This is a genomic window from Streptomyces sp. NPDC048338 (genome assembly GCF_043201055.1).
GTDB lineage: Bacteria > Actinomycetota > Actinomycetes > Streptomycetales > Streptomycetaceae > Streptomyces.
Genome location: NZ_JBICYQ010000003.1, coordinates 503,416 through 559,603, shown reverse-complemented (window position 1 = coordinate 559,603; position 56,188 = coordinate 503,416). Strand labels below are relative to the sequence as shown.

The following is a 56,188-nucleotide window of genomic DNA, read 5'->3' as shown; positions in this document are numbered from 1 at the left end:
GGGACGACCGGTGGTGCTGAGTGTGGACGCCGGCGCGATGCACCGGGCCGGCCATGTCTTCCACGTGAGCGCGAACGGGGTCTGGCTCACGGACGCCGTACCGCCGGAGTTCATCCGCTTTCCCTCCTGAGCCCTCCCGACGCGGCCGTGAGGCATGATCGTCGCCATGGACCGTCCTCATCTGCCCACCACCGAATCGGCCGTCGCCGCGATCCGTGAGGTCGCCCGGGAGTTCGCGCTGGAGATGGTCGTCACCGACGACATCGGCGCGGACCAGACCTCCCGCCGCATCTCCTCCGGCGCCTTCGCCGTCCTCGACCCGGACGGCTCGCTCCCGCACGAGGCCTTCGTCGAGCTGGGCGGCACCCCGGCCGTCACCGTCCAGGTCTTTCCCGAGGACGACGCGAAGATCACCGTCGACGGCGTGGACTTCGAGGACGTGCCGCGCGACTCCGTCCCGGCCTTCCTGCGCGCGGTCCACGGCGGACTCGCCTATGTGAAGGGCCGCTTCCTCCCGCCCGGCTGGTGGCTGATCGTGCCGCTGCCCGGCGACGAGACCTACAAGGAACTCGTCCTGCGCGGCACGCTCAGCCGCTGGATGAGCGGGAAGGTGCGCTGACCCGTCCGACCGCTCAGCGCAGCTGGGCGAGGCCTTCCGTGGCGATCTTCTCGAAGACCGCCTCGTCCGCCGCGAACACCGAGTCGGCGATCGGCATGTGGATCACGATCTCGGTGAAACCGAGGCCGAAGTGCGTGCCGGCGAAGTCCACGAACGCGTCGAAGGAATCCAGCGGGCGGTCCGGCGTGAAGCCGGTGAGCAGGATCTTCTCCATCGGCTCGACGTCCCGGCCGATCTCCGCGCACGCGGCGCCGAGCTTCGTGATCTGCCCGCGGATCGCCTCGACCGACTGTGCGGGCGTGCCTTCCTCGAACAGCTTCGGGTCGCCCGTGGTCACCCACGCCTGTCCGTGCTTCGCCGCCAGCCTCAGGCCGCGCGGCCCGGTCGCCGCCACCGCGAACGGCAGCCTCGGGCGCTGCACGCATCCCGGGATGTCGCGCGCCTCGTCCGCCGAGTAGAACGTGCCCCGCGCGGTGACGGTGTCCTCGGTGAGCAGCCGGTCCAGCAGCGGGACGAACTCGGCGAAGCGGTCCGCGCGCTCGCGCGGCGTCCACGGCTCCTGCCCGAGGGCCGTCGCGTCGAAGCCGTTGCCGCCCGCACCGATGCCCAGGGTGACCCGGCCGCCGGAGATGTCGTCGAGCGAGATCAGCTCCTTGGCGAGCGTGACCGGGTGCCGGAAGTTCGGCGAGGTGACGAGCGTGCCGACGCGCAGCCGCTCGGTGGCGGCCGCGGCGGCGGTCAGCGTCGGTATGGCACCGAACCACGGGCCGTCCCGGAAGGTCCGCCAGGACAGGTGGTCGTAGGTGTACGCGGTGTGGAAGCCGAGCTGCTCGGCGCGCAGCCACTGATCGCGGCCGCCCTCGTGCCAGCGACGGGAGGGAAGGATGACGGTGCTCAGACGCATACGCACGACCCTACGCCGCCGTACGGGCACCCGGCATGGCCGGACCGGCCACCCTGACCGGAAATGCCCCTCTCAGATGTGCGCCCCCGCGCACGCCCGTGCACCGGGTGCGGAAGAATGGATCGGTGACCTCACCCCGAACTCAGCGCCCCGCCGCCCGGACCCCCCGGCTGATCGCCACCGACCTCGACGGCACTCTGCTGCGCGACGACAAGTCCGTCTCGGAGCGCACGGTCGCGGCGCTCGCCGCCGCCGAGGAGGCCGGCGTCGAGGTCTTCTTCGTCACCGGACGGCCGGCACGCTGGATGGACGTGGTGGCCGACCACGTGCACGGCCACGGGCTCGCCATCTGCGCCAACGGGGCCGCGGTCGTCGACCTGCACGCGGGCGGAACGTTTCTCGAGGTGCGCCCGCTGGAGCGGGAGGTCGCGCTCGCCGTCGTGCGGACCCTGCGCGCCGCCGCCCCCGGCACCTCCTTCGCGGTCGAGCTCACCACCGGCATCCACTACGAGCCGGACTACCCCCCGTTCTTCCTCGACCCCGGCGCGACGGTCGCCACCGCGGAGAAGCTGCTGTACGAGGAGGCGCCCGGCGCTGCGGCCCCCGTGCTGAAACTGCTCGCCCAGCACCCGGAGCTCGACCCCGACGCCTTCCTGACCGTGGCCCGCACGGCCGCGGGCGAACTGGCCTCCTTCACCCGGTCCAGTCCGACCGCCCTGCTGGAGGTCAGCGGCCTCGGGGTCTCGAAGGCGTCCACGCTGGCCCTCTGCTGCGCCGAGCGCGGCATCTCCGCGGACGAGGTCGTCGCGTTCGGCGACATGCCCAACGACATAGAGATGCTCCGCTGGGCGGGACGCTCGTACGCGATGGGCAACGCGCACCCGGACGTCCTCGCCGCCGCCTCCGGCCGTACGGCAGGCAACAACGAGGACGGCGTGGCCGTCGTCGTCGAGCAGGTCCTCGAAGAGGTCCGGGCGGCGTCGCAGGCCGGGGCGTAGGCCGGTTCGGCGCAACGGGCGCTTCGGCAGGGCGGGCCCCGGCGGCGTCGAGCCGGTGCCCGCCGGCAGGATCGGCCAGACGCCCCCTGAGGGCGCCTTGCCGCAAGTCCGGCAGGACGCCGCCTAGGTCCTGTCCGGGCGATCTCCGAGGACCGGCCCGCGGCGTCGGATGTGGTGTATCGCAAGGCGGAGGATCGCCCTCGTACCGGGCGTACTCGGGCGACTCCGACAACGCCGCGAGACGCCGCAGCCGTCGTCGCGGGCCCGAGAAGATCGCCCGGACAGGACCTAGAGCGGGGCCTGCCAGAACACCGTCGTGCCGCCTCCGTCGTCGCCGATGCCCGGGCCGCACCAGCTCGATCCGCCCAGCGACTCGGCGCGCCGCGTGAGGTTGCGCAGCCCGCTGCGCCGGCCGCCCTGGGGGATGCCCACGCCGTCGTCGGCGACCGAGAGCCGGACCGCGGAGGATCCGTCGGGGAGCTCCGCGCCGGCGTCGACGACGACCTCGATCCGGGTGGCCGCAGCGTGCCGGAAGGCGTTGGAGAGGGCCTCGCGGAGCGCCGCCACCAGGTTCTTCCCCGTGAGCTCGCCGACCGTCGCGTCGACGGGGCCGAGGAAGCGGTGTGCGGGCTTGAAGCCGAGGGGCACTGCCGCCATGTTGATCTCGCGCAGGACCCGGGTCCGCAGTCCGGAGGGGGCCTCGGCCGGTCCCTGCTGGAGGGCGAAGATCGCGGTACGGATCTCCTGGATGGTCACGTCCAGTTCGTCCACGGCCTTGCCGACGCCGTCCCGCACGGCGGGCACGATCGACTTGCGCTGGGCGCTCTCCAGCATCATCCCGGTGGCGAACAGCCGCTGGATGACCAGGTCGTGCAGGTCGCGGGCGATCCGGTCGCGGTCCTCGTAGACGGCGAGCCGCTCCCGGTCGCGCTGGGCGTCGGCCATCATCAGGGCGAGAGCCGCCTGGGAGGCGAACTGCGTGGCGAGGGTGCGCTCGGCCTCGGTGAACGGACGGGCGCCCCGCGCACGGGGGGTCGCGAGCGCGCCGAGGACCTTGCCGCCGCTGTGCAGGGGGAGCAGCATGCTGGGCCCGTACTGGTCCGCCAGCCGGCTGAGCATGCGGGGGTCGGTGGAGGCGTCGTCCACGAACACCGCCTCGCCCGCGAGCAGCCGCTCCACCACCGGGCTCTCCGGCGGGATCACGACGCCGAGCGACCTGGCGGGCCTGTCGGAGGAGACGGCGACGATCTCCAGGCCGCCTTCCTCACCGGCGGGCAGGAGCACGATCCCGGCGGCGGAGTCGGCGAGCCGGCGGGCCTGTTCGGCGACCACCGCCAGGGCGTCGTCCGCGTCGCCGCCGGAGAGCAGGGCGGTGGTGACGGCGACCGAGCCGTCGATCCACCGCTCGCGCTGGCGCGCGGCCTCGTAGAGGCGGGCGTTGCCGATGGCGATTCCCGCCTCGGTGGCGAGGACCCGGACCATGTGGAGGTCGTAGTCGTTGAACTCCCCGCCGTCGTGCTTCTCGGAGAGGTAGAGATTGCCGAAGATCTCGCCCTGCACCCGGATCGGCACCCCGAGGAAGGTCCGCATCGGGGGGTGCCCGGGCGGGAATCCGGCAGCCCGCGGATCGCTCGACAGATCGGCCAGCCTGATGGTCTGCGGTTCGCGGATGAGTGCGCCGAGGAGCCCCGCACGGCCGTCGGGGCGCCGCCCGATCCGGCGGGCGACGTCCTCGTCCACGCCGTGGGTGACGAAGTCGGAGAGGCCGTCGCCCTCCTCGTCGACGACGCCGATGGCGGCGTAGCGGGCGTCGGCGAGTTCGGCCGCGGTCTCGCAGATCCGGTCGAGGGTGGAGTGGAGTTCGAGCCCGGTGCCCACCGAGCGCATGGCCTCCAGGAGCTGCGGCACCCGTGCGGTGAGCTCCGTGGACAGACCCTGCAGGCTGCGGGTGGCCTGGGTCGCGGCTTCGAGGGGGTCCGGAAGATCGGGCACGGCGGCGGTCATGGCCTTGAGCCTAGTAAGTCCGATTTGGCGAGAAAAGTCAGCCGCTCGATCTCGTCACCCGAGGACCGTCCGCCGACGCGTCCCCGACTCGGACCGCCCGGGCGCCGCCGGGTCCTGTCCGGGCGATCTTCTCGGGCCCGCGACGACCGCCCGGACAGGAGCTAGCGCGGCGCGGTGAGCAGCCGGTCGCTCTCCCTCTCCCGTTCCAGCATCCGGCGCAGCGGCCCCTCGGTCCCGGCCAGCTCCGCGTACGTCCCGCGCTGCACGGTGCGCCCCTCGTCGAGGACGACCACCTCGTCGACGGCGTCGAGTCCGCGCAGGCGGTGGGTGATCAGTACGGTGGTGCGTCCCTCGGTGGCCCGCAGCAGGTCGTCGGTGAGCGCGTCGGCGGTGGCCAGGTCGAGGTGCTCGGCCGGCTCGTCGAGCACCAGGACGGGGAAGTCCGCGAGGAGCGCCCGGGCGAGGGCGAGGCGCTGCCGCTGCCCGCCGGACAGCCGCGAGCCGTGCTCTCCGACCAGGGTGTCGAGGCCGTGGGGCAGCCCGTCCACCCAGTCGAGGAGCCGGGCCCGGCGCAGGGCGGTCCGCAGCTCGTCGTCGTGAGCGCCTGGACGCGCGAGGCGCAGGTTCTCCCGGAGCGAGCTGTCGAAGGTGTGCGCGTCCTGCGCGCAGAGTCCGACGAAGCGCCGGACGTCGTCGGAGTCGAGCGCGGAGGTCTCCGTCCCACCGAGGCGGTAGGTGCCCGATCCGGCGTCCAGGAAGCGCAGCAGTACCTGGGCGAGGGTCGTCTTGCCCGATCCGGACGAGCCGACGACGGCGACCCGGCGGCCGGCCTCCAGGGTGAGCGTGAAGTCGCTGAGCGCGTCCCGCTCCTGGCCCGCGTGACGGGCGGAGAGGCCGGTGACCTCCACCGGGAAGGGGCTCTTCGGTGGCGCGGCGGGGTGCTCCGGCTCGTGTACGGGCACGGGCGCGTCGAGCACCTCGTGCACCCGCTCGGCGCTGCGCCGCACGCGCTGGCGGTACTGCACGGCGAGCGGGAGACCGGTGACGGCCTCGAAGGCGGCGAGCGGCGTCAGGACGACGACGGCCAGGGTGACCCCGGCCAGCCGGCCGTCGTGGACGGCCTGGACGCCCACGACCGCCGCGGCGGCCACCGTCAGGCCGCAGGCGAGCGCGGAGAGGCCGGCGCCGAGTGCGGTCGCGGCGGCCTGCCGGGAGGCGATGGCGGTGAGGGTGCGGTCGGCGGCGCGGGCCCGGCCGATCCGGTCGTTCAGTGCGCCGGCGACCGTCAGTTCGGCGCAGCCGCGGAGCAGGTCGACGACCGTGGTGGCCAGCGTTCCGCGGGCCGGCGCGAGCCGGCTCTCGGCCCGGCGGGCCAGCACGCCGCCGGCGGCGGGGACGGCCACGCCCGCGGTCAGCAGGCCCGCGGCGAGCACGGCTCCCGCCTCGGGCAGCAGCCAGGCGGTGAAGCCGACGGAGCCGGCCCCGACGACGAGGGCGGCGCCGGCGGGAAGCAACCAGCGCAGCCAGTAGTCCTGGAGGGCGTCGACGTCCTGGACGAGGCGGGACAGCAGGTCGCCCCGCCGGGTCCGGCGTAGCCCCGCGGGGGCGATGCGCTCCAGACGCCGGTAGACGGCGACGCGCAGCTCCGCGAGCATCCGCAGCACGGCGTCGTGGGACACGAGGCGCTCGGCGTAACGGAACACGGCCCGCCCGATGCCGAAGGCCCGTGTGGCGGTGACGGCCACCATCAGATAGAGGACGGGCGGCTGTTCGGAGGCTCGCGAGATGAGCCAGCCCGACACCGCCATGAGCCCCACGGCGGAGCCGAGCGCCAGACTGCCGAGCAGCAGGGCGAGGGCCATCCGCCCCTTCAGTCCGCCGGCCATGGCTCGGACCCGCGCGAGGGCGCCGCGGCCCGTGTGGCCCGTCGGATCCGTCGCCGCTTCGGGTTCCGCGCCCGGCTCGGCCGAACCGGCCCGTACGGAGGTCTCGACGGCCGGCTCGGAAACCGGCAGCGGCGTCCCGGGGGCGGTCCCCGGCTCGGTCTCCGCCGTCGCGGCCTCGGCGGAGCCGATGGGCACCACGCGGTCCGCGATCGCGAGCAGCGCCGGACGGTGGACGACCAGCAGGACCGTGCGGCCCTGTGCGAGACGGCGGACGGCGTCGACGACGGCCGCTTCCGTCTCCCCGTCCAGCGCGGCCGTGGGCTCGTCCAGCAGCAGCAACGGCCGGTCGGCCAGGAAGGCCCGGGCCAGGGCGAGGCGCTGGCGCTGGCCCGCCGAGAGTCCGGCCCCGTCCTCACCGAGCAGGGTTCCGGCCCCCTCCGGGAGCTCGGCCACGAAGTCGTCCGCGCCGGCGTCCCGCAGCGCCCGCCGCACCGCGTCGTCGGAGGCGTCCGGCCGGGCGAGGCGCAGGTTCTCCTCGATGGTTCCCGCGAAGAGGTACGGCCGCTGAGGCACCCAGGCGATCGTCGAGCGCCATTCCTCCAGGCTCAGCGTGCCGAGGTCCACGCCGCCGACCTTGACCGTGCCGCCCGCTTCCGGGGTGGCGAAGCCCAGTACGACATCGAGCAGGGTGGACTTGCCCGCCCCGCTCGGCCCCACCAGGGCCACCGTCTCCCCCGGGGCCACCGTCAGGGAGGCCGAGTCCAGCGAGGGCTCAGCCCGCCCCGGGTGACGTACGGTCACGTTCTCGAGTTCCAGACCGGCGGAGGCCGGGACGGCGGCCGTGCCGCCCTGCGGCGCGGGACTCTCCAGGACCTCGAAGATCTCCTCCGCCGCGGCCAGTCCTTCCGCCGCCGCGTGGTACTGCGCGCCCACCTGCCGGATCGGCAGGTAGGCCTCGGGCGCCAGGATCAGGATGACCAGGCCGGTGTACAGGTCGAGGTCGCCGTGGACCAGGCGCATGCCGATGCCGACCGCGACCAGCGCCACCGACAGCGTCGAGAGGAGCTCCAGGGCGAACGACGACAGGAACGCGATCCGCAGCGTCCTCATCGTCGCCTGCCGGTACTCGGACGTGATGGCGCGGATCGACTCGGCCTGCGCTTTCGCCCGGCCGAAGACCTTGAGCGTCGGCAGTCCCGCCACCACGTCCAGGAAGTGCCCGGAGAGCCGGGACAGCAACGTCCACTGCCGGTCCATCCGTGCTTGGGTGTACCACCCGATCAGGACCATGAAGAGGGGGATGAGCGGGAGGGTGACGACGATGACCGCGGCCGAGACCCAGTCCTCGGTGACGATCCGCGCCAGCACCGCCACCGGAACCACGACGGCGAGACCCAGCTGCGGCAGATAGCGGGAGAAGTAGTCGTCGAGCGCGTCCACACCCCGGGTCGCGAGCGCGACCAGCGACCCTGCCTTCTGCCCGCTGAGCCACCCCGGTCCCAGGGCGGCCGACCGCGCGAGCAGCCGTCCTCGCAGATCCGACTTGACCGCCGCGCTGGCCCGGTGGGCGGCCAGCTCGGTCAGCCAGGAGACGAGTCCGCGCCCCGCCGCGACTCCCGCCAGGAGCAGGAGCGGCGTGGTCAGACCGGAGGGCGCGAGGTCCTTCTCGAAGGCCCCCACCACCACCTCGGCGATGAGCATCGCCTGGGCGACGACCAGCGCCGCCCCGGCCAGACCGAGGACCACCACGGCCGCCAGGAAGAAGCGGGTGGCCCGGGCGTACCGGAGCAGACGCGGGTCGATCGGTTTCACGTGAAACATCCCTCGGGAGAGGCAGGTGCCGCGGACATCAGTGTGCGGCGTCGGCCAGGTGCTGCGTGCCGATCCGCTTCCGGAAGACCCAGTAGGTCCAGCTCTGGTAGAGCAGCACCAGCGGGGTCGCGATCGCCGCACACCACGTCATGATCTTCAGGGTGTACGGGCTCGACGAGGCGTTGGTGACCGTGAGGCTCCACGCCGGGTCGAGCGAGGACGGCATGACGTTCGGGAAGAGAGTCAGGAAGAGCATCGCCACCGCGGCGGCGATCGTGATGCCCGAGAGGGCGAACGACCAGCCCTCGCGTCCCACCTTGATCGCCCCGATCGCCCCGACGAGTGCGACCACGGCGACCAGCATGGCGACGAGGCTCCAGCCGTCGCCCTTGTCGGCCTGGGTCCAGATCAGGAAGCCGAGGGCGAGCGCGGCCGTGACCAGTCCCAGCCTCAGAGCCAGCGAGCGGGCCCGGACCCGGATGTCCCCCACCGTCTTGAGCGCGGCGAAGACCGCCCCATGGAAGGTGAAGAGGGTGAGCGTGACCAGGCCGCCGAGGATCGCGTACGGGTTGAGCAGGTCCCACAAGGTGCCGACGTACTCCTTCTGGGCGTCGATCTTCACGCCGCGCACGATGTTGCCGAAGGCGACACCCCACAGCAGGGCGGGGATCAGCGAGGTCCAGAAGATGGCCTGCTCCCAGTTCCGCTGCCAGCTCTCCTCGGCGCGCTTCACGCGGTACTCGAAGGCGACACCGCGCACGATCAGGCACACGAGGATGATCAGCAGGGGCAGGTAGAAGCCGGAGAAGAGCGTCGCGTACCACTCGGGGAACGCGGCGAAGGTCGCGCCGCCGGCGGTCAGCAGCCACACCTCGTTGCCGTCCCAGACGGGTCCGATCGTGTTGATCAGAACCCGCTTCTCGGCGCGGTCGCGGGCGAGCAGTTTGGTCAGGACGCCGACCCCGAAGTCGAAGCCCTCGAGGAAGAAGTAGCCGATCCAGAGAACGGCGATCAGTACGAACCAGACGTTGTGGAGTTCCATGCCTCGATCTCCTGAGCCTCAGTACGAGAAGGCCATGGGCCGGTCGGGGTCACGGTCGTCCCCGCCGATCTTGGTGGGCGGGTTGAGGTCGGACTCGGTGAGCTCGGGCGGTCCGGCCTTGACGTACTTCACCAGGAGGCGGACCTCGATCACGGCGAGTACGGCGTAGAGGAGGGTGAAGACGATCATCGAGGTGAGTACCTCGCCCTGGGAGACACCGGGGGAGACGGCGTCCCTGGTGCGCAGCACGCCGTACACGACCCAGGGCTGACGGCCCATCTCGGTGAAGATCCAGCCCCAGGAGTTGGCGATCAGCGGGAAGAGCATGGTCCAGAGCGCGATGATCCAGTACCACCTGGTCAGGCGGGGGCTGAGTGCCTTCCGCTTGAACAGGACCAGGTTCGGCACTTCGTCCTCACCGGTCCGCATCCCCGGCGGCAGCAGGAACTTCTTCCGGGTGAGCCACAGACCGAGCATGCCGATGCCCAGCGAGGCCATGCCGAAGCCGATCATCCAACGGAAGCCCCAGTAGGCGACGGGGATGTTGGGCCGGTAGTCGCCGGGCCCGTACTTCTCCTGCTCGGCCTTGTTGACGTCGTTGATGCCCGGGACGTACGAGCTGAAGTCGTCGTTCGCGAGGAAGGACAGCAGTCCCGGGATCTCTATGGCGACCGTGTTGTGGCCCTTCTCCACGTCTCCGTAGGCGAAGACGGAGAAGGGTGCGGGCGCCTCGCCGTCCCAGAGCGCCTCGGCGGCGGCCATCTTCATCGGCTGCTGCTTGAACATCACCTTGCCGAGCAGGTCGCCGCTGATCGCGGTGCCCAGGCCGGCGATGATCAGGGTGATCAGGCCGAGGCGCAGGGAGGTCCGCATCACCGGGATGTGCCGCTTGCGCGCCAGGTGGAAGGCCGAGATGCCGACCATGAACGCGCCGCCCACCAGGAAGGCGGCCGTCATGGTGTGGAAGAACTGCGTGAGGGCGGTGTTCTGGGTGAGCACCTGCCAGAAGTCGGTGAGCTCGGCTCGGCCCCGCTCCTCGTTGATGCGGTAGCCGACCGGGTGCTGCATCCAGGAGTTGGCCGCCAGGATGAAGTACGCGGAGAGGATCGTGCCGATCGACACCATCCACATGCAGGCGAGGTGGATCCGCTTGGGCAGCTTGTCCCAGCCGAAGATCCACAGACCGATGAACGTGGACTCGAAGAAGAACGCGATCAGCGCCTCGAAGGCGAGCGGCGCCCCGAAGATGTCACCGACGAAGCGGGAGTAGTCCGACCAGTTCATGCCGAACTGGAACTCCTGCACGATGCCGGTGACGACACCCATCGCGATGTTGATCAGGAAGAGCTTGCCCCAGAACTTCGTCGCCTTGAGGTACTTCTCGTTCTCCGTGCGCACCCAGGCGGTCTGCAGTCCGGCGGTGAGCGCGGCGAGCGAGATCGTCAGGGGAACGAAGAGGAAGTGGTAGACGGTGGTGATGCCGAACTGCCAGCGCGCCAAGGTCTCTGGCGCCAGAGCTAGGTCCACGTCAACTTCTCCTTACACGCCGTGGTCATGAGGGGCAGTGTGCCCCTTGAATGCCACCCGTCCCGACACAAACCGGGACACGCTTGTGAACGCGTTCACATTCACAAGCATTATGTCTCATACGAAATCCGTACCGGCAAGGGGGTCCCCCTACCGAAGGTCACCTCTTCCCAAGACCTTCAACATATTGTTGAATCCGGGCCATGAGCCTTCGGATACGCATCTCCTGGCCGGCCGGACAGACCACGGCCACCCTTGAGGAAACCCCCACGAGCCAGGCGCTCGCAGGGGTTCTCCCGATCTCCTCCACCGCCCGGACCTGGGGCGAGGAGGTCTACTTCGACACACCGGTCTCCGCCGTCGTCGACGCGGGCGCCCGGCAGGTGGTGGCGCCGGGCACCGTGGCCTTCTGGACCGAGGGGGACGCGCTCGCCCTCCCCTTCGGACCGACGCCCATCTCCCAGGGCTGGGGATCCCCGCGGGCGGAGTTCGCGGGAGAGTGCCGGCTCGCGAGTCCCTGCAACCTGCTGGGCACGCTGGACGGCGACCCGGGCGTCCTGGCCACCGTCAGGGACGGCGACCCGATCCGCGTCGAGGCCGTCCACGGGTAGCGGCGCCCCGTCCGCCCGGACGGAACCTGGGCGGCGCCCCGTCGCTCAGGACCGGCCAAGGGGCGCCCGACGCCGTTGCGCCGACCCGCCGCGCAGGACGGGACAGCCCTCAGGCGTCCCGGCGGAAGCCCTCCGCCGTCTTCAGGAACAGGTCGTTCGCCTCGCACTCACCGATGGTGACGCGCACGCCCTCCCCCGCGAACGGCCGCACCACCACACCGTGCCGCTCGCACTCCGCGGCGAAGTCCATCGTCCGCTCACCGAGCCGCAGCCAGACGAAGTTCGCCTGGGTGTCCGGCACGGTCCAGCCCTGGGCCACGAGCCCGGCGTGGACCCGCTCGCGCTCGGCCACCAGCGAGCCGACCCGCCCGAGCAGCTCGTCCTCGGCCCGGAGCGACGCCACGGCCGCGTCCTGCGCCAGCTGGCTCACCCCGAACGGCACCGCCGTCTTGCGCAGCGCCGCGGCCACCGGCTCGTGGGCGATCGCGAAGCCGACCCGCAGTCCGGCCAGGCCGTACGCCTTGGAGAAGGTGCGCAGCACGGCGACGTTCGGCCGGTCACGGTAGAGCTCGACCCCGTCGGGGATGTCCGAGTCACGGACGAACTCGCGGTACGCCTCGTCGATGACCACCAGGATGTCGGAGGGCACCCGGTCCAGGAAGCGCTCCAGCTCGGCACGGCGGACCGCCGTGCCCGTGGGGTTGTTCGGGTTGCAGACGAAGATCAGCCGCGTCCGCTCGGTGATCGCCGCGGCCATCGCGTCGAGGTCGTGCACATCGCCGTCGGTCAGCGGCACCGGCACGGAGGTCGCCCCGCTGATCTGCGTGATGATCGGGTACGCCTCGAAGGACCGCCAGGCGTACATGACCTCGTCGCCCGGACCGGCCGTCGCCTGGATCAGCGACTGGGCGACGCCGACCGAGCCGGTACCGGTGGCCAGGTGCGAGACGGGGACGCCGAAGCGCTCGGAGAGCTCCTCCATGAGGCCGGAGCAGGCCATGTCGGGGTACCGGTTGAACTGCGCGGCGGCGGCCAGTGCGCTCTCCATGACACCCGGCAGCGGCGGGTACGGGTTCTCGTTGGAGGACAGCTTGAAGGCGACCGGTCCGCCCGCGGCGGCCGGCTTGCCCGGCTTGTAGGTGGGGATGCCGTCCAGCACGGCGCGCAGCCTCGGGCCGCCCGCGCTCGTCCCGCCGGTCTCGCTCACTGCACTCACTGTGGTCCTCCTCGACCGTCCGTACCACCAATACTCCTCACCTTATGAGGATTCGCCTCCGCTGCGAATGGGCTGTGGACAACGGACGGGACACGCTGTGGAGAACCGAGGGAGCGCGGGCCCGGGTGGCGCGCGCCGGTGGCGGGCGCCGTGGCGCGCATCCCCCGTAGAGGTGAGTTGAGACCTCTTCGAGACCTGCCCCCCTTGGCAGGCTCATCCACGTCGACAAGCACAGGTCTCACGTCGGAACCCCCAACGCCTTTGATTTCCAAGGTGATTGATGGCTAATGATCATGCAGAAACGTGCCTGTCAACGCGTGCATATGCGACCGTCCCAACCACCCGCCCTCGCCCTACTATCGGCTCGCCATGACAGCAGCAGGGAAGCACCAGGTGAGCCGGGCACAGACCCGGGGGAGCCGGCAGGGACGCGCGGGCATCCGGGACGTGGCCGCCGCCGCCGGAGTCTCCATCACGACCGTCTCCGACGCGCTCAACGGCAAGGGCCGGCTCCCGGACGCCACCCGCCGTCACGTCCGCGAGGTCGCAGACCGGCTGGGCTATCGCCCATCCGCGGCGGCCCGCACGCTCCGTACCGGCAAGTCGGGCCTCATCGGCCTGACCGTGACGACCTACGGGGATGAACCTTTCACCTTCACCGAATTCGCGTACTTCGCGGAGATGGCCAGAGCCGCCACCTCAGCCGCGCTCGCGCGCGGCTACGCCCTCGTCATCCTGCCCGCCACCTCCCGCCATGACGTCTGGTCGAACGTCGCCCTCGACGGCACCGTCGTCATCGACCCCTCCGACCACGATCCGGTCGTCACCGAACTGGTCCGCCAGGGCCTCCCGGTCGTCTCCGACGGGCGCCCGGCCGGCACCCTCCCGGTGACCGCCTGGGTCGACAACGACCACGAAGCCGCCGTCCTCGACCTCCTCGACCACCTCGCCGCCGCCGGCGCCCGCCGGATCGGCCTCCTCACCGGCACCACCACCGACACGTACACCCGGCTGTCCACCACCGCGTACCTCGACTGGTGCGAGCGGGTCGGACAGGACCCCGTCTACGAGGCCTATCCGGCGCACGACCCGTGCGCGGGCGCCGTCGCGGCCGACCGGCTGCTCGCCCGCCCGGACCGGCCCGACGCCGTCTACGGGCTCTTCGACCCCAACGGGACGGACCTGCTCGCCGCGGCCCGCCGCTACGGACTGCGGGTACCGGACGATCTGCTGCTGGTCTGCTGCAGCGAGTCGACCGTCTACGCCACCACCGAACCCCCCATCACGACCCTGTCGCTCAAGCCGCGCCGGATCGGAACGGCCGTCGTCCAGCTCCTCATCGACGCCATCGAGGGAATCGACACCGACGGACCGATCGAGCGGGTCATACCGACGGAGCTCATCGTGCGGACGTCCTCGCAGAGGCGTTCGCCGCGCACCACGGTCAGCCCGCCCCGGTCGCCCTCGAAGGACTGATCTCTTCGAGAGCAGGACCCCGGCGGACCCGCCGTCGTCCGGATCCCCCGACGGGATCCGGACGCGCAGCGTCACCGGATCACGCACCACGATCCGGTGACGCTGCTCCGGAAACGGCCGGACGGGCGGGCGCGCGGAGCTCCGGGGCGCGCGGGACCGGCACGTTTCCCACGGCAGGCGCCCTTCCGTGCCGCCACGATCCGACCCGAAACACGGGCCAGGCCAGGAACCTTCCCTGGCCTGGACCTTCCCAATTCGGGCGAAACAACCGGTGAACCCGGAGTGGACCCGGATTCATCACCCCTGGTGCGTCACACAGGAGGAGCCTCATTCCTATGATGGGCGCACGACATCGTGGACCACCCCGACCAGGTCGGTCCGTGATGTGCAGGGCATCGCGACGGTGGTGGAGGGGTCGATGACTCAGGGGGCCGGGCAGGAACCCGTGGTGCGCACGGCGACATTGCGTGACTTCCGCGTACCGCCGTACGCCCGGGTACCCGTGCAGGGCCAGGCGGCCGAGCCGCCCACGGGCGCCTCCGTGGTCTCGCCGGCCGAGGGTGCGGGCGCCGTCGGCGCCGTTCCCGAGGCCGACCGGCCCGTGCACAGCCCTTCCGCGCCGACCCTGCACCTCGGCCATGTCGCCGGGGCCGGTTCGTCCATCGTCGCCGTCGCCACGGGCCACCCCGGCAACGCCTTCCCCGAGAGCGAGATGCCCGAGGGGTACACCCCCACGGAACGCGACCTCCCGGTGATCAACCGCGGGGACACCGTGCAGGTCCAGGTCGAGCCCGAGGCGTCCCCCGCACCGGCCCCGGCGGCCGGTGACGGCCCCGGACCGCTCTACGTGGTCGGCGACGTGCACGGCTATCTCGACGAACTCCTCGCCGCGCTGCGCGAGCAGGGGCTCATCGACGCGGACAGCCGCTGGGCGGCGGGCAACGCCCGCCTCTGGTTCCTCGGCGACTTCACCGACCGCGGCCCCGACGGCATCGGCGTCATCGACCTCGTCATGCGCCTGTCGGCCGAGGCCGCCGCCGCGGGCGGCTACTGCAAGGCCCTGATGGGCAATCACGAGCTCCTGCTGATCGGCGCCAAGCGTTTCGCCGACACTCCCGTCAACTCCGGCGCGGGCACCGCCACCTTCCAGGCCGCCTGGCTGCTCAACGGCGGCCAGAAGTACGACATGGACCGCCTCCAGGACGTCCACCTGCAGTGGATGTCCCGGCTCGACGCCGTGGTCGAGGAGGACGGGCACCTCCTGATGCACTCCGACACCACCGCGTACCTCGACTACGGCGACACCATCGAGGACGTCAACGAGACCGTCCACGAGATCCTGACCCGGAACGACGCGGACGAGGTCTGGGACCTGTTCCGGAAGTTCACCAAGCGCTTCGCCTTCCGTGACGACGCCGGCCCCCAGGCCGTGCAGGAGCTGCTCGGCACCTACGGCGGCCGACGCGTCGTGCATGGTCACAGCCCCATCCCGTACCTGCTCGGACAGGTGGGCACCGAGGACGGCGAGAGCGGTTCGGACCCGGTCGTCGACGGTCCGCACGTCTACGCCGACGGTCTGGCGATCGCCATGGACGGCGGAGTGACCATGGCCGGAAAGCTGCTGGTCGTCCAACTCCCGCTGCGGGACTGAGGCATAACCCTGCGCATCCGGGGAAGGCGATTTCCGGAAACCCCCTGTCACCCTGTGGCGTAACGGCAATACCATCGGATCACCAGTAGCAGGCTCTCCTCCGTTTCCGCCCAACTGCCCGTTCAACGCGGTCGATCCGGCCTTACGGAGCATCGGGGGATGCACATGAACGTGGCTCCGCACCTGCTGACCGAGGACCGCGCCGAGTACGAGCGCCTTCTCGACGACGCACTGCGCAACGCACACGACCGTCCGGATCTGGCCGAGATCGGGAAACGGCTCACGATCGCGCAGCTGCGCGCGATGGCCCTGAGCGCGACAGCGCTGATCACGACCGCCGCGGCGGTCGAGTACGACCACTTCGTGAAGGTCCGCCAGGAGGGCCGCTCCCCGGCCGGCGCGCGGGTCATGGGCGCCGTCCTCGCGGGGGACGGCGACCCGGGGGCCAGTGGCCCGGGCGCGGGCATCGTCGCGATCGTCACGGTCCTCGCCCCCGTGCTCGCGGGCGCGGCGGCGGTGATCTTCCTGCTGGTCGGGGCCGTACTGAAGGTCATCGACCCGGCGCTCGTCTTCGCCGACACCCTCCTGACGGCGAGCTGGTTCTTCGGCGCCGTCGCGGCCGCCGGACTGCTCTGCGCGGCCGTCGGGATCCTCGTCACGGCGCTGCGCAACGGCGCCACGGACACCGCGGCGGACGATCCGGGCGGCGGGGAGGCGGACGACGAGCTGTCCCTGGCCAGGGCGGCGTGGCGCAGAGCGCTGCTCGAACGCGGCATCCTGCCCTTCCTGCGGGACGCGCTGGCCGATCCCGACGCCGCCCCGCCCCCCTTCTCCCCGCCGCAGCAGCGCACCCCGCGCATACCGAAGGTCGGCTACAGCGGGCCGGACTTCTCCAGTCCGAGCGAGGGTTCCTCGGGCACCCGACCGACGTACAGCAGCCCGGACTTCAGCAGCCCCGACTTCGGCCCGCCGGAACACCAGCCGGAGTGAGCGGGGCGGAGGGTCGCGCCCCCGAAACGCCCTGGCCCGGCACGGACGGCCTGCCGAAGCGACCGGCTGCGCACCGCCGGCGCGCCACGACGCACGAGGACCCGCGACTCCCCCGGTGGGTCGCGGGTCCGGTGCGTCTCCGGCCCTGGCGTCAGTCCGCCAGCGGCAGGTAGACCCGGTTGCCCGAGGCCGCGAACTCCGCGGACTTCTCCGCCATCCCGGCCTCGATCTCGTCCGACCGGAGGTCACCGCCGTGCTCGCGCCGGATGTCCTGCGAGATCTTCATGGAGCAGAACTTGGGGCCGCACATGGAGCAGAAGTGCGCGGTCTTCGCGGGCTCCGCCGGCAGCGTCTCGTCGTGGAACTCACGTGCCGTGTCGGGGTCGAGGGCCAGGTTGAACTGGTCCTCCCACCGGAACTCGAAGCGCGCGTCCGACAGCGCGTCGTCCCACTCCTGCGCGCCCGGGTGCCCCTTGGCCAGGTCGGCCGCGTGCGCCGCGATCTTGTACGTGATGACGCCGGTCTTCACGTCGTCGCGGTTGGGCAGGCCGAGGTGCTCCTTGGGCGTGACGTAGCAGAGCATCGCCGTGCCCCACCAGGCGATCATCGCGGCGCCGATGCCCGAGGTGATGTGGTCGTAGGCCGGGGCCACGTCCGTGGTCAGCGGGCCGAGCGTGTAGAACGGCGCCTCCTCGCAGATCTCCTGCTGGAGGTCGATGTTCTCCTTGATCTTGTGCATCGGGACGTGTCCCGGGCCCTCGATCATCGTCTGGACGTCGTGGCGCTTGGCGATCGTGTTCAGCTCGCCGAGGGTGCGCAGCTCCGCGAACTGCGCCTCGTCGTTGGCGTCCGCGATCGAGCCGGGGCGCAGGCCGTCGCCCAGCGAGTAGGTGACGTCGTACGCCGCCAGGATCTCGCAGAGCTCCTCGAAGTTCGTGTAGAGGAAGTTCTCCTTGTGGTGCGCCAGGCACCACGCGGCCATGATCGAGCCGCCGCGGGAGACGATGCCGGTCTTGCGGCGGGCGGTGAGCGGGACGTACGGCAGCAGCACGCCGGCGTGCACCGTCATGTAGTCGACGCCCTGCTCCGCCTGCTCGATGACGGTGTCCTTGTAGATCTCCCAGGTCAGGTCCTCGGCCCGGCCGTCGACCTTCTCCAGCGCCTGGTAGAGCGGCACAGTGCCGATCGGGACGGGGGAGTTGCGCAGCACCCACTCGCGGGTGGTGTGGATGTTGCGGCCGGTGGACAGGTCCATGACCGTGTCCGCGCCCCACTTGGTGGCCCACGTCATCTTCTCCACCTCCTCCTCGATGGAGGAGGTGACGGCGGAGTTGCCGATGTTGGCGTTGACCTTCACCAGGAACCGCTTGCCGATGATCATCGGCTCGATCTCCGGGTGGTTGACGTTGGCCGGGAGCACCGCGCGACCCGCGGCGATCTCCTCCCGGACGACCTCGGGGGAGACGTTCTCGCGGATCGCGACGTACTCCATCTCCGGGGTGATCTCGCCCCGGCGGGCGTACGCGAGCTGCGTCACGGCCTGCCCGTCGCGACCGCGGCGGGGCTGGCGCGGGCGGCCGGGGAAGACGGCGTCGAGGTTCTTCAGCCCGCCGCGCGGCGAGGTGTGCTTGATGCCGTCGTCCTCGGGACGGACGGGACGGCCCGCGTACTCCTCCGTGTCGCCGCGGCCGATGATCCAGTTCTCGCGCAGCGGCGGCAGTCCGCGCCGCACGTCGGTGTCGATGGTGGGGTCGGTGTACGGGCCGGACGTGTCGTAGAGCGTCACGTCCTTGCCGTTGGTGAGGTGCACCTGACGGACCGGCACCCGGAGGTCGGGACGCGAGCCCTCGATGTACCCCTTGTGCCAGCCCGGCGTACGGCCGGCCTGATCCTGGTCGCCCTGATCGACGGCAGGCGTGCGTGCATCCTGAATGGTCATGAGACCTACTCCCTACGCCGGCATTACCCGGTAACAGGTTCGGCGGTCGGCGCAGCCTCCTCCCGTACGTACGTCAGTACGCGCGTACGGTGATCAGCGCCCTCTCAGCCCGGTGCTCCGAGCTCCCGCGTGTGCAAAGGTGCCACCACGCTAGCGTCATCCCTGGCGTGCTGAACAGTGGGCCCCCGCCGTTCTTGCGATGATCTGTCGGTGACTTCCTCCCAGCAGACCCCCGAACCCGAAGGCCACGGCGACGGTCCGGGCGGTGGCCACGGCGGGCACGCGCACGGCCACTCCCACTCCCACGGTCCGGCCGCTCCGGTCTCGCGTCACCTGCGGAAGGTGATCGCCGCGGTGGTGATCCCCTTCGCCACCGCGGTCGTCGTCGGGCTCGTGGTCCTGTGGCCGGGCGGGACGCCCGCGCACGAGCGCACCGGCGTCGGCTTCGACCGGCAGACCGAGCAGGGGCGTGTCGTGTCCGTCGAGAAGGTCGACTGCAAGGACGTGAACGCCGCCCAGGTCCCGCCGACCGGCGACACCTCCACGCCCGAGGGGCGAGAGGCGGTCGAATCCCAGCGGGGTGAGTGCGGCAAGGCGACGATCGAGGTCACCACCGGTGCGAACGCGGGCCGTCGGTTCGTCGAGATCGTGCAGCCGGACGCGCCGCGGCAGTTGGACGAGGGGCAGGGCGTGGTCGTGGCGTACGCGCCCGACGCCCCGCGCGATCTGCAGTACTCGGTGATCGACGTCAACCGCAAGGTGCCGCTGACGGTGCTCGCCGCGATCTTCGCGATCGTGGTCGTACTGGTCGGCAGGATGCGCGGCGTCATGGCGCTGATCGCCCTCGCCGCGAGCTTCGTGGTCCTGACCTTCTTCATCCTGCCGGCGATTCTGGAGGGCTCGAATCCGCTGGTCGTGGCGGTGGTGGGGGCCAGCGCGATCATGCTGATCGCCCTCTATCTCTGCCACGGCCTGTCGGCCCGCACCTCGGTCGCGGTGCTGGGGACTCTGATCTCCCTGTTGCTGATCGGGCTGTTGGGCTCGCTGTTCATCGACTGGGCGTCGCTGTCCGGCAACACCGACGACAACACCGGTCTGATCCATGGCCTGTACCCGGAGATCGACCTGTCGGGTCTGCTGCTGGCCGGCATCATCATCGGTTCGCTGGGCGTGCTCGACGACGTGACCGTGACCCAGACGTCGGCCGTGTGGGAGCTGCATCAGGCCGATCCGCGGATGGGGCCGCGGGCGCTGTACCGGGCGGCGATCCGGATCGGACGGGACCACATCGCGTCGGTGGTGAACACGCTGGTGCTCGCGTACGCCGGTGCGGCCCTGCCGTTGTTGCTGCTCTTCTCCATCGCGCAGAGCAGCGTGGGGACGGTGGCCAACAGCGAGCTGGTCGCCGAGGAGATCGTCCGGACGCTGGTCGGATCGATCGGTCTGGTCGCCTCGGTGCCCGTCACCACGGTCCTCGCGGCGCTGGTCGTCTCCGCCGACCGGGAGGGAACGTCCGAGGCGCGGCCGGCCGGCCGGGGCGGACGCCGCCGGCGGGCGAAGTGAGTCCGGGAGGCTCGGGGAAGCACAGGCCCTGTGGGCCGTCGTTCCCGGTCTCACCCGTCCGTACGCCGCCGACGGGCTTGCGGGAGCGTTCCCGGGACCGCTGTCGGCCCGGGTCTCGCGCGGATCAGCCCGCGTTCTCCTCCGCAAGAATCCGGCCGAGTGCCGCTTCCAGGTTGTCCTCGAAGTCGCCCAGTGTCCTTTCCTGACCGAGCGGGACGAGCTTGTCCGTACGGTCGAGGAAGGCCACCAGCGGCGGAGCGCTGGCGCGGAACAGCGCCCGGTCGCTGCCGACCTGGAGCCGGATGGTGACGTCCGACAGGCCCTCGGGGTCGATCGGGGCGATGTGGACATCCCCGTCACCGCTCGGTCCGTTGATCCCGTCGAGCAGCAGCTCCCGGCCGAACGCCCAGGTCACCGGGGCGTCTCCGGGAAGGTGGAAGGTCATCCGCACCGCGTAGGGATCCCGGGTCTCGTATCGCAGTTCCACCGGGATTCTGAAGGAGAGCTCCTCGGAGACGAGGAAGCTCATCAGGACCTCGGCCTGAACCGACTCTCGCATCATGTACCCCGCAGTAGATGGAGCAGTTGTGTAAACACGGCTGCTGAAAGCTGTGATCAAAACGGCCAGGAATGATCCCTCATGGCCCTCTTGACGCAATCGTGCTGTAAGCGCTAGCAGATCACAAGGAGTGATTTTTCAGATACTGATAGAGAACGCGAAGGAGCTGAAGAGCCTTCCGATCTCGTTGCGTAGTCGATCAACTGCGGGCAGCAACCGTTCTTCCTGGTGGAGGGGCAGGGAAATGGCCATCGCGGCGGCCGTGGACCCCGCGGTGATGGGGATGGCGGCACAGACCGTGCCGAGTACATATTCCTGACGCTCCACCAGGGGCTCCATTCGCCCCATACCGCCCAAACGCTCCAAAAGGGCCGGTCGGTTACGCACCGTAAACGGGGTGATGGCTTCGACCGGGTGGCGATCGAGGTGGTCTTGACGACTTCTCAGATCGAGTTGACTCAGCAGGCACTGGCCGATCGCATGAGCGTGACCGGTCTCGCGGAAATCCGCCCATTCGGCGACCGCGGGGGCGGCGGGAGTGTCGGCGACGGCGACGAGTTCGATCTCGCCCTCGCGGTAGATGGCGAAGTAGACGGGGACTCCGATCTCGTCGCGCCAGTGGGCGAGAGAGTCCTCGATCTTGGTGCGACGATTCTGCGGAACTCCCCCGCCGGCCAGCCGACCGGCCGCGTCGCCGAAGACGAACACACCCTTCTCGCGGCGCAGATAGCCCTCGTGCGTCAGGGTGCGGAGCAGGTGGTACGCGGTGGGAAGCGGGAGACCCGCCTCGCGCGCGAGCTGTTTGGCCGGAGCTCCGTCCTCGTGGGAGCCGACGGCCTCCAGGAGTCTCAGTGCCCGCTGCACCGAGCCGATCAGGGTTGGAACTGCGGAATGCGAAGCCGTGGCCAAAGGTCACCCCCAGGCGAGTCGACGGGTGCCCTGCACCCGCCCGCGGGGGCCGCCCCCGCGCGCCCGCCGCGGCCTGGAAAACCGGTGGGGTCCCGTCAACGGACCTGCCCGGAACGGGTGGAAATCGCTGGTCGGCGTGGAGGTCTACACCTGATTTCCCCGGGGCGGCAGAGGAATTCCACTCTAATGGCAGCCCCGGGACCTCCACCCTGATTCGACCTGCGCGTTCCCTCGGCCGGGCTAACGCCCGACGGCAGGTCCGAACCGGTGGGTCGCGGCCGCTACCAGTCCTCGCGCGACGTCGAGGACGAGGTGAACTTCCGTACGACGTAGATCAGTCCGCCGACCAGGGCGACGAAGACCAGCACCTTGAAGAGCAGGCCGATCACGAACACGGCGATGCTGGTGATCAGTCCGCCGAAGACGAGCAGGGCGATCAGGGGTATGGCGACCCACTTCACCCACCAGGGCATTCCCGCGAGCAGCTCTTTGACGGCCATTGTCCCTACCTCATCTCCGAAGAGTCCGTCCCGCGCGCTCTGCACCGAACACCTCCGATGCTAGGGGCGGCACCACGGTGCGCGGGGGCCTCGCAGCCCTTGAACTCCCCTGATCCGCCCCCTAGGGGGTCCGGGAACGGAACGCTGGGGAACGTGAGGGCCACCGCGCTCGTCCGGCGGGAGCGGGCGGCGCTCCGCCGCCGGTCCGCCGGTCCGCCGGTCAGCCCTCCGGCGGCGAGAACACCACCATGACCCGGAGGTCCTCCGTGATGTGGTGGAACTTGTGGGCCACCCCAGCCGGTACGTAGACCACACTGCCCCGCGCCACCTGCGTGGTCTCGGTCCCGACCGTGATCGCGGCCCGGCCGCTGACCACGAAGTACACCTCGTCCTGAGCGTGCGGCTGCTGCGGGTCGAGCGAGCCGGCGTCCAGCGCGTACAGACCGACCGACATGTTCCGCTCGCGCAGGAACTGGAGGTAGGCGCCGTCGTTGGCGGCGCGCTCCGCCTCCAGTTCGTCCAGCCGGAATGCCTTCATGTCCGTTCGCCCCTGCCTTGGCTCGATCATGTCTGCCACGATCAGACACATGATGAATTTCGTAGTCAAGACGCTCGCCAACGCGGGCGCCCTGGGCGTGGCCATCTGGCTCCTCCAGGACATCACCCTGACCGGTGACAGCACCGCCAAGAAGGCGTGGACGCTGATCCTCGTCGCCCTGGTCTTCGGCCTCGTCAACATCGTGGTCAAGCCGGTCGTGAAGCTGCTGACGCTCCCCGTGTTCATAATCACGCTCGGCCTGATCACCCTGGTGGTCAACGCCCTGATGCTGCTGCTCACATCCTGGCTGGCCGAGCAGTTCGACCTCAGCTTCCACGTCGAGGGCTTCTGGACCGCCGTCCTCGGCGGCCTGATCATCTCCGTCGTGTCCTGGGCCCTCAACGTCGTTCTGCCCGACGGGGACTGAGCGGCGATGACCTACCGCGTCTGTTTCGTCTGCACCGGCAACATCTGCCGCTCGCCCATGGCCGAGTCCGTCTTCCGCACCCGCGTGGAGGAGGCCGGCCTGGCCGACGCGGTGGAGATCGACAGTGCGGGCACCGGCGGCTGGCACGAGGGGAGCGGGGCCGATCCGCGCACCGTCGCCGTCCTCGAGGAGCACGGCTATCCCACCGCGCACACCGCCCGCAGGTTCCGCTCCAGCTGGTTCCCGGCACTCGATCTCGTCATCGCCCTCGACGAGGAACACCTACGGGACCTGCGACGGCTCGCCCCGACACCGCAGGACGCGGCGAAGGTGAGGCTGCTGCGCTCCTACGACCCGGTGGCCGACGGCCTCGACGTCCCCGACCCCTACTACGGCGGCACGGCAGACTTCGAGGAATGCCTGGAGATGGTGGAGGCGGCGAGCGAGGGACTCCTCGCCGCCGTACGCGAGAGCATGGAGGAACGCGCGGTATGAACACGGACGCGACGGACGGCGGGCGCACGCTCGGCGACGGGACCCGGGCCGTACGGGCGGGGCTGCCCGAGCCGGTGAAGTACGAGCCGACGCTCCCGGGGCCGGTCTTCGCCGCCCACTTCCATCTGCCGGGCGACCCCACCGGCCCCTACACGTACGGGCGGGACGAGAACCCGACCTGGACCCACCTGGAACGCGCCATCGGCGAACTGGAGGCGCCGGGGGAGCCGGAGGTCGAGACGCTCGTCTTCGCCTCGGGGATGGCCGCGATCTCCGCCGTCCTCTTCTCCCAGCTCAAGGCCGGCGACACCGTCGTCGTGCCCTCCGACGGCTACCAGGCACTGCCGCTGGTCCACGAACAGCTGCGGGCGTACGGGATCGAGGTCCGCACCGCGCCGACCGCGGGCGACGCGCAGCTGTCCGAGCTTCAGGGGGCGCGGCTGCTGTGGATCGAGACACCCTCGAACCCCGGCCTGGACGTCTGTGACATCCGCCGCCTCGTCGACGCGGCGCACGAGGCGGGAGCCCTCGTCGCGGTCGACAACACCCTGGCCACGCCGCTCGGCCAGCGACCCCTCCTGCTGGGCGCGGACTTCTCCGTCGCCAGCGACACCAAGGGGATGACCGGCCACGGGGACATCCTCCTCGGGCACGTCAGCTGCCGCGACCCGCGGCTCGCGGCGGAGGTGCGGCGCTGGCGCAAGATCGTCGGCGCCATCCCCGGCCCGATGGAGGCCTGGCTCGCCCACCGTTCCCTGGCCACGCTCCAGCTCCGCATCGACCGGCAGTGCACCACCGCCCTGGCGCTCGCGGAGGCCCTCTCCAAGCGCGAGGACGTGACCGGACTGCGCTACCCCGGACTTCCCGGCGACCCCTCGCACACGGTCGCGGCGTCCCAGATGCGGCGCTTCGGGCCCGTGGTGTCGTTCGTGCTGCCGGACAAGGCCGTGGCGGAGCGCTTCCTGGACGGACTGCGTCTCGTGGACGACGCCACCAGCTTCGGCGGCGTGCGGTCCACGGCCGAGCGACGCGGGCGCTGGGGCGGCGACTCCGTCCCGGAGGGCTTCGTCCGCTTCTCGGTCGGCGCGGAGGACCCGGAGGACCTGATCGCGGACGTGATGCGGGCTCTGGACGGGGCCGCCGGCTGATCCGGGGCTGCGCGGACCGAGTCCGCGCAGGACGGAACGGGACGCTCCGAGCCTCCCCCCTCATGGCTCGGAACGCCCCGGTTCCACGCGCGGAGAACCGCCTGCACAAGGCTAGTTGACTGTGCGTCAGTGTCCAATCACGGTAGCGACAGAGGCCTATCGACTTATTTATAGTTGGACGGTCCTGAGGCGTCGCCAGTCGACCGCCTGAGTCGAACGGCCGCACGGCCGGGAGGGGGCGGACATGGATCTCGCCCTGCTGCGCACGTTCGTCGCGGTGCACCGGGCCGGCTCCTTCACCCGCGCCGCGGCCCTGCTCGGCCTCTCGCAGCCCGCCGTGACCAGCCAGATCCGCACCCTGGAACGGCAGCTCGGCCGCCCGCTCTTCCTCAGGCAGGCTCGCGGCGTCACGCCCACCACCATCGGCGACGAGCTCGCCCACCGGGCCGCCCCGCATCTGGACGCGCTGGTCGAGATCGCCGGGACCGGTCAGGAGGAGGCGAGCGGGACACGGACGCTCCATCTCGCCGGGCCACCGGAGTTCACCTCGCTCCGCGCCCTGCCGGCCCTCACCCCGCTGGTCTCCCAGGGGCTCTCCGTGCGGGTCTCCTTCCTCGGGAACGCCGACGAGGTCCTCGACGGGCTCGCCGCCGGGCATCACGATCTGGCCATCGCCACGGCCCGCCCCCGCGGCGGACTGCTCACCTCGACTCCGCTCTGCGACGAGGAGCACGTCCTGGTCGCCGCTCCGCGCTGGGCGGCTCGGCTCGCACCGGAGGTTCTGCTGCGGAAGGGAGCGGTGGTCCTGGAGCAGCTTCCCGTGGTGGAGGTGCACGAGTCACTGCCGTTCGTCGCCCGCTACTGGGCGGAGGTCTTCGAGACCAAGCCGGCCGCCGCGGCCACCGTCATCGTCCCCGACCTGCGGGCGGTCCTGGAGTCGGCCGCCGCCGGCGCCGGGCTCGCGGTGCTGCCGCGGTATCTGTGCGAGGAGTCTCTGGAGCGGGGCCGCCTCGTGACGCTGCTCGATCCGCCGGTTCCACCGTTGCGGACGTACTTCCTGGCCGTCCGCACCGGAACCCTCGCTCTGGCCCCGCTCGCGCGGGCGCACGAGTGGCTCCTGCGGGCCGCCGGGGGCTGGTGAGTTTCAGGACGCCGGATGCGGGCCATTTTCTTCCCATGACCGAACGTCCTGTGGTCAAGCGCACCGCACGCGCCATCATGCTCGATGGAAACGACCTCATCCTCATCAAGCGGACCAAGCCGGGGGTGGATCCCTACTGGGTGACGCCCGGTGGCGGGGTCGAGCCCTCGGACACCACGGTCGTCGAGGCCCTGCACCGCGAGGTGCACGAGGAGCTCGGCGCCAAGATCACCGATGTGGTCCCCTGCTTCGTGGACACCGTCGAGCACATCGTCGACGGCGGAGTCTCGGGCGTGAAGGTCCAGCACTTCTTCGTCTGCCGGCTCGACTCGATGGATCCCTCTCTGCGGCACGGCCCCGAGATCGACGAACCGTGCGGTGAGTACGAGATCGTCCGGGTGCCGTTCAGCCGGGTCGGCATCGCGGCCGTCCACCTCGTACCGCTCTCCCTGCGGCACTACCTCGACGGCAACATCGAGGGCGTCCGCGCGATGCACGCCCCCGACCTGGGCTGAGCCCCCAGGGGGCCGTGAGCCCGGCAAGACGCCCCCTAGGGGCCACCGACGGCCACCAGGTCCTCCAGGGAGTCGTGGCGGATCCGCTCGGAGGGCATGCCGATGCGCCTGAGCGCGTCGATCCCGCTGCGGATCATGCCGGGCGGCCCGGAGAGATAGGCGTCGTACTCGTTCCACGGGCCGTACCGGCACACGGCCTCCGGAAGCCGCCCCTGGTCCTCGGTGACCGGGCGCACCGAGAGCCACGGAAAGGTGTTCTGGAGCCGCATCATCGTGTCGATGTCGTAGAGGTCATGGCCGCTGCGTGCCCCGTAGAAGACCTCGACGGGTCGCCGGTCCCCGTGCTCGGCGACGTCCTCGACGAGCGCCTTGATGGGAGCGATTCCCGTGCCCCCGCCGAGACAGAGCAGGCCGTTGTCGGTGGAGTGGTCGACCGTCATGGAGCCCGCGGGCGGGCCGAGCCGGAGCACGTCGCCGGGGCGCGCGTGGTGCACCAGCGCGTTGGAGACCCACCCTGCGGGGACCGCCTTGACGTGCAGGGAGAGCAATCCGTCGGGCCGCGGGGCGGTGGCGAACGAGTAGTGCCGCCACACACGCGGCCACCACGGAGTCTCCAGCGTCGTGTACTGGCCGGCGACGAAGGGGTACGGCTGCGCGGGGCGCAGGGTGATCACCGCGATGTCGGGCGTCCGCAGATCGTGCGAGACGACCTCGGCATGCCACCAGGGCGGGGCCTTCCGCTCGTCGTCGGCCGCCGCGTCGATCATGATCTGCGAGATCGTGGTGTACGTCCGGATCCACGCGGCCTGGGCCTCGTCGTTCCAGGTCGTCGTGGCGTACCTGATCAGCGCCCCGATCAGAGCCTCCCCGACGGCCGGATAGTGCGTCGGCAGGGTGCCGTACTTGCGGTGTCCGCGCCCCAGGTTCTGGAGGTACTCGGTGAGGACCGGGGCGTTGTCCAGGTGTTCGGCCGCGGTCAGCAGAGCCTTGAGCAGTCGGTCCCGCTGGGCGTCCATCGCGGCGGGGAACATCGAGCGCAGTTCGGGGTGCCGGACGAAGAGCAGAGCGTAGAAGTACGACGTCACCCTGTCGGCGACGGGGCCGATCTCGGCCAGGGTGCGGCGGATCTGGATCGCGTCGGGAGAAGGACCCGAAACTATCCGGGGAAGTGCGTCGGCGTCGTCGTCCGTCTTGTCGTCCACGTCGTGGTCCTCAGCGGCTGACGTGGTGGTCGGAGCATCCATCGTGTGCCTCGCCTCGCGCAACGGGCTGTTGTCGACGCAGCATGACAGTTCCCGACGCCGCTTCGGACAGAAAGTGGAATTCCCGGGCATTCACCCCCTGACAGCGGCTACTGTCTTTACTTTGGTTTCGACCTCATGGGGACGAGAGGTCTCCGTCGGCGCTTTCCCGCACCAGCGCGTACGCCTCGCGGAGATCGGATCCCACATAGCTGTGGCGGGAGAGTCCGGCGAGATGGTGATCGGCATTCACCGCCACCGTCAACGGCACCGCCGCGAAAAGCTCCGCGTCGGACATGGAGTCCCCATAGGCGACGCAGGACTCGAAGGTCACTCCGTATTCGACGCAGAGCCGGCGCGCGATCGTCACCTTGGCCGCGGCATTGAGAATGCCGGGACGGTGAATGGGCTGGGTGAAGGGCACAGCGGGCCAGCGGGATCCATGGACGGAATCGACCCCCCAGTCCAGCAGTCGCTCCACGAAGAAGTCCGGCGAGAGGGAGATCACCGCACAGCGTCCTCCCCGGGACCGGATGTCCGCCCAGACCTCCCGAATACCGCTGAGCCAGGGAGCGCCCTCGAAGGCGGCCGTGACCTGCTCGGCTGTGAGAGCGGACCAGAGCGCGTGGGCCTGGACGGCGAACTCGTCCGGCGACAGACCACGCAGCAGGAAGTCCCTCTCCAGTGCGGCGATCTCCTCGCTCACCCCGAGCTGACGGGAGATCTCCACGGCGGCGGCCGATCCTCTGATCAGAGTGCCGTCGAGATCGAAAAGGTGGAGTCTGCCACTGCCGGTGAGAGTCGTCATATACGCCGAGGCTAGTACGTGCGGTTACTCCCGCGGTCAGACGCGGAGAACACGAACGGACGGCACGGTGTTTCACGTGAAACATCTCCGACGTCCCGCTCGGCGGGCGCTCCTCGTCGTCCATGTCTCCGTCTCCGTGGCATGGCTCGGGCTCAGTGTGGGACTGCTGGCGCTCGGCATCGCGGCCTTCACGACAAACGACGCCTCACTGACGGAAGCCGCCTACCGCGCGATGTCGGTGTTCGCGGACTGGCTGCTGGCGCCGATCGCGGTGGTGACGCTCGTGAGCGGCCTCGTGCTCTCGCTGGGCACTCCCTGGGGGCTGGCCCGGCATCGGTGGGTCTGGATCAAGTTCTGGATCACGATGGCCACGGCAGCCGCGACCGTGTTCGCCCTTCGCCCGGAGATCGGACACGCGGCAGTGGCCGGTGTGCCGGACGCCAGCCTCGTGGCCGCCCCTGCGGTGTCCACGACGGCCTATCTCTTCATGACGGCGATCTCGGTCCTCAAGCCCTGGGGGCTGACCCGACGCGGCCGCCGTCTGCGGCAGGCGGGGGGCTCACGAAAACCAGTGGACGGTCGCCCCGCACGTCAGACAGCCTGACCGTCATGCCGACCTCGCTCACCGCGCTCGACCAGCTCCCCATCCGGCTTCTCGACACCGGCGACCTGCTCGCCTGCGCCGATCTCTCCGAGGATCGAGGGTGGCCGCGCGAGGAGCACAAGTGGGGCCTCCTACTCAGCGCGGGAACGGGCTACGGCATCGACGACCCCACCGGCAAGGGCCTGATCGCCGCCTGTGTGGTCACCTCGTACGGCCCTGACCTGGCAGCCATCGGCATGGTCCTGGTCGCCGAGCGCTGCGCTCGTCAGGGCGTCGGGCGCCGCCTGATGCGCCATGTGCTGGAGCTGTCCGGGGACACGGCGCTCACCCTGCACGCCACGCCGAACGGGCAGCCGCTCTACGAAGAACTGGGCTTCACCCAGACCGGCCGGGCGGAGATGATCCGTGGCCACTTCACCCCGACGGAGCCCGTGCCCGACGTGCCGACCCGGCCGGCCACCGCCGAGGACCTTCCGGCAATCCTGCGCCTCGACCGCGAGGTGTTCGGCCTCGACCGCACCCACATGATCACTCGCCTCCCCGCCTTCGCCGACCAGCTGCGGGTCGCGGAGGAGAACGGCGAGATCACCGGCTTCGCGGCGGCATGGCCCAACATGGACACCCATGTCATCGGCCCGCTGATCGCCCGCGAGCCGGCCACCGCGCAGGCCCTGGTCGCCTCGCTGGCCGCCGCCACGGACCGACCGCTGCGTACGGACATCGACGTGCGCCACACCTCGCTGCTGGACTGGTTGAAGGCGAACGGCCTCGCCCCGATCGCCTTCAACGCGGTGATGACGCGCTCCATCCCCGGACTACCGGGCGACTGGACCCGCCGGTTCGCACCCTTGACGGTGGCCGCGGGATAGCGGCCATTTGATTGCAGACGCGGACTATTGCGGTCATCGTCTACTCTGGGAGAAGCAGCTCCGGACAGAGGAGAGACCATGACCGCGACCGACCCCGCACTCACCGCCCTCTCCCAGGGCTGGTGCGCCCTCTCGCTGCTGCACGGCCGGATCGAATCCCACATCGAGCGTGCCCTGGAATCCCGGCACGGGCTGAGCATGCGCGAGTACTCGCTTCTCGACGTCCTCAGCCGCCAGCACAGCGGCCCCGGCGGCCACCTGCAGATGAAGCAGGTCGCCGACGCCGTCGTGCTCAGCCAGAGCGCCACCACCCGGCTCGTGACCCGCCTGGAGGACCGTGGCCTGCTCACCCGGTACCTCTGCGCCACCGACCGCCGTGGCATCTACACCGACGTCACCGAAGCCGGCCTGAAGCTGCTCGAAGAGGCCCGGCCGACCAACGACGGCGCCCTGCGCGAAGCCCTCGACCAGGCGTCGGAGAACCCGGAGCTCGCTCCCCTGGTCCGCGTCGTCGAAGGCCTGAGCGTCCCGGCCTGAGGACTGTCCCGTCATCCGCGGCGGGTTGGCGCACGGAGTCGGACGCGACCCTCCGCCTTGCGAGCGCACGCACCGGACGCCGCCAGGCCCACCCTTCGGACGGACGCGCTACTTTCGCCACACGCCCTGGGCGTAGCCTGCGCTCCATGAACGATCTTCAGATACGGCCCGCCACCGTGGGCGACCTCGCGGCGATCGTCGCCATGCTCGCGGACGACCCCCTCGGTGCCCAGCGGGAGTCCCCCGACGACCTCACCCCGTACACGGCGGCTTTCGAACGGCTCGCCCAGGACCCGAACCAGCACCTGGTCGTGGCCACGCGCGGAGACAAGGTCGTGGGAACGCTTCAGCTCACGATCGTCCCGGGGCTCTCCCGCCGTGGATCGACCCGGTCGGTCATCGAAGGCGTCCGCATCCACTCCGAGGAGCGCGGCAGCGGGCTCGGCACCCAGCTGATCGAGTGGGCCGTCGGGGAATCCCGTCGCCAGGACTGCAGGCTGGTCCAGCTGACCTCCGACGCCACCCGCACCGAGGCGCACCGCTTCTACGAGCGACTCGGCTTCGAGGCGTCCCATCTGGGGTTCAAGCTCAGCCTCTGAGGCGCCCCGGGACGACAACGGGCCCCGAGGATGTCCCGGGGCCCGTTTCACGTGAAACAGCCCGGTCAGAGACCGCGCCAGCCCGCTTCGTCCACCCCTCCGGGAACCGCCTCACCCTGCTCGTACGGCTCGCGCGTGAAGACGAAGGAAGCAAGATCGAGGTGGCTCACCGAGCCGTCCGGCCGTCGGACGACGCGCAGCGTCTCCCCCGCGTAATAGCCGTCCAGGCCGATCCAGCCCCCCTCGGGCAGCGCGCGGAACCGGGCACTGCGCCCGGCGCCGGTGAGCGGCTCCAGGCTGACGCTCCGCCCCGCCCCCAGCCGCAGGCCGTACGCGTACGTGCCCCAGTACCAGGAACCCGTCAGGGCGAGCAGATCCTGGTCCACCTCCGCCTGCGGCAAGGGCCGCCACGGCTCCGGGAACCGGGGCTCGGCGTCGGCCACGATCCGCACGAGATCGGCGGCCACCGTGCCGGTCAGCGGACCCGAGGTGGCGTTCGCCAGCGCCACGGCCGCCACCCCTTCCTCCACATCCACCCAGAGGCAGGCGACGAAGCCCGGCAACGAGCCGCTGTGTCCGATCAGGGTCCGGCCGTGTCGACGCACCAGCTGCAGGCCGAGACCGTAGCCACCCGTCCACTCACCGACGCCGGGGGCCGCGGCGGGTGCCCGCATCTCCTCCACGGAGGCGGCGCTCAGAACACGGTCGTCGCCCTGTGCGAGGAATCCACCGAACCGGCACAGGTCCTCGGCGGTCGACCAGAGCTGACCGGCCGGTGCCATCAGCCCCAGATCCTCGGACGGTTCGGGCAGCATCACATCGGCCCACGGATGCACGGCCCAGCCGCCGGCGTGCGGGGCGACCGGCTGCGCGGTCGTCCGATGCATACCGAGCGGCTCCAGGATCTCCGCGCGCAGCGCCGTCTCCCAGGACACTCCTCGGATCGCCTCGACCAGCGAACCCAGCAGTGTGTAGCCGGGGTTGGAGTAGTGGTGCCCGCGCCCCGCAGGATGCCGGAAGGGCTCCTCGCCGAGGACGTCGGCCAGCTCCGGCCGCACCGTGCCCGGCGTACGCTCCCACCACGGGGCGGGCGTCTCCGCCCCGAGCCCCGCGCTGTGACCGAGAAGCTGTGCGATGGTCACCTCACCCACGCCCGGGCCGAGTTCCGTCGCCACGAGGTGCTTCCCCAGCACGTCGTTCAGATCGAGGAGTCCCTCGTCCCGGAGCCGCATCACCAGAACGGCGGTGAAGACCTTGGTGATCGAGCCGATCCGGTACTGGGTGTCGGCGTCGGGTGCATGGCCGTCGACACAGGTGCGTGACCCGCTCCACACCAGCTTCCCGTCACGGGCGATCGCGCCGACGAAGGACGGCGACCGCCCTTCGGACTGGGCGACGGCGACACGGTGCAGAAGCGCCCGCTCCGTGCTCGGGAGCAGGGCTTCGAGGAATGAAGTCATGGGTCGATCCAACGCTCCGTCCCCGCCGTCGTCGACCACATTTCACTGACGGCGCAGTACGCCCTCCGCATCGGCCTCGTGTCGGCTCTCACTCGCAGGGCAAACGGCCGACTGATGTCGCGTCATCTCGACGCGTCAGCACCGACGAACGGGCACCCATGGGCGACACCGGTCCGGCCTTTCGGCCGCGCGTCACCTCGAGATGCGGGCCTCGATGCCGTCGAGCAGGAAGTCGAGACCGATCCGGAAGGTGCGGTCGGCGTCCAGGTGGGCGGCATCGCGCACCACCGTGGCCAGCGCGGGGAATCGGCCGGTGGCGAAGGTCCGCTCCAGATAGGGCCCGAGTGAGGCCTGCCACCGCTTCTCGTCCAGGCCGGTGGCCCGCTCGGCACGCCGCTCGGCGATCTCCCGACGCACCGCGCCGATCGCGTAGGCGTTGACTGCGGCGACCACCGGCATGATGACGTCCACGTCGACATCGCCCAATGCGGCCACCACGATCTCACCACTGGCCAGCGCGTGCGGCCCGAGCTGGGGTCGGCCACCCAGGAGATCGGCGAGCCATTCGTGCTCGTGAGCGGCGTGCCGCGTGGCTTCGGCGAGGGACCGGAGCACCTCCCGCCAGCCGTCTCCGACCGGGCGGATCTCGGCGTGGACGGCGTCGACCATGAGGTCGAGCAACTCCTCCTTGCCGGCGATGTAGCCGTACAGCCGCATCGGACGGACGTCCAGCGCGGTGGCGACCTTGCGCAGCGACACCGCGTCCAGGCCGTCCGCGTCGGCCAGCTGGATCGCCACTCGCACGATCCGCTCCCGGCTCAACGGGGCCGGCACGGGTCGATTCGGCGGCTCCGGCCTCTCCCACACCAACATGCCGCTCACCATACATCGCATCGCTCGATACAGTGTATCGGTCAGTACGGCGTATCGAAGGGAAGCGACCATGACCATCGCCATCGTCGGAGCCGGCCTCGGCGGCCTGGCTCTCGCCCGTGTGCTGCACGTGAAGGGCATGGATTCCGTCGTGTACGAACGCGAGTCGTCACGCGGCGCGCGCGGCCAGGGAGGCATGCTCGACATCCACTCCGGCCAGCGGGCGCTCCGCGAGGCCGGCCTGATCGACCGGTTCCTCGCGATCGCCCGTGGTGAAGGCCAGGACATGCGCCTTCTCGAGCCGGACGGCACCTTGCTGCTCCAGGAGGACACGCCCGACGACGCCCCGCTCGAGCGACCCGAGGTCGACCGCGCCGATCTGCGCGACCTGCTGCTGGACTCCCTCCCCGAAGACGTGGTGCGCTGGGGGCACGCGTTCGAATCCGCCGACAGCGGCCGGCTGCACTTCGCCGACGGCAGCAGCGCGCCGTACGACCTGCTGGTCGGCGCGGACGGGGCGCAGTCCCGGGTCCGCACGCTGCTCACCGACGCCCGCCCTGCGCATATCGGTCAGAACGTCATCGAGGTCGGCATTCCCGATATCGACCGCACGCACCCCGACCTCGCGGCGATGGTCGGGCGCGGCACCTACTGGGTGCTCGGCGACGGGGTGTCCTTGGCGGCGCAGCGCAACGGCGACGGCCGCGTTCGCATCGGCGTCAGCTTCTACAACACCGACGAGGACTGGTTCGCCACCAGCGGGATCCCGTTCGACGACCCGGCCGCCGCCCGGGCGCGGCTGATCGACCTGCTCCCCGGCTGGGACTCACGGTTCACCGCGCTGATCGCGGCCTGCGACGACACGGTCGTGCCGCGGTCGATCACCACCCTCCCGGCCGGCCTGACCTGGCCGTCGACGCCAGGCGTCACGCTGCTCGGCGATGCCGCGCACCTGATGCCGCCGGTGGGAGAGGGCGCCAACATGGCGCTGCTCGACGGCGCCCTGCTCGGTCTCGCGCTCGCCGCGCACCGGGACGACGTTCCCGCCGCCGTCAAGGAATACGAGCGCGAGATGTTCGAACGCACCGGCGCTGCCGCCCGGATGTCCGCGGACATGCACGAACTGCTGATGTCGCCGGACGCCGCCCGGAAGATGCTCGCGTTCTTCCAACCTGACGGAGTCTGAGACTCAGCACCTGGGGCGGATCAGGTCTGGGCCATGTCCACGAAGCGGGAGTAGTGGCCCTGGAAGGCCACCGTGATCGTCGCGGTCGGACCGTTACGGTGCTTGCCGACGATGATGTCCGCCTCGCCCGCGCGCGGCGACTCCTTCTCGTAGGCGTCCTCGCGGTGCAGAAGGATCACCATGTCCGCGTCCTGCTCGATGGAGCCGGACTCACGGAGGTCGGAGACCATCGGCTTCTTGTCGGTGCGCTGCTCGGGTCCACGGTTCAGCTGCGAGAGCGCGATCACCGGCAGCTCCAGCTCCTTGGCCAGGAGCTTGAGGTTTCGCGACATGTCGGAGACTTCCTGCTGACGGCTCTCCTGCCGCTTGGAGCCGCCCGACTGCATCAGCTGGAGGTAGTCGATGACCACGAGCTTGAGGCCGTTGCGCTGCTTGAGGCGACGGCACTTGGCGCGGATCTCCATCATCGACAGGTTCGGCGAGTCGTCGATGTACAGCGGAGCCTGGGAGACGTCGGGCATCCGGCGGGCCAGCCGGGTCCAGTCCTCGTCGGTCATCGTGCCCGAGCGCATGTGGTGCAGCGCGACGCGGGCCTCCGCCGAGAGCAGGCGCATGGCGATCTCGTTGCGGCCCATTTCGAGGGAGAAGATGACGCTGGGCAGGTTGTGCTTGATGGAGCAGGCCCGGGCGAAGTCCAGCGCGAGCGTGGACTTACCCATGGCGGGCCGGGCCGCGATGATGATCATCTGGCCGGGGTGCAGACCGTTGGTGAGCTGGTCGAGGTCGGTGAAGCCGGTGGGCACACCGGTCATCTCGCCGCTGCGGGACCCGATCGCCTCGATCTCGTCGAGCGCGCCCTCCATGATGTCGCCGAGGGGCAGGTAGTCCTCGGTGGTCCGCTGCTCGGTGACCGCGTAGATCTCCGCCTGGGCGGAGTTCACGATCTCGTCGACGTCGCCGTCGGCCGCGTAGCCCATCTGCGTGATCTTGGTGCCGGCCTCCACGAGGCGGCGCAGCACGGCCCGCTCGTGGACGATCTCCGCGTAGTAGGAGGCGTTGGCCGCGGTCGGCACCGACTGGACGAGGGTGTGCAGGTACGACGCACCGCCGACGCGGGTGATCTCGCCGCGCTTGGTGAGCTCGGCGCCGACCGTGATCGGGTCCGCCGGCTCGCCCTTGGCGTACAGGTCGAGGATCGCCGCGTAGACCGTCTCGTGGGCCGGCTTGTAGAAGTCGTGGCCCTTGATGATCTCCACGACGTCCGCGATGGCGTCCTTGGACAGCAGCATGCCGCCGAGGACGGACTGCTCGGCGTCCAGGTCCTGCGGGGGCACCCGCTCGAAGCCGGAGAGGCCGCCGTCCCAGGGGCCGGAATCGCTGCCGCGGTCATGCTGGTCCTCACGGCCTCGACCGCGTCCCCGGGCCTCACCACGGGGGCGGGTCACGGGCAGCCGGTCGCTCGGTCCGCTGTCCGCCCAGGGGTCGTCCAAAGGCTCGGGAATGCTCACGAGCCACCTCCTCCCGTCCGCTCCGCGGACGTTGCCGTGCCACTCTTTCTTACGCCACGGCTCGGACAAACAAGAGGCTTTGACTCCGCTTCTGGCGCGTCGGGCGCCGGACCACGGTAGGCCCGCGGGCACCGTCAGCCAATCTGGTTATCCACAGGGCCTGTGGGTGAAGCACCAGATGCTGTGGAGAACTCCGCAGAACCTGTGCACGGACCGGGGGACAGCCATGTGGACAAACTCATAAGGACCCCTACCGCACCACTCTGACCTGCGAGTTTTCCGTCCACGGGCTGTGGGGGAGAAAAACTTTCCCCTGCGGACCAAGATCAGAACAAACGGCCCACACCCGAAGCTCCACACCGGCCTTCGGTAAGGACCTGCGACACATTGCATCTCTTACCTGTGGAAGATTAGATTGAGGCTCATGACCCAGGCACCCGCGCCCCCCAAGGCCGTACGTCGACGGCACGACCGAGAGATCGTCTCGCTCGCCGTGCCGGCCTTCGGTGCGCTCGTCGCCGAGCCGCTCTTCCTCATGGTCGACAGCGCCATCGTCGGCCACCTCGGCACCCCGCAACTGGCCGGACTCGCCATCGCGGCGGCACTGCTGTCCACCGCGGTGAGTGTCTTCGTCTTCCTGGCCTACGCCACCACAGCCGCCGTCGCCCGCCGTGTCGGAGCCGGCGATCTCCAGGCCGCGATCCGTCAGGGCATGGACGGCATCTGGCTCGCACTCCTTCTCGGTGTCGCCGTCGTCGTCCTCACGATTCCCACCGCTCCCTGGCTGGTCGACCTCTTCGGCGCCTCCGGCACCGCCGGCCCCTACGCCGTCACCTACCTCCGCGTCTCCAGCCTCGGCATCCCCGCCATGCTCGTCGTCCTGGCCGCCACCGGCATCCTGCGCGGCCTCCAGGACACCCGGACGCCCCTCTACGTGGCCGTCGGCGGATTCGCCACCAACGCCGTACTCAACGTGGGTCTCGTCTACGGCGCCGGACTCGGCATCGCCGGCTCGGCCTGGGGCACCGTGATCGCCCAGTGCGGCATGGCCGTCGCCTACCTCGTCGTGGTCGTCCGCGGCGCCCGGCGCCACGGAGCCTCGCTGCGCCCGGACGCGGCCGGCATACGCGCCAGCGCTCAGGCCGGCGCTCCCCTTCTCGTCCGCACACTCTCGCTCCGCGCCGTCCTGTTGATCGCCACAGCGGTCGCGGCCCGCCTGGGCGACGCCCAGGTCGCCGCCCACCAGATCATCCTCTCCCTGTGGAGCCTGATGGCCTTCGCCCTGGACGCGATCGCGATCGCCGGGCAGGCCATCATCGGCCGCTATCTTGGCGCCGACGACGCCGAGGGGGCGCGTCAGGTCTGCCGCCGCATGGTCCAGTGGGGCGTGGTGTCCGGCGTGGTCCTCGGCGCACTGGTGATCGTGGCGCGGCCGTTGTTCATCCCACTGTTCACCAGTGATACCGCCGTCCAGGACACCCTGCTCCCGGCCCTGCTCGTCGTCGCGCTCTCCCAGCCCATCGCCGGCGTCGTCTTCGTCCTCGACGGTGTCCTGATGGGCGCGGGAGACGGCCCGTACCTGGCCTGGGCCATGCTCCTGACGCTCGCCGCCTTCGCCCCGGTCGCACTCCTGGTCCCGGTGCTCGGCGGCGGTCTGACGGCCCTGTGGTGGGCGATGACACTGATGATGACCGTGCGGATGCTGACGCTCTGGCTCCGCTCGCGTTCAGGCCGCTGGATCGTCACGGGCGCCTCGCGCTGACGGTTTCACGTGAAACGGCCGCGAGGACGCCTCTGCGCGCCAGGCAACGCGGAAGGGCCGCACCCCGAGGGGTGCGGCCCTTCCTGACTGCTGAGAGCAGCGTTACGCGGCGACGACCTCGACGCCGAGCTTCGCGGCAACCTCGGGGTGCAGACGCACGGACACCTGGTGCGAGCCCAGGGTCTTGATCGGCGAGCCGAGCTCGACGCGACGCTTGTCGACGTCGGGGCCACCCGCGGACTTGATCGCCGTGGCGATGTCGGCCGGGGTCACGGAGCCGAAGAGGCGGCCGGCGTCGCCGGAGCGAACGGCCAGGCGCACCTTCACGCCCTCGAGCTTGGCCTTGATCTCGTTGGCCTGCTCGATGGTCGCGATCTCGTGGATCTTGCGGGCGCGGCGGATCTGCGCCACGTCCTTCTCGCCACCCTTGGTCCAGCGGATCGCGAAACCACGCGGGACCAGGTAGTTGCGAGCGTAGCCGTCCTTGACGTCGACGACGTCGCCAGCGGCACCGAGGCCAGAGACCTCGTGGGTGAGGATGATCTTCATTTTCCGGTCACCCTTCCCTTATCGCGCGGTGGACGTGTAGGGCAGCAGCGCCATCTCACGGCTGTTCTTGACGGCCGTGGCGACGTCACGCTGGTGCTGCGTGCAGTTGCCGGTCACGCGACGGGCACGGATCTTGCCGCGGTCGGAAATGAACTTCCGCAGCATGTTCGTGTCCTTGTAGTCCACGTACGCGGTCTTGTCCTTGCAGAAAGCGCAGACCTTCTTCTTAGGCTTGCGCACAGGCGGCTTCGCCATGGTGTTTCTCCTGTGTGATCAAGAAGTATGGGTACGAGCTTCCTTCGGGGGCTGTGCCCTAGAAGGGGGGCTCGTCCGAGTAGCCGCCGCCGCTGGAGTTCCCACCCCAGCCGCTTCCGCCGCCCTGCTGCTGGCCGCCGCCGGCCGGCGCGCTGGTCGCCCACGGGTCGTCGGCGGGAGCACCGCCGCCACCCTGCTGGGCGCCGCCGCCGGAGTTTCCACCCCAGCTGCCGCCGCCCTGCTGGCCGCCGCCACCGCCGCCGTAGCCACCCTGGCCGCCCTGACCACCGCGACCGGTGGTCTTGGTGACCTTGGCCGTGGCGTTCTTGAGGCTGGGGCCGACTTCGTCGACGTCCAGCTCGTAGACCGTGCGCTTGACGCCCTCGCGGTCCTCATAGGACCGCTGCTTCAGCCGGCCCTGCACGACGACGCGCATGCCTCGCTGGAGCGACTCGGCGACGTTCTCCGCCGCCTGACGCCAGACCGAGCAGGTGAGGAACAGGCTCTCGCCGTCCTTCCACTCATTGGTCTGACGGTCGAAGGTGCGGGGAGTGGACGCGATACGGAACTTCGCGACCGCCGCACCGGACGGGGTGAAGCGCAGCTCGGGGTCTTCGACAAGATTGCCGACGACCGTGATGACGGTCTCGCCTGCCATGGTGAACCTCTCGGCGGGATTGCTGCTGGCTGCTTGCTGCTACTCGAACCCGATGACCTCTGAGCGGTGAAAGCTCAGTGGGTCTCGGGACGGAGGACCTTGGTCCGGAGGACCGACTCGTTCAGGTTCATCTGTCGGTCGAGCTCCTTGACGACCGCAGGCTCGGCCTGCAGGTCGATGACCGAGTAGATGCCCTCGGGCTTCTTCTTGATCTCGTAGGCGAGACGACGACGGCCCCAGGTGTCGACCTTCTCGACCTTTCCGTTGCCCTCACGGACGACGGAGAGGAAGTTCTCGATCAGCGGGGAGACAGCGCGCTCCTCGAGATCGGGGTCGAGGATGACCATCATTTCGTAGTGACGCATGTGGAACCCACCTCCTTTGGACTCAGCGGCCACGGTCGTTCCGTGGCAGGAGGGTCGTGATGCGTAAGCAACGGTATCGGCCACCACTGACAATCCCCCCGGTGAGAGGGAATCGCCGGTACGGGTCCAGGACGGACCTGGGCAGACACCGGTGCAGACCGTACAGAGTACCCGCACACCGCCCTGCGGTTGAAATCCGGTGGTCGGGGGACGCAATCTGTACACATCGGATGTCGGCGGCGCGATGACGCGCCGCCGTCCGGCAGGCACGCCAGGAGGTGCCCCATGGCACAGGCAATGCGACCCGACCCCGGACATTCCCTCCTCGCCAGCGACGGGAGGCCCCACCCGCTCCAGGACGCCCTGGTCGGGGTGACGCTCTTCCTCGGAGTCCTCTCCTTCATCACCGCGCAGTTCCACGGCCTGCACGTGCTGGCTTCCTGGACCGGGCTGGTCGGCATCCTGACCGGCGCGTACGGACAGTTCATCTCCGTGACCACCAGGGAACGCTTCGCCCTGATCGTCGGGCTCGGCGCCTCCGCGGTGGGCTTCTATCTCGGCATGTTCTACGGGGGCCTCGCCTGAGGGGGCTGTGAGGCCCCACGCGGCCCATCGGGGCGCTCCCCGGTCACAGTAGGCTTCGGCGCGAGAGCCGGAGCCCCTGTACCGATGGGGACACACCTGCCGAGGAGCGCCCCCATGAGCCTGACCCTGAGGACCATCAGTCGTGAGCAGCATCTGGCATTCATCCAGAGCCAGCCCTCGGCGAGCCACTGCCAGGTCCCGGCGTGGGCTGATGTGAAGACCGAATGGCGCTCGGAGAACCTGGGTTGGTTCGACAAGTCCGGCGAGCTCGTCGGCGCCGGTCTGGTTCTCTACCGTCAGCTGCCGAAGATCAAGCGGTACTTGGCCTACCTGCCCGAGGGCCCGGTCATCAACTGGTACGCCCCGAACCTCGACGAGTGGCTCCAGCCGATGCTGGCGCACCTCAAGCAGCAGGGCGCCTTCTCGGTGAAGATGGGCCCGCCGGTGGTCATCCGCCGCTGGGACTCCGCCGCGATCAAGTCCGGCATCCAGGACCCGGACGTCAAGCGCCTGAAGGACGTCGAGGCCACCCACATCGAGCCGCGCGCCTTCGAAGTGGCCGACCGGCTGCGCAAGATGGGCTGGCAGCAGGGCGAGGACGGCGGCGCCGGCTTCGGCGACGTCCAGCCCCGCTACGTCTTCCAGGTCCCGCTCGCCAACCGCTCGCTGGACGACGTCCTCAAGGGCTTCAACCAGCTGTGGCGCCGCAACATCAAGAAGGCCGACAAGGCCGGTGTCGAGGTCGTCCAGGGCGGCTACGAGGACCTCGCCGAGTGGCAGCGGCTGTACGAGATCACCGCCGTCCGGGACCACTTCCGGCCGCGCCCCCTGTCGTACTTCCAGCGGATGTGGACGGTCCTCAACAGCGAGGACCCCAACCGCATGCGCCTCTACTTCGCGCGGCACGAGGGAGTGAACCTGTCCGCCGCCACGATGCTCGTCGTCGGCGGTCACGTCTGGTACTCCTACGGCGCCTCCGACAACATCGGCCGCGAGGTCCGGCCCTCGAACGCCATGCAGTGGCGGATGCTGCGCGACGCGTACGCGATGGGCGCCACGGTGTACGACCTGCGCGGCATCTCGGACTCCCTGGACGAGACCGACCACCTCTTCGGCCTCATCCAGTTCAAGGTGGGCACGGGCGGCGAGGCCGTGGAGTACGTCGGCGAGTGGGACTTCCCGCTCAACAAGCTCCTACACAAGGCGCTGGACATCTACATGTCGCGCCGCTGACGGTTGCGTAGTCTCGTACGTAATCTGTAGGTCTCGTACATACCTCTGAATACACCGCAGCCACCAGAAAGGTCCCGGGCCGGCCATGGCGCTCTCCCTCTACGTCGACACCGCTCGCTGGCGGGCGCACCAGAAGACCGTGATCGACCAGTTCCCCGGTCTGATCCCGGTCTGCAAGGGCAACGGCTACGGCTTCGGCCACGAGCGGCTGGCGGACGAGGCGGCCCGGTTCGGCTCGGACATGCTGGCCGTCGGCACCACCTACGAAGCCGCGAAGATCAAGGACTGGTTCGGCGGTGACCTGCTGGTCCTCACCCCCTTCCGACGGGGTGAAGAACCGGTTCCGCTGCCGGACCGGGTGATCCGCTCGGTGTCCTCCGTGGACGGTGTGCACGCCCTGGTGGGCGCGCGGGTCGTCATCGAGTGCATGAGCTCGATGAAGCGTCACGGCGTCCTCGAGGAGGACCTGGGCCGGCTGCACGCCGCCATCGAGGACGTACGGCTGGAGGGCTTCGCCCTGCACCTCCCGCTGGACCGCACGGACGGCACCGACGCGGTCGAGGAGGTCATCGGCTGGATGGACCGCCTGCGGGCCGCCCGCCTGCCGCTGCACACGATGTTCGTGAGCCACCTGCGGGCCGAGGAGCAGGCCAGGCTGCGCCAGCAGTTCCCGCAGACCCGGTTCCGCGCCCGGATCGGCACCCGGCTGTGGCTCGGCGACCACGAGGCCACCGAGTACCGCGGCTCCGTCCTGGACGTCACCCGCGTGGCCAAGGGCGACCGCTTCGGCTACCGCCAGCAGAAGGCCGCCTCCGACGGCTGGCTGGTGGTCGTCGCCGGCGGCACCTCGCACGGCGTGGGGCTGGAGGCCCCCAAGGCGATGCACGGGGTGATGCCCCGCGCGAAGGGCGTGGCCCGGGCCGGTCTGGCGACCGTCAACCGGAACCTGTCGCCCTTCGTCTGGGCCGGCAAGCAGCGCTGGTTCGCCGAGCCGCCGCACATGCAGGTCTCGATCCTGTTCGTGCCGTCCGACGCCCAGGAGCCGAAGGTCGGCGACGAGCTGGTGGCCCACCTCCGCCACACGACGACCCAGTTCGACCGGCTCGTCGAGCGCTGAGCCGCCGCCCTGGCTCCCGGGGCCGAGCCGGGCCGCGCACCCCGCAGCACAAGCCCGTCAGGGCACACGAGAACCGCGTCCGAGCCCGGGTGATCCCGGTGCCCGGACGCGGTTCTCGGCGTCATTCGCCTACCGCGCCCCACTGCACGCGCGGTCCTTCCACGGCCTGTGCCGCGTGCCGGGCCGGATGGGCTGCCCTGCCCCGGACGAAGACGTCCTCGGCGCCGTCCAGGACGCCCCCGGAGGGGTCGTCCGAGCCGTCCTGCCGGACCACGTCCCGTTCGGGCGCCAGAACGTCGCGTACGACCACGGCGCACAGGTACAGCGTGCCGAGCACGTGCAGGACGAGGACGAAGTGGTAGCCGTCCGTCGGCAGGCCCTGCTTGCTCCCGCTGGTGGTGAAGGCCAGGTACAGCCAGATGCCCAGGAAGTACAGGACCTCGCACGCCTGCCAGATCAGGAAGTCGCGCCAGCGCGGCCGTGCCAGCGCGGCCAGCGGGATCAGCCAGAGGACGTACTGCGGGGAGTACACCTTGTTGGTCAGGACGAACGCGGCCACGACCAGGAAGGCGAGCTGGACGAACCGGGGCCGGCGGGGTGCGGTCAGTGCGAGCACGCCCAGACCCGCGCAGGCGAGAAGCATCAGGAGGATCGCGAGGATGTTCGCGGTGCCCGGCGCGATCTGCTCGCCCGTCCGCTGGCTGATCAGGAGCCACACCGAACCGAAGTCGACGTTCCGGTCGGTGCTGAACGCGTAGAACTGCTTCCACCCCTCGGGCGCCAGCAGCATCACCGGCAGGTTGACCACCAGCCACGCTCCGCCCGCCCCGAGCAGGGCAGTGCCGAACTCCCGCCACTTGCCCGCCCGCCAGCAGAGCAGGAGCAGCGGTCCGAGCAGCAGCACCGGATAGAACTTGGCCGCGGTGGCGAGTCCGATCAGGACACCGAAGGCGAGGGCCCGGCCTCGTGACCACATGAGGACGGCGACGGCGGTCAGGGCGACCGCCAGCAGATCCCAGTTGATGGTGGCCGTCAGTGCGAACGCGGGGGCGAGGGCGACGAGCAGGGCGTCCCAGGGCCGGCGGCGGTGCGTCCGGGCGACGGAGACGACCAGGACCGCGGCGCACACCATCAGCATGGCCGCGTTGATCATCCAGTAGGTCTGCTCGCGGTGCGTCATGTCGGCGCCGCCGGGCGTCAGCCAGGCCGCGACCTCCATGAACAGGCCGGTCAGGACGGGGTACTCCAGGAACTCTATGTCGCCGCTCAGCCGGTCGAAGTAGGGCACGAGCCCTTCGGCGAAGCCCCGCCCCACGAACAGGTGCGGGATGTCCGAGTAGCAGGCGTGGGTGTACTGCGAGGTCGTGCCCCGGAACCACGCCCAGTCGTAGCAGGGGATCTTCTGCACCATGCCCAGCGCGAACATCCCGATGGCGACCAGGACGATCACGCGTACGGGGGTGAAGGCGCCGGTGCCGAGCAGGGCGCGGCGGCCCATCGGTCCGCCGATGAGTTCACTGCCCGCGGCGGCGACCTCGTCCCGGTGGGTGGGGCACACCACCGCCCGGTCCTGCGGCCGGTCCTGTGGCGGACTCGTCTTCTGGAGGCTCGGCATGGGGGACATCCTGCCGTACGCCCCCGGGAACGCGGCGAGGGCCGCCGCACCCGACACGTACACGAGGTACGGATCGGGTGCGGCGGCCCTCAGGGCGCTGCCGGGGGCGGTCAGCCGCCGCCCAGGAAGCCGGCGCCGCCATTGGGTCTGCCGCCACCGCCGGTGTCGGTCGGTGTCGGCGTCGGCGTCCCCGTGGAGCCGCTCGTCGTCCCGCCGCTGTCGTTGCCCGAGGTGGCCCCGCCGTCCTGACCACTGGTGGTGCTGCACTGCCAGTCCCAGACGTCACAGGTCTTGCCCGGCTTGCCCGGGGTCCGGCTGGGCGTCGTCGGGGGAGTCGTCGACGGGGTGTCGGACGGGGTCGGCGACGGAGTGTCGGTCGGCGTCGGGGTCGGGCTGACGGCGCCGCCGCCGTACACGGGCTCGGTGTCGAGGTCCTCCGGCTCGGGGAAGGACATGACCTTCTCGCCCTTGAGCACCGTGCTCATGTAGTCGTTCCAGATCTGCGACGGGAACGACGAGCCGTGGATCTTGGGCTGGGCGCCGGTGCCGTACATGGACTCGAACTTGCGCTTCGTGTTCTTGGCGTTGTCGTCGAAGCGGTACATGTCGATCGCCGTGGACAGCTGCGGGGTGTAGCCCACGAACCAGGCGGAGTTGTTGCCGTCGGTCGTACCCGTCTTGCCGGCCGCGTCGCGGTCGTCGAGCCTGGCCTTCTTGCCGGTGCCCTTCTCGACGACGTCCTTGAGCACGTCGGTGATGTTGCTGGCCACCGCGGTGGAGAAGACCCGCTTGCCCACGGTCTTGTGCTCGTAGATGACCTGGCCCTTCTCCATGACCTTCGTGACGGAGAACGGGTCGTTGCGCTCGCCGTTGTTGGCGAAGGTCGCGTAGGAGCCGGCCATCCGGATCGCGCTCGGGTCGGAGATGCCGAGGGAGAACGACGGCACGTTCGCCTTCACCAGCGAGCCCTCGAGCAGCCCGGCGTCGACGGCGGCCTGGCGGACCTTGTCGATGCCGACGTCCATGCCGAGCTGGACGTACGGGGAGTTGGCGGAGCGGATCATGGCCTCACGCAGGGTCATGTCCTTGTAGCTCGCGTTGTCGTCGTTGACCTGGAGCCACTCGTTGCCGTTCTCGTCGTGCCAGACCGAGCCGTCGTAGCGCTTGATGCGGAGCTTGTTCTGGCCGTTGTAGCGGGCCGTGTCCGGGTCGACCAGCTTCCGGCTGGAGGCGTCCTGCACGTCGCCCCCGTCCTTGTCCCTGACGCCGTCCTTCATCGCGGCGGCCAGCACGAAGGGCTTGAAGGTCGATCCGACCTGGGCACCGGTCTGGTCGGCGTTGTTGGTGAAGTGCGTGGTGGCGTTGGCTCCGCCGTAGATGGCGACGATCGCACCGGTCCGCGGGTCCACCGAAGCGCCGCCGAACTGGACGTGGGTGTCCTCCTTCGGGCGCTTCTTCGGGTCGATGTGCTCGGTGTAGATCTTCTTGACGGACTTCTCCAGGGCGGTGACCTTCTTCTTGTCGAAGGTCGTGTAGATCTCGAACCCGCCGCGGGCGAGGTCCGTCTCCGTCTTGCCCTGGTCGTTGTTGTTGATGAAGTACGCCTTGGCGAGGCTCACCAGGTAACCGGTCTGGCCGCCCAGCGCGGCGCTCTTCTTCGGCGGCAGCGGGTCGGGGAACTTGTCCTCGCCGAGGAACGGCTGGGCGTCGGCCGACGAGAGGTGACCGTCCTTGACCATCTCGGAGAGGATCCAGCCCCAGCGCTCCTTGGCGCGCTCGGTGTTGGCGGCGGGGCTGGCCTTCGGGTCGATCTCGGGGTAGCCGGCCGGGTCGTAGTACGTGGCTCCCTTGAGCAGCGCGGCGAGGAACGCGCACTCGCTGGGGTTCAGCTCCTTGGCGTCCTTGCCGTAGTACGTGCGGGCCGCCGCCTGGATGCCGTAGGCGCCACGGCCGTAGTAGGCGGTGTTGAGGTACCCCGCCATGATTTCTTTCTTGTCCATGTCGGTGCCGACCTTGATGGAGATGAAGAGTTCCTTCACCTTCCGGCTCAGGGTCTGCGACTGGTCGGCGAGCCGGTTGTTCTTCACGTACTGCTGGGTGATGGTCGAGCCACCCTGGGTGTCGCCGCCCTTGGCCATGTTCCACACGGCGCGCCCGATGCCCATCGGGTCGACGCCGGAGTCCTCGCGGAACGTCTTGTTCTCGGCCGAGATCACCGCGTTCTGCATGGCCAGCGGGATGTTCTCGATCCCGATGATCTGCCGGTTGACCTCACCACCGGTCGCGGCCATCTGCGTGCCGTCGGACCAGTAGTAGACGTTGTTCTGCGCCTTGGCGGCCAGGTCCTCGTTGGGCACGCCCACCAGCGCGTACGCGACGGTCGCCGCGCCCATCAGGCTGCCGAAGAAGGCCAGGCAGAGGCCCGTCGCCAGCTTCCAGGACGGCATCCAGCGGCGCCAGCCGTACTTGCCGTACCTCGGGTAGTCGATCAGCCGCTTGCGGCCGGGCGGAGGACCGCCACGCCCACCCCGGCCGGGGCCGCCCTGTCCGCCGCCGCCACCGCCGCCACGGCGCCCACCGCCGTTGCCCCCGGGACCGGCGTTGTCGGGGCCGCGGCGCCGGCCGCCGCCACCGCGCTGCGCGGCACGGCGGGCCTCGGCCCGGCCACCGTAGGGTCGCTCCTCCTCGTACCCGGACGAAGGAGATCCGGTACTGACGTCCCGCGCCTGGGCCGGCCTGCGGCCCGTGGGCTGCTGGGCGGCGCGCCGGGCCGCCGCACGTCCGCCGGCGGGCGGCTGTTGCTGCGGCATTCTGCGACGGTGCTCGCTCATCGAACGACTACTCCTCGGGCAGGCGCGTACGCCTGGAAGCGGCAGTTGAGTTCCGGTCCCCCCGAAATGCGCAGGAACGCACCTCGTGGGAGGCAGTTCCGTGCTGCAGCCGGTCACCTGGATCACTGACGTCTCGCGGCGTCGCCTGGTTCCCGATGGTCTGCATGCCGCACAGACTACGCACGGTCAAAACCTGCCTAGGGGCTAAGTTCACCCCAAATCAGGCAAGTCGATTGCTGTGAATTGATGATGTGACGCCGGTCACGGCGGCCTCACTTGTCGCAACAGAATCGTCGTTCTATCGTCAGGATGTATCGAGTCGATACATCAGTACGGCATAAGGGTCCCGATGGCGGAGGAGGCGACGGATGAGCAGACGCTCCGGAATCCTTGAGTTCGCCGTCCTCGGCCTGCTCAGGGAAGCCCCGATGCACGGGTACGAGCTGCGGAAGCGGCTCAACACGTCACTGGGAATCTTCCGGGCCTTCAGCTACGGGACCCTCTACCCCTGCCTCAAGACGCTGGTCGGCAACGGCTGGTTGATCGAGGAGCCCGGCAGCGCCCCGGAGGACGCGCTCGCGGCATCACTCGCAGGGCGCCGCGCCAAGATCGTCTACCGGTTGACGGCGGAAGGTAAGGAGCACTTCGAGGAGCTCCTCTCCCACGCCGGCCCGGACGCCTGGGAGGACGAACACTTCGCCGCCCGCTTCGCCTTCTTCGGTCAGACCGAGCGCGAGGTGCGGATGCGCGTACTGGAAGGCCGCCGCAGCCGGCTGGAGGAGCGCCTGGAGAAGATGCGCGCCTCACTGGCCCGGACCCGCGAGCGCCTCGACGACTACACGCTTGAGCTGCAGCGCCACGGAATGGAGTCCGTGGAGCGCGAGGTGCGCTGGCTGAACGAGCTCATCGAGAGCGAGCGGGCGGGGCGGGATCAGCGATCCGGCCCCGACGCCCCCGAGGGCGCCGCTCAGCAGGACAACGATTCTGGAGAAACGGGCGGCCTGCCCCGGCACGGGGGCAGTACCCGGCCGGATCCGTCCGACGACACCGCCAAGTGAAACCCTGCGACCTGCAGGGCTTCCACGATCACACAGGGAGCAACCGGAAATGGGTTCGGTTCGCGTAGCCATCGTCGGCGTGGGCAACTGCGCCGCCTCGCTGGTGCAGGGCGTCGAGTACTACAAGGACGCCGACCCGGCGACCAAGGTGCCCGGCCTGATGCACGTCCAGTTCGGCGAGTACCACGTCGGTGACGTCGACTTCGTCGCCGCCTTCGACGTCGACGCCAAGAAGGTCGGCCTCGACCTCTCCGACGCCATCGGCGCCAGCGAGAACAACACCATCAAGATCTGCGACGTCCCGAACAAGGGCGTCACGGTGCAGCGCGGCCACACCCTCGACGGTCTCGGCAAGTACTACCGCATGACCATCGAGGAGTCCGCCGAGGAGCCGGTGGACGTCGTCCAGATCCTCAAGGACCGCCAGGTCGACGTGCTGGTCTGCTACCTGCCCGTGGGCTCCGAGGACGCGGCGAAGTTCTACGCGCAGTGCGCCATCGACGCCAAGGTCGCCTTCGTCAACGCCCTCCCGGTCTTCATCGCCGGCACCAAGGAGTGGGCCGACAAGTTCACCGAGGCCGGTGTCCCGATCGTCGGCGACGACATCAAGTCCCAGGTCGGCGCCACCATCACGCACCGCGTGATGGCGAAGCTGTTCGAGGACCGCGGTGTCCGTCTTGAGCGCACCATGCAGCTCAACGTCGGCGGCAACATGGACTTCAAGAACATGCTCGAGCGCGACCGCCTCGAGTCGAAGAAGATCTCGAAGACCCAGGCCGTCACCTCGCAGATCCCCGACCGCGAGCTGGGCGAGAAGAACGTCCACATCGGTCCGTCGGACTACGTGGCCTGGCTGGACGACCGCAAGTGGGCGTACGTCCGCCTCGAGGGTCGCGCGTTCGGCGACGTCCCGCTGAACCTGGAGTACAAGCTCGAGGTGTGGGACTCCCCGAACTCGGCCGGTGTCATCATCGACGCCCTGCGCGCCGCGAAGATCGCCAAGGACCGGGGCATCGGTGGCCCCATCCTCTCCGCGTCCTCGTACTTCATGAAGTCCCCGCCGGTGCAGTACTTCGACGACGAGGCCCTGGTCAACGTCGAGAAGTTCATCAAGGGTGAGGTCGAGCGCTAAGCGCCCCACCCACGCTTCGCACGAGTGCCCCCGGCCTGTCGTCCGGGGGCACTCCGCGTATGTGAGTCTTGCTGCCATGTCCGTCGTACGTGATCTGCGCGTACTCCTGCGCCTGACCGACTTCCGCCGCCTGCTCGCCGTCCGCCTGCTCTCGCAAGCCGCCGACGGCGTCTACCAGGTGGCGCTGGCCACGTACGTCGTCTTCTCCCCGGAGAAACAGACCTCGCCGGCCGCCATCGCCTCGGCCATGGCCGTCCTCCTGCTCCCCTACTCGCTCATCGGCCCCTTCGCCGGCGTCCTGCTCGACCGATGGCAGCGCCGCCAGGTCTTCCTCTACGGCAACCTGCTCCGCACCGTCCTGGCCTGCGGCACCGCAGCCCTGATGCTCGCCTCGGTGCCGGACTGGCTCTTCTACGCCTCCGCCCTGTCCGTCACCGCCGTCAACCGCTTCGTCCTGGCCGGCCTCTCGGCCTCGCTGCCGCGCGTCGTCGACGAGGAGCGGCTGGTCGTGGCCAACTCCCTCTCCCCGACCGCCGGCACTCTCGCCGCGACGCTGGGCGGGGGGCTCGCGTTCGGCGTGCGTCTGATCTCCTCGGAGTCCGATGCCGCGGTGGTCGCTCTGGGTGCCGTCCTCTATCTCTGTGCCGCTCTCGCATCGCTGCGCATGTCCCGCGAACTCCTCGGCCCGGATCCGGAGCAGGTGCAGACCTCACTCACCGCCGCCTTGGGATCGACGGTACGGGGGCTGACGGCGGGACTGCGCCACCTCGCGGAACGGCGCCCCGCGGTGCAGGCGCTGGCCGCGATGACCCTGGTGCGCTTCTGCTACGGCGCGGTGACCGTGACCGTGTTCATGCTGTGCCGGTACGCCTGGAGCAGCACCGAGTCCAAGGGACTGGCCCTGCTGGGCCTCGCCCTCGCCCTCTCGGGTGCCGGCTTCTTCGCGGCCGCGGTGGCTTCCCCCTGGGCGGTGGGACGCTTCGGTCCGTTCGGCTGGATGGCCGCCTGCGCGGGAACCGCGGCGGTCCTGGTACCCGCCCTGGGGCTCACCTTCGCTCCGGCGCCGTTCCTGGTTTCCGCCTTCGTCCTCGGCCTGATCACCCAGGGCACCAAGATCGCGACGGACACCGTGGTGCAGACGACGGTGGACGACGCCTACCGGGGGCGGATCTTCTCGCTCTACGACGTGCTCTTCAACGTCGCCTTCGTCAGCGCGGCGGGGGTCGCGGCCCTGATGCTGCCGCCCGACGGTCGCTCCGCTCTCCTGATCACCATGGTCGCGTCCCTGTACGCGGCGAACACTCTTCTCCTGCTGCGCCGACGCGATGAGGGGTGATGTTTCACGTGAAACATCACCCCTCATCGCGTCCACGCCGTCGATGTTTCACGTGAAACATCGACGGAACCGACTCAGCCCTGAGCCGTCCACCACTCCTTGAGTGCCGCGACGGCAGCCTCGTGCTCCATCGGCCCGTTCTCCAGGCGCAGCTCCAACAGGAACTTGTACGCCTGACCGACGGCCGGGCCCGGGCGGATCCCCAGCACCTCCTGGATCTGGTTGCCGTCCAGGTCGGGCCTGATCGAGTCCAGCTCCTCCTGCTCCTGCAGCTGGGCGATCCGCTCCTCCAGGCCGTCGTAGGCGCGGGAGAGAGCACCTGCCTTGCGCTTGTTGCGCGTCGTGCAGTCCGAGCGGGTCAGCTTGTGCAGCCGCGAGAGCAGGGGACCGGCGTCCCGCACGTAGCGACGCACCGCGGAATCGGTCCACTCGCCGGTTCCGTAGCCGTGGAACCGCAGGTGCAGCTCCACCAGGCGCGAGACATCCTTGATCATCTCGTTCGAGTACTTGAGCGCCGTCATGCGCTTCTTGGTCATCTTCGCCCCGACCACCTCGTGGTGGTGGAAGGAGACCCGGCCGTCCTTCTCGAAGCGGCGCGTGCGCGGCTTGCCGATGTCGTGGAGCAGGGCCGCCAGCCGCAGCACCAGGTCCGGCCCGTCCTCCTCCAGGTCGATCGCCTGGTCCAGGACGGTCAGGGAGTGCTCGTAGACGTCCTTGTGCCGGTGGTGCTCGTCACTCTCCAGTCGCAGCGCGGGCAGTTCCGGCAGCACCCGCTCGGCGAGGCCGGTGGTGACCAGCAGGCCGAGGCCCTTGCGAGGGTGGCTGGAGACCAGGAGCTTGTTGAACTCGTCCCGGACCCGCTCCGCGGAGACGATCTCGATCCGGTCGGCCATCTCCGTCATGGCCGTGACGACCTCGGGAGCCACCTCGAAGTCCAGCTGGGCGGCGAACCGTGCGGCACGCATCATGCGCAGCGGGTCGTCGGAGAAGGACTCCTCGGGGGTTCCGGGGGTTCGCAGCACCCGCGCGGAAAGATCGTCGCGGCCACCGTGCGGGTCGATGAACTCCTTCTCGGGGAGGGCGACGGCCATGGCGTTGACCGTGAAGTCCCGCCGGACGAGGTCCTGCTCGATGGAGTCGCCGTAGGAGACCTCCGGCTTGCGCGACGTCCGGTCGTAGGCCTCGGAGCGGTACGTGGTCACCTCGATCTGGTAGCCGCTCTTCTGGCAGCCGACCGTGCCGAAGGCGATCCCGACCTCCCAGACCGCGTCGGCCCAGGGGCGGACGATCTTGAGGACGTCCTCCGGGCGCGCGTCCGTGGTGAAGTCCAGGTCGTTGCCGAGCCTGCCGAGCAAGGCATCCCGGACCGAGCCGCCGACCAGCGCGAGGCGGAATCCCGCCTCCTGGAAACGGACGGCGAGGTCGTCGGCGACAGGGGAGACGCGCAGCAGTTCGCTGACCGCGCGGCGCTGCACCTGGCTCAGTTCAGTCGGGGTGTCTTCGTTGGCGTTCGGCACAACAGAAAAGGGTACGTGCCCCGGCCCCTGGTGACGTCCTCGATTTCCCGCGGGACCGGCCGCTCGACCCGCGAGGACCCATCGGCTGGAGCAGTCCCCGGCACTTGGCCACAGCGTGCCTCGTTACCATGCCTGGACACAGCAACCGGAAACCACCGACACCACTGATACGACGAGGATGGGCGAACGCGTGGCCGAGGCGGCAGACATCCAGGGGACCTCACCCTCTCCTGCCCGTCGATGGCTGCGGCGGGCGGTGGCGTTCGCCGCGGCGGCGCCGTTGCTGGCCGGACTCCTCCAGCTGCCGGCCGCTCCCACGGCGGTCGCCGCCGGGACGGTCGCAGCCCAGGCCGCCCCCACCGGATCCCGCACCGTCGCTGTGTCTCTCGACACGCTCACGCCGAGCGCGCCGGTCGAGGGCGACACCCTGACGATCTCCGGCACGCTGACGAACCAGGGCAGGCAGACGATCACGGATGCCACGGTGGACATCCGGGTCGGTCCCCGGATGACCAGCCGCAGCGAGATCGAGCAGGTGGCCGGTCGGACCGGTTTCCGCCCGGACAGCGACCCCGCGGCCCTGGGTGGCGCCTACACCCTCAAGATTCCGCGGCTTGCGGCCGGGCTGGCCCAGGAGTTCACGCTCGCGGTCCCCGTGTCCAAGCTCGGCCTCGACGAGGAGGGCGTCTACCAGCTGGGCGTCTCTCTGACCGGCCACACCGCGGCGCAGCCCGGTGACCGGGTCCTCGGCATCAAGCGGACCTTCCTCCCGTACCAGCCCGATCCCGCCGAGAAGAAGACCCGGCTCACCTACCTCTGGCCGCTGATCTCCACATCCCATGTGGCCGCGCAGACCGGATCGGACGACCAGCAGACGCCCGTCTTCGAGAGCGACGAGCTGGCCGGCGAGCTCGCCCCCGGCGGGCGGCTGGAGCAGATGGTCGCGCTGGGCAAGGACCTCCCCATCACCTGGGTGATCGATCCGGACCTGCTGGCCACCGTCGACGCCATGACGAAGAACTACCGCGTCAAGAGCGGTGCGGGCGAGGTACCCGGCCGGAACCAGGCCGTGGCCAAGCAGTGGCTGGACTCCCTGGAGAAGGCCGTCGCGGGAGACAAGATCGTCGCCCTGCCGTTCGCCGACCCCGACATCGCCTCCCTGGCCCACTCGGGGAAGAGCGTCCCGGGCTCGCTCAGCAACCTCCAGACCGCGACGGAGCTGGCCGGGTCGACCGTCGAGACCGTCCTCCACGTGAAGCCGTCCACGGACTTCTCCTGGCCGGTGGACGGCGCCGTCGACCCTTCGATCATGGCCGTGGCCACCTCGGCCGGCGCCCGCAAGGTGATCGCGCGCAGCGACAGCTTCCGGGACGACCTCCCGTACACGCCCACGGCCGCGCGCCCCATCGGCGGAGGCACCACCGCCGTCGTGAGCGACGCCTCCCTCTCCACCGCCTTCGAGGGCGACATGCTCCGCACCGGGAACGCGACGCCGGCCGTCCAGGAATTCCTGGCCCAGTCGCTCGCCGTGACCCTGGAGCAGCCGGACCGGCAGCGCAGCATCGTCGTCGCTCCGCAGCGCATCCCGACGCCCTCGCAGGCGCAGACCATGGCGAGCGCGCTGCGCGGGCTGTCGGCCAAGCGCTGGACCGAGCCGCTGGACCTGCTGGCCGCTGCCGAGACGACGTCCCCGGAGGCCTCGACCAGGGTGCCCGGCGCCTCCCGGTATCCGCAGGAGCTGCGGAAGCAGGAGCTGGGCCTCGAGGCGTTCCGCCGGATGCGGGAGACGCGGGAGGGCCTGGACGACTTCAAGGTCATCCTGACCCAGCCGGACCGTGTGGTGACCCCGTTCGGCACCGCGATCAGCCGGGAGATGTCGACCTCCTGGCGTGGCCGGCCCGAGGCCGCCGGCGCGTACCGGACCCAGGTGTCCCGCTACCTCGAGGGCATCACCGACGAGGTCAGGCTGATCGAGAAGTCCGACCTCACCCTGTCGGGCCGCAGCGCGACCATCCCGGTCACGGTGCAGAACAAGCTCCTGCAGGGCGTCGACCACCTGGTGCTGCGACTGACCTCCAGCAACAAGACCCGTCTGCAGCTCAACGGCGACGAGCCCTTCGCGGAGCTGCCGGTCAAGATCGGCGCCGGCCACAGCCAGTCCGTGAAGTTCCCCGCTTCGGCCAACGCCAACGGCCCGGTCCCGATGACGGCCCAGCTCTACACGGAGGAGGGCGAGCCGTACGGTGACCCGATCACCTTCACCGTGCGGGTCTCCGAGATCACCTCGACGGTGATGCTCGTCATCGCCGGTGGCGTGCTGCTGCTCGTCCTCGCCGGGGTACGGATGTACACCCAGCGGAAGCGCGCGGCGGCCCGAAACTCCGAGGCAGAGACCACGGAGAGCGACGGCCCGGAGCAGCCGAGTGACCCTGTGCCGGACACCGGTCCCGAAAGCGGTGACCCGTCCGGCGCGGGTGAGAAAGTGGACCGTTGAGCGATGTCGTGGCCGGTCGGCCGGGGACGATGAGGTGGGGTAACCATGAACGCGCCGTACGACGGTGACCGCGGCCAGGGCGCGGGCGGCACCGAGCCGTCCGGCGGCACGCCTGCGGGCCCCCAGGGACCCGGCCGAGCGCCGATGCCCCCGCCGCAGCCCGCCCCCGACCCGCACGGAGAGAATCCGTACGCCCAGGACCCCTACGTCCAGGACGCCTACGCCCACGACCCCTATCGGGCCCAGGACCTGTCCTCACAGGACCCGGTGGGAGAGGCGCTCTACGACCGCGCCGCGCACCCGCCGCCCCCGCCGGGCACCTACCAGGAACCGCAGCCGCTCTACCAGCAGCCGGCGTCGCCTCCGCATGCCCCGGACCCGCGGGTGTGGGCCCAGACCCCGGCACCCGAGCCGGACGGCCCGTCGCGCCACCTGCCCTACGGCGACGACGCCCGCACGGTCCAGTTCACCGGCGTCGACGACCTGGTCACCCGGGCCGGGGACGAGGAACCCGAGCCGGATGCCTTCGCGCACCTCTACCGGGACCAGCAGACCCCGGGGCAGGTGCCCCCGCCCGCTCCGGAGCCGAACCCGATGCCCGCGCCCGCACCGAAGAAGTCCGGCCGCGCCTCCGGCCTGCTGAAGTCGAGCGCGGTCATGGCGGCCGGCACGCTGGTCTCCCGGCTCACCGGCTTCGTCCGCAGCCTCGTGATCACGGGCGCGCTGGGCGCCGCCCTGCTCGGTGACACCTTCACCATCGCGTACACCCTGCCCACGATGATCTACATCCTCACCGTCGGCGGTGGCCTCAACTCGGTCTTCGTGCCGCAGCTGGTCCGCTCGATGAAGGACGACGAGGACGGCGGCGAGGCGTACGCCAACCGGCTGCTCACCCTCGTCATGGTGGCGCTCGGCGCGATCGTGGCCATCGCCGTCTTCGCCGCCCCGCTGCTGATCCGGCTGATGTCGAACACCATCGCCGACGACGCCGCGGCCAACAGCGTCGCGGTCACCTTCGCCCGCTACTGCCTGCCCACCATCTTCTTCATGGGTGTGCATGTGGTGATGGGTCAGATCCTCAACGCACGGGGCAAGTTCGGCGCGATGATGTGGACCCCGGTCCTCAACAACATCGTCATGATCGTCACCTTCGGCCTCTTCATCTGGGTCTACGGGACATCCGCCGAGTCCCACATGGGCGTGCAGACGATCCCGGACGAGGGTGTCCGGCTGCTCGGCATCGGCACCCTGCTGGGCCTGGTCGTCCAGGCCCTGGCGATGATCCCCTACCTCCGCGAGACCGGCTTCCGCTTCCGTCCTCGCTTCGACTGGAAGGGCCACGGGCTCGGCAAGACGGTCAAACTGGCCAAGTGGACCGTGCTGTTCGTGCTGGCCAACCAGGCCGGTGTCCTGGTCGTGACCCAGCTCGCCACCGCGGCCGGTGAGGAGTCCGGCAGGAACGGTGCCGGCTTCCTCGCCTACTCCAACGCCCAGTTGATCTGGGGCATGCCGCAGGCCATCATCAC

50 protein-coding genes and 1 riboswitch (2 of these 51 running past the window's edge) are annotated in these 56,188 nt (G+C 70.1%); of the genes, 27 read left to right on the top strand and 23 right to left on the bottom strand.

Going from position 1 to position 56,188, the window contains the following annotated elements:
• Together ACGFZF_RS10130 and ACGFZF_RS10125 are read left to right on the top strand one after the other, a co-directional pair.
• Positions 1-130, top strand: the final stretch of a protein-coding gene (locus tag ACGFZF_RS10130) for an RNA 2'-phosphotransferase (protein WP_393552803.1). It extends 413 nt beyond the left edge of the window; only the last 130 of its 543 coding nucleotides appear in the window; its start codon lies off the left edge, out of view; it ends in the stop codon at positions 128-130.
• A 36-nt stretch (positions 131-166) separates the two neighbouring features.
• Entirely contained in the window at positions 167-619 is a 453-nt protein-coding gene (locus tag ACGFZF_RS10125; RefSeq protein ID WP_393552800.1) for a hypothetical protein, read from the top strand.
• 13 nt (positions 620-632) lie between these two features.
• Here ACGFZF_RS10125 and ACGFZF_RS10120 read toward each other — a convergent pair whose 3' ends face one another.
• Complete coding sequence (locus ACGFZF_RS10120; protein WP_393552798.1) at positions 633-1,529, bottom strand: LLM class flavin-dependent oxidoreductase; 897 nt, start codon at positions 1,527-1,529, stop codon at positions 633-635.
• A 119-nt stretch (positions 1,530-1,648) separates the two neighbouring features.
• Between ACGFZF_RS10120 and ACGFZF_RS10115 the strand changes: the two genes are divergently transcribed.
• Positions 1,649-2,521 (top strand): HAD family hydrolase, encoded by an 873-nt coding sequence (locus ACGFZF_RS10115; RefSeq protein WP_393552795.1) that lies wholly within the window; start codon positions 1,649-1,651, stop codon positions 2,519-2,521.
• Between the two features lie 288 nt (positions 2,522-2,809).
• Here ACGFZF_RS10115 and ACGFZF_RS10110 read toward each other — a convergent pair whose 3' ends face one another.
• The 4 genes from ACGFZF_RS10110 to ACGFZF_RS10095 all read right to left on the bottom strand — a co-directional run bounded on the left by ACGFZF_RS10110 (position 2,810) and on the right by ACGFZF_RS10095 (position 10,792).
• Positions 2,810-4,525, bottom strand: a complete 1,716-nt coding sequence (locus ACGFZF_RS10110; RefSeq protein WP_393552792.1) for a GAF domain-containing protein — start codon at positions 4,523-4,525, stop codon at positions 2,810-2,812.
• A gap of 161 nt (positions 4,526-4,686) precedes the next feature.
• Complete coding sequence (gene cydD / locus ACGFZF_RS10105) at positions 4,687-8,223, bottom strand: thiol reductant ABC exporter subunit CydD (protein ID WP_393552788.1); 3,537 nt, start codon at positions 8,221-8,223, stop codon at positions 4,687-4,689.
• A 37-nt stretch (positions 8,224-8,260) separates the two neighbouring features.
• Positions 8,261-9,265 carry a cytochrome d ubiquinol oxidase subunit II gene (gene cydB / locus ACGFZF_RS10100; RefSeq protein WP_393552786.1) on the bottom strand — a complete coding sequence of 335 codons (1,005 nt, stop codon included), beginning with the start codon at positions 9,263-9,265 and terminating at the stop codon, positions 8,261-8,263.
• Positions 9,266-9,283: 18 nt separating this feature from the next.
• A complete protein-coding gene (locus ACGFZF_RS10095; RefSeq protein ID WP_393552783.1) occupies positions 9,284-10,792 on the bottom strand; it encodes a cytochrome ubiquinol oxidase subunit I in 1,509 nt (502 codons plus the stop codon).
• Between the two features lie 203 nt (positions 10,793-10,995).
• On the opposite strand from ACGFZF_RS10095, the gene ACGFZF_RS10090 reads away from it, so the two are divergent.
• Positions 10,996-11,403 carry a cyclophilin-like fold protein gene (locus ACGFZF_RS10090; RefSeq protein WP_393552780.1) on the top strand — a complete coding sequence of 136 codons (408 nt, stop codon included), beginning with the start codon at positions 10,996-10,998 and terminating at the stop codon, positions 11,401-11,403.
• Between the two features lie 109 nt (positions 11,404-11,512).
• On the opposite strand, the gene hisC is transcribed toward ACGFZF_RS10090, so the two are convergent.
• A complete protein-coding gene (gene hisC / locus ACGFZF_RS10085; RefSeq protein WP_393552970.1) occupies positions 11,513-12,610 on the bottom strand; it encodes a histidinol-phosphate transaminase in 1,098 nt (365 codons plus the stop codon).
• Positions 12,611-12,988: 378 nt separating this feature from the next.
• Between hisC and ACGFZF_RS10080 the strand changes: the two genes are divergently transcribed.
• The 3 genes from ACGFZF_RS10080 to ACGFZF_RS10070 all read left to right on the top strand — a co-directional run bounded on the left by ACGFZF_RS10080 (position 12,989) and on the right by ACGFZF_RS10070 (position 16,736).
• Positions 12,989-14,095, top strand: coding sequence for a LacI family DNA-binding transcriptional regulator (locus tag ACGFZF_RS10080; protein WP_393552777.1), 1,107 nt, complete (start codon positions 12,989-12,991; stop codon positions 14,093-14,095).
• Between the two features lie 418 nt (positions 14,096-14,513).
• Entirely contained in the window at positions 14,514-15,746 is a 1,233-nt protein-coding gene (locus ACGFZF_RS10075) for a metallophosphoesterase (protein WP_393552774.1), read from the top strand.
• A gap of 159 nt (positions 15,747-15,905) precedes the next feature.
• On the top strand, positions 15,906-16,736 hold the full coding sequence (locus ACGFZF_RS10070) for a hypothetical protein (protein ID WP_393552771.1): 831 nt from the start codon (positions 15,906-15,908) through the stop codon (positions 16,734-16,736).
• Between the two features lie 151 nt (positions 16,737-16,887).
• Here ACGFZF_RS10070 and thiC read toward each other — a convergent pair whose 3' ends face one another.
• Positions 16,888-18,675, bottom strand: coding sequence for a phosphomethylpyrimidine synthase ThiC (gene thiC / locus ACGFZF_RS10065; RefSeq protein ID WP_393552768.1), 1,788 nt, complete (start codon positions 18,673-18,675; stop codon positions 16,888-16,890).
• Positions 18,668-18,814, bottom strand: a riboswitch (TPP riboswitch). Its footprint overlaps the gene before it by 8 nt.
• Before the next feature lie 71 nt (positions 18,815-18,885).
• On the opposite strand from thiC, the gene ACGFZF_RS10060 reads away from it, so the two are divergent.
• Entirely contained in the window at positions 18,886-20,238 is a 1,353-nt protein-coding gene (locus ACGFZF_RS10060) for a YibE/F family protein (protein ID WP_393552765.1), read from the top strand.
• A gap of 124 nt (positions 20,239-20,362) precedes the next feature.
• Here the strand turns inward: ACGFZF_RS10060 and ACGFZF_RS10055 are convergent, their stop codons facing one another.
• The 4 genes from ACGFZF_RS10055 to ACGFZF_RS10040 all read right to left on the bottom strand — a co-directional run bounded on the left by ACGFZF_RS10055 (position 20,363) and on the right by ACGFZF_RS10040 (position 22,744).
• Positions 20,363-20,797: an SsgA family sporulation/cell division regulator gene (locus ACGFZF_RS10055; RefSeq protein ID WP_356601415.1), complete on the bottom strand. Its 435-nt coding sequence runs from the start codon at positions 20,795-20,797 to the stop codon at positions 20,363-20,365.
• Between the two features lie 138 nt (positions 20,798-20,935).
• Positions 20,936-21,706 carry an IclR family transcriptional regulator gene (locus ACGFZF_RS10050; protein WP_393552762.1) on the bottom strand — a complete coding sequence of 257 codons (771 nt, stop codon included), beginning with the start codon at positions 21,704-21,706 and terminating at the stop codon, positions 20,936-20,938.
• A 281-nt stretch (positions 21,707-21,987) separates the two neighbouring features.
• Positions 21,988-22,206 carry a DUF5326 family protein gene (locus tag ACGFZF_RS10045; RefSeq protein ID WP_356601294.1) on the bottom strand — a complete coding sequence of 73 codons (219 nt, stop codon included), beginning with the start codon at positions 22,204-22,206 and terminating at the stop codon, positions 21,988-21,990.
• Between the two features lie 220 nt (positions 22,207-22,426).
• Positions 22,427-22,744 carry a cupin domain-containing protein gene (locus ACGFZF_RS10040; RefSeq protein WP_356601416.1) on the bottom strand — a complete coding sequence of 106 codons (318 nt, stop codon included), beginning with the start codon at positions 22,742-22,744 and terminating at the stop codon, positions 22,427-22,429.
• Between the two features lie 49 nt (positions 22,745-22,793).
• Between ACGFZF_RS10040 and ACGFZF_RS10035 the strand changes: the two genes are divergently transcribed.
• The 5 genes from ACGFZF_RS10035 to ACGFZF_RS10015 all read left to right on the top strand — a co-directional run bounded on the left by ACGFZF_RS10035 (position 22,794) and on the right by ACGFZF_RS10015 (position 26,470).
• Positions 22,794-23,171 (top strand): phage holin family protein, encoded by a 378-nt coding sequence (locus tag ACGFZF_RS10035; protein ID WP_393552758.1) that lies wholly within the window; start codon positions 22,794-22,796, stop codon positions 23,169-23,171.
• Positions 23,172-23,177: 6 nt separating this feature from the next.
• On the top strand, positions 23,178-23,666 hold the full coding sequence (locus ACGFZF_RS10030) for a low molecular weight protein-tyrosine-phosphatase (RefSeq protein WP_393552755.1): 489 nt from the start codon (positions 23,178-23,180) through the stop codon (positions 23,664-23,666).
• The gene (locus ACGFZF_RS10025; RefSeq protein ID WP_393552751.1) at positions 23,663-24,814 is read left to right on the top strand and encodes a cystathionine gamma-lyase; all 1,152 of its coding nucleotides are present in this window, start codon (positions 23,663-23,665) and stop codon (positions 24,812-24,814) included. The genes ACGFZF_RS10030 and ACGFZF_RS10025 overlap by 4 nt, the downstream gene beginning before the upstream one ends.
• Before the next feature lie 244 nt (positions 24,815-25,058).
• Complete coding sequence (locus tag ACGFZF_RS10020) at positions 25,059-25,955, top strand: LysR family transcriptional regulator (RefSeq protein ID WP_393552748.1); 897 nt, start codon at positions 25,059-25,061, stop codon at positions 25,953-25,955.
• Between the two features lie 35 nt (positions 25,956-25,990).
• Complete coding sequence (locus ACGFZF_RS10015; protein ID WP_393552745.1) at positions 25,991-26,470, top strand: NUDIX domain-containing protein; 480 nt, start codon at positions 25,991-25,993, stop codon at positions 26,468-26,470.
• 35 nt (positions 26,471-26,505) lie between these two features.
• On the opposite strand, the gene ACGFZF_RS10010 is transcribed toward ACGFZF_RS10015, so the two are convergent.
• Positions 26,506-27,672 (bottom strand): globin domain-containing protein, encoded by a 1,167-nt coding sequence (locus ACGFZF_RS10010; protein ID WP_393552741.1) that lies wholly within the window; start codon positions 27,670-27,672, stop codon positions 26,506-26,508.
• 175 nt (positions 27,673-27,847) lie between these two features.
• Positions 27,848-28,519 carry an HAD family hydrolase gene (locus ACGFZF_RS10005; protein ID WP_393552738.1) on the bottom strand — a complete coding sequence of 224 codons (672 nt, stop codon included), beginning with the start codon at positions 28,517-28,519 and terminating at the stop codon, positions 27,848-27,850.
• Between the two features lie 76 nt (positions 28,520-28,595).
• Here ACGFZF_RS10005 and ACGFZF_RS10000 point away from each other — a divergent pair, with 76 nt between their 5' ends.
• From ACGFZF_RS10000 to ACGFZF_RS09985, 4 genes are all read left to right on the top strand, one after another.
• Complete coding sequence (locus ACGFZF_RS10000; protein WP_393552735.1) at positions 28,596-29,123, top strand: DUF2269 domain-containing protein; 528 nt, start codon at positions 28,596-28,598, stop codon at positions 29,121-29,123.
• A gap of 5 nt (positions 29,124-29,128) precedes the next feature.
• Positions 29,129-29,992: a GNAT family N-acetyltransferase gene (locus tag ACGFZF_RS09995; protein ID WP_393552732.1), complete on the top strand. Its 864-nt coding sequence runs from the start codon at positions 29,129-29,131 to the stop codon at positions 29,990-29,992.
• Positions 29,993-30,070: 78 nt separating this feature from the next.
• The gene (locus tag ACGFZF_RS09990; protein WP_356601304.1) at positions 30,071-30,529 is read left to right on the top strand and encodes a MarR family transcriptional regulator; all 459 of its coding nucleotides are present in this window, start codon (positions 30,071-30,073) and stop codon (positions 30,527-30,529) included.
• Between the two features lie 146 nt (positions 30,530-30,675).
• Positions 30,676-31,128, top strand: coding sequence for a GNAT family N-acetyltransferase (locus ACGFZF_RS09985; protein ID WP_393552728.1), 453 nt, complete (start codon positions 30,676-30,678; stop codon positions 31,126-31,128).
• Positions 31,129-31,193: 65 nt separating this feature from the next.
• Here ACGFZF_RS09985 and ACGFZF_RS09980 read toward each other — a convergent pair whose 3' ends face one another.
• A complete protein-coding gene (locus ACGFZF_RS09980) occupies positions 31,194-32,588 on the bottom strand; it encodes a serine hydrolase domain-containing protein (protein WP_393552725.1) in 1,395 nt (464 codons plus the stop codon).
• A gap of 192 nt (positions 32,589-32,780) precedes the next feature.
• Positions 32,781-33,461: a TetR/AcrR family transcriptional regulator gene (locus ACGFZF_RS09975; RefSeq protein ID WP_393552722.1), complete on the bottom strand. Its 681-nt coding sequence runs from the start codon at positions 33,459-33,461 to the stop codon at positions 32,781-32,783.
• A gap of 70 nt (positions 33,462-33,531) precedes the next feature.
• Between ACGFZF_RS09975 and ACGFZF_RS09970 the strand changes: the two genes are divergently transcribed.
• On the top strand, positions 33,532-34,647 hold the full coding sequence (locus ACGFZF_RS09970; RefSeq protein ID WP_393552967.1) for an FAD-dependent oxidoreductase: 1,116 nt from the start codon (positions 33,532-33,534) through the stop codon (positions 34,645-34,647).
• Positions 34,648-34,667: 20 nt separating this feature from the next.
• On the opposite strand, the gene dnaB is transcribed toward ACGFZF_RS09970, so the two are convergent.
• Positions 34,668-36,155 carry a replicative DNA helicase gene (dnaB, locus tag ACGFZF_RS09965; RefSeq protein ID WP_147978767.1) on the bottom strand — a complete coding sequence of 496 codons (1,488 nt, stop codon included), beginning with the start codon at positions 36,153-36,155 and terminating at the stop codon, positions 34,668-34,670.
• A 424-nt stretch (positions 36,156-36,579) separates the two neighbouring features.
• On the opposite strand from dnaB, the gene ACGFZF_RS09960 reads away from it, so the two are divergent.
• The gene (locus ACGFZF_RS09960) at positions 36,580-37,917 is read left to right on the top strand and encodes an MATE family efflux transporter (protein ID WP_393552718.1); all 1,338 of its coding nucleotides are present in this window, start codon (positions 36,580-36,582) and stop codon (positions 37,915-37,917) included.
• 102 nt (positions 37,918-38,019) lie between these two features.
• Here ACGFZF_RS09960 and rplI read toward each other — a convergent pair whose 3' ends face one another.
• From rplI to rpsF, 4 genes are all read right to left on the bottom strand, one after another.
• A complete protein-coding gene (gene rplI, locus ACGFZF_RS09955; RefSeq protein WP_147978769.1) occupies positions 38,020-38,466 on the bottom strand; it encodes a 50S ribosomal protein L9 in 447 nt (148 codons plus the stop codon).
• A gap of 18 nt (positions 38,467-38,484) precedes the next feature.
• Positions 38,485-38,721 carry a 30S ribosomal protein S18 gene (rpsR, locus tag ACGFZF_RS09950; RefSeq protein ID WP_005315025.1) on the bottom strand — a complete coding sequence of 79 codons (237 nt, stop codon included), beginning with the start codon at positions 38,719-38,721 and terminating at the stop codon, positions 38,485-38,487.
• 58 nt (positions 38,722-38,779) lie between these two features.
• Positions 38,780-39,379: a single-stranded DNA-binding protein gene (locus ACGFZF_RS09945; RefSeq protein ID WP_356601308.1), complete on the bottom strand. Its 600-nt coding sequence runs from the start codon at positions 39,377-39,379 to the stop codon at positions 38,780-38,782.
• 74 nt (positions 39,380-39,453) lie between these two features.
• Positions 39,454-39,744 (bottom strand): 30S ribosomal protein S6, encoded by a 291-nt coding sequence (gene rpsF, locus ACGFZF_RS09940; protein WP_159689873.1) that lies wholly within the window; start codon positions 39,742-39,744, stop codon positions 39,454-39,456.
• Positions 39,745-40,029: 285 nt separating this feature from the next.
• On the opposite strand from rpsF, the gene ACGFZF_RS09935 reads away from it, so the two are divergent.
• The 3 genes from ACGFZF_RS09935 (at position 40,030) to ACGFZF_RS09925 (ending at position 42,679) form a co-directional block, all read left to right on the top strand.
• Positions 40,030-40,329 (top strand): hypothetical protein, encoded by a 300-nt coding sequence (locus ACGFZF_RS09935; protein ID WP_393552713.1) that lies wholly within the window; start codon positions 40,030-40,032, stop codon positions 40,327-40,329.
• A gap of 114 nt (positions 40,330-40,443) precedes the next feature.
• Positions 40,444-41,562: a peptidoglycan bridge formation glycyltransferase FemA/FemB family protein gene (locus ACGFZF_RS09930; RefSeq protein WP_356601310.1), complete on the top strand. Its 1,119-nt coding sequence runs from the start codon at positions 40,444-40,446 to the stop codon at positions 41,560-41,562.
• Positions 41,563-41,647: 85 nt separating this feature from the next.
• A complete protein-coding gene (locus tag ACGFZF_RS09925) occupies positions 41,648-42,679 on the top strand; it encodes an alanine racemase (protein WP_147978773.1) in 1,032 nt (343 codons plus the stop codon).
• Between the two features lie 121 nt (positions 42,680-42,800).
• Here ACGFZF_RS09925 and ACGFZF_RS09920 read toward each other — a convergent pair whose 3' ends face one another.
• Positions 42,801-44,294, bottom strand: a complete 1,494-nt coding sequence (locus ACGFZF_RS09920; protein WP_393552708.1) for a glycosyltransferase family 87 protein — start codon at positions 44,292-44,294, stop codon at positions 42,801-42,803.
• 110 nt (positions 44,295-44,404) lie between these two features.
• Positions 44,405-47,125: a transglycosylase domain-containing protein gene (locus ACGFZF_RS09915; protein ID WP_393552705.1), complete on the bottom strand. Its 2,721-nt coding sequence runs from the start codon at positions 47,123-47,125 to the stop codon at positions 44,405-44,407.
• Positions 47,126-47,493: 368 nt separating this feature from the next.
• On the opposite strand from ACGFZF_RS09915, the gene ACGFZF_RS09910 reads away from it, so the two are divergent.
• From ACGFZF_RS09910 to ACGFZF_RS09900, 3 genes are all read left to right on the top strand, one after another.
• Entirely contained in the window at positions 47,494-48,183 is a 690-nt protein-coding gene (locus ACGFZF_RS09910) for a PadR family transcriptional regulator (RefSeq protein ID WP_147978776.1), read from the top strand.
• Positions 48,184-48,232: 49 nt separating this feature from the next.
• Positions 48,233-49,315: an inositol-3-phosphate synthase gene (locus tag ACGFZF_RS09905; protein ID WP_147978777.1), complete on the top strand. Its 1,083-nt coding sequence runs from the start codon at positions 48,233-48,235 to the stop codon at positions 49,313-49,315.
• Between the two features lie 76 nt (positions 49,316-49,391).
• Entirely contained in the window at positions 49,392-50,651 is a 1,260-nt protein-coding gene (locus ACGFZF_RS09900; RefSeq protein WP_393552699.1) for an MFS transporter, read from the top strand.
• Between the two features lie 74 nt (positions 50,652-50,725).
• Here the strand turns inward: ACGFZF_RS09900 and ACGFZF_RS09895 are convergent, their stop codons facing one another.
• Positions 50,726-52,168, bottom strand: a complete 1,443-nt coding sequence (locus ACGFZF_RS09895) for a CCA tRNA nucleotidyltransferase (RefSeq protein ID WP_393552696.1) — start codon at positions 52,166-52,168, stop codon at positions 50,726-50,728.
• A gap of 190 nt (positions 52,169-52,358) precedes the next feature.
• On the opposite strand from ACGFZF_RS09895, the gene ACGFZF_RS09890 reads away from it, so the two are divergent.
• Complete coding sequence (locus ACGFZF_RS09890; RefSeq protein WP_393552693.1) at positions 52,359-54,662, top strand: DUF6049 family protein; 2,304 nt, start codon at positions 52,359-52,361, stop codon at positions 54,660-54,662.
• A 45-nt stretch (positions 54,663-54,707) separates the two neighbouring features.
• Positions 54,708-56,188, top strand: partial view of a murein biosynthesis integral membrane protein MurJ gene (gene murJ, locus ACGFZF_RS09885; protein WP_393552690.1) — the 5' portion only. 724 nt of this gene lie beyond the right edge of the window; only the first 1,481 of its 2,205 coding nucleotides appear in the window; the start codon lies at positions 54,708-54,710; its stop codon lies off the right edge, out of view.

Excerpts from the sequence above, each read along its gene's own strand:
- ACGFZF_RS10125 (WP_393552800.1), top strand. The coding sequence starts at position 167 with ATGGACCGTCCTCATCTGCCCACCACCGAATCGGCCGTCGCCGCGATC.
- ACGFZF_RS10110 (WP_393552792.1), bottom strand. The coding sequence starts at position 4,525 with ATGACCGCCGCCGTGCCCGATCTTCCGGACCCCCTCGAAGCCGCGACC.
- cydB (WP_393552786.1), bottom strand. The coding sequence starts at position 9,265 with ATGGAACTCCACAACGTCTGGTTCGTACTGATCGCCGTTCTCTGGATC.
- ACGFZF_RS10090 (WP_393552780.1), top strand. The coding sequence starts at position 10,996 with ATGAGCCTTCGGATACGCATCTCCTGGCCGGCCGGACAGACCACGGCC.
- ACGFZF_RS10080 (WP_393552777.1), top strand. The coding sequence starts at position 12,989 with ATGACAGCAGCAGGGAAGCACCAGGTGAGCCGGGCACAGACCCGGGGG.
- ACGFZF_RS10075 (WP_393552774.1), top strand. The coding sequence starts at position 14,514 with ATGACTCAGGGGGCCGGGCAGGAACCCGTGGTGCGCACGGCGACATTG.
- ACGFZF_RS10070 (WP_393552771.1), top strand. The coding sequence starts at position 15,906 with ATGCACATGAACGTGGCTCCGCACCTGCTGACCGAGGACCGCGCCGAG.
- thiC (WP_393552768.1), bottom strand. The coding sequence starts at position 18,675 with ATGACCATTCAGGATGCACGCACGCCTGCCGTCGATCAGGGCGACCAG.
- ACGFZF_RS10055 (WP_356601415.1), bottom strand. The coding sequence starts at position 20,797 with ATGCGAGAGTCGGTTCAGGCCGAGGTCCTGATGAGCTTCCTCGTCTCC.
- ACGFZF_RS10045 (WP_356601294.1), bottom strand. The coding sequence starts at position 22,206 with ATGGCCGTCAAAGAGCTGCTCGCGGGAATGCCCTGGTGGGTGAAGTGG.
- ACGFZF_RS10040 (WP_356601416.1), bottom strand. The coding sequence starts at position 22,744 with ATGAAGGCATTCCGGCTGGACGAACTGGAGGCGGAGCGCGCCGCCAAC.
- ACGFZF_RS10035 (WP_393552758.1), top strand. The coding sequence starts at position 22,794 with ATGATGAATTTCGTAGTCAAGACGCTCGCCAACGCGGGCGCCCTGGGC.
- ACGFZF_RS10030 (WP_393552755.1), top strand. The coding sequence starts at position 23,178 with ATGACCTACCGCGTCTGTTTCGTCTGCACCGGCAACATCTGCCGCTCG.
- ACGFZF_RS10025 (WP_393552751.1), top strand. The coding sequence starts at position 23,663 with ATGAACACGGACGCGACGGACGGCGGGCGCACGCTCGGCGACGGGACC.
- ACGFZF_RS10020 (WP_393552748.1), top strand. The coding sequence starts at position 25,059 with ATGGATCTCGCCCTGCTGCGCACGTTCGTCGCGGTGCACCGGGCCGGC.
- ACGFZF_RS10015 (WP_393552745.1), top strand. The coding sequence starts at position 25,991 with ATGACCGAACGTCCTGTGGTCAAGCGCACCGCACGCGCCATCATGCTC.
- ACGFZF_RS10005 (WP_393552738.1), bottom strand. The coding sequence starts at position 28,519 with ATGACGACTCTCACCGGCAGTGGCAGACTCCACCTTTTCGATCTCGAC.
- ACGFZF_RS09995 (WP_393552732.1), top strand. The coding sequence starts at position 29,129 with ATGCCGACCTCGCTCACCGCGCTCGACCAGCTCCCCATCCGGCTTCTC.
- ACGFZF_RS09990 (WP_356601304.1), top strand. The coding sequence starts at position 30,071 with ATGACCGCGACCGACCCCGCACTCACCGCCCTCTCCCAGGGCTGGTGC.
- ACGFZF_RS09985 (WP_393552728.1), top strand. The coding sequence starts at position 30,676 with ATGAACGATCTTCAGATACGGCCCGCCACCGTGGGCGACCTCGCGGCG.
- ACGFZF_RS09980 (WP_393552725.1), bottom strand. The coding sequence starts at position 32,588 with ATGACTTCATTCCTCGAAGCCCTGCTCCCGAGCACGGAGCGGGCGCTT.
- ACGFZF_RS09975 (WP_393552722.1), bottom strand. The coding sequence starts at position 33,461 with ATGTTGGTGTGGGAGAGGCCGGAGCCGCCGAATCGACCCGTGCCGGCC.
- ACGFZF_RS09970 (WP_393552967.1), top strand. The coding sequence starts at position 33,532 with ATGACCATCGCCATCGTCGGAGCCGGCCTCGGCGGCCTGGCTCTCGCC.
- ACGFZF_RS09960 (WP_393552718.1), top strand. The coding sequence starts at position 36,580 with ATGACCCAGGCACCCGCGCCCCCCAAGGCCGTACGTCGACGGCACGAC.
- rplI (WP_147978769.1), bottom strand. The coding sequence starts at position 38,466 with ATGAAGATCATCCTCACCCACGAGGTCTCTGGCCTCGGTGCCGCTGGC.
- rpsR (WP_005315025.1), bottom strand. The coding sequence starts at position 38,721 with ATGGCGAAGCCGCCTGTGCGCAAGCCTAAGAAGAAGGTCTGCGCTTTC.
- ACGFZF_RS09945 (WP_356601308.1), bottom strand. The coding sequence starts at position 39,379 with ATGGCAGGCGAGACCGTCATCACGGTCGTCGGCAATCTTGTCGAAGAC.
- rpsF (WP_159689873.1), bottom strand. The coding sequence starts at position 39,744 with ATGCGTCACTACGAAATGATGGTCATCCTCGACCCCGATCTCGAGGAG.
- ACGFZF_RS09935 (WP_393552713.1), top strand. The coding sequence starts at position 40,030 with ATGGCACAGGCAATGCGACCCGACCCCGGACATTCCCTCCTCGCCAGC.
- ACGFZF_RS09930 (WP_356601310.1), top strand. The coding sequence starts at position 40,444 with ATGAGCCTGACCCTGAGGACCATCAGTCGTGAGCAGCATCTGGCATTC.
- ACGFZF_RS09925 (WP_147978773.1), top strand. The coding sequence starts at position 41,648 with ATGGCGCTCTCCCTCTACGTCGACACCGCTCGCTGGCGGGCGCACCAG.
- ACGFZF_RS09920 (WP_393552708.1), bottom strand. The coding sequence starts at position 44,294 with ATGCCGAGCCTCCAGAAGACGAGTCCGCCACAGGACCGGCCGCAGGAC.
- ACGFZF_RS09915 (WP_393552705.1), bottom strand. The coding sequence starts at position 47,125 with ATGAGCGAGCACCGTCGCAGAATGCCGCAGCAACAGCCGCCCGCCGGC.
- ACGFZF_RS09910 (WP_147978776.1), top strand. The coding sequence starts at position 47,494 with ATGAGCAGACGCTCCGGAATCCTTGAGTTCGCCGTCCTCGGCCTGCTC.
- ACGFZF_RS09905 (WP_147978777.1), top strand. The coding sequence starts at position 48,233 with ATGGGTTCGGTTCGCGTAGCCATCGTCGGCGTGGGCAACTGCGCCGCC.
- ACGFZF_RS09900 (WP_393552699.1), top strand. The coding sequence starts at position 49,392 with ATGTCCGTCGTACGTGATCTGCGCGTACTCCTGCGCCTGACCGACTTC.